Below are 51,507 nucleotides of genomic sequence, written 5' to 3' on the forward strand. Positions count from 1 at the left end.
GCTGCGGAACTCGCTGGCCTACGGCCAGCTCAAACAGTCCTCGCCGACCCCTCGCTGCGCGAGGGGCAACCCGCCGTGGCCTGTGCGCCTCGCCGCCCCCGAAGTCGCCCCGCCCGCCTCCGCCTCATCCCTGATCGCCCCGCTGGTGGCGCAGCACGATTGCGGCCGTGGCAGCCCACCAGCGGGGCGAAAAAGGGCTGGGGCGGTCTCCGGCGGGGCGCCTGGCTTGGTGCTGAGAAGCGCAGTGCCGAGGTGGCGCGCGACAGCGCGCATCGTCATCTGCCTGGCCGTGGTTGTTTGAGTGCAGCGGCCAAAGGCCGCGAAACGAGTTCCACGGCCCCACCTCGGCACGAGCATCGCAAGGCAGTCCCGCTACCAGCGGGACCACCAAGCTGAAGCCCTGCCGGAGACCGCACCAGCCCGCGCCCCGCGCTACCAGATAAAGCGATCAACCCTCAGCGGACAAAGCCACTCAGAAAGAGTCGTCGAGGATGAGCAGCGCCTCATCGCGCCAATAGGCCGCCGCCGCAAAGAAGCCTTCCCACACGCAGCCATTGCAGCCACGCCCACAACAACTGGTGGGTTCGGGCGGAGGCGGGCGCAACTCAACCCCACGTGCCTGGGCCTGCGCTTGCAGGGCCGCAAACATGCGCTGGGCCGAAGCCAGATCGGTGAGCGGAAAGTCCATGAACGTCAACGTCAACTCAGGCACGAACCCCAAGGCGCCACAGCGAGGTCAGCTCGGCCTGGCGGGCCGCGTGCAAAGGGTCGTTGTCGTCGGTGGCCTTGGGATGGCGGGGCTTCACATCCAGGCGATCGATGACGGTGAGTCCAGCGCCATCCATGGTCGCCTGCAATTCGGCCCGCGAACGCAAGCCCAGGTGCTCGGCCAGGTCCGACATGATCAACCAGCCTTCGCCGCCGGGCTCCAGGTGCGCGGCCAGGCCGTTCAGGAAGCCCTTCAGCATGCGGCTGTCGGGGTCGTAAACCGCGTGCTCGATGGGCGAGCTGGGGCGGGCGGGCACCCACGGTGGATTGCAGACGATCAATGGGGCGCGGCCCTCGGGAAAGAGGTCTGCCTGCACGATGTCAACCTGGGCAGCCAAGCCCAACCGGTCGATGTTCTCGCGTGCGCAGGCCAGGGCGCGCGGGTCCTGGTCGGTTGCGATCACGCGGCTCACACCACGGCGGGCCAGCACAGCGGCGATCACGCCGGTGCCCGTGCCGATGTCGAAAGCCACGGATTTGTTGGCGGGCAGCGGGGCCTTGGCCAACAAGTCGATGTACTCGCCCCGCACCGGCGAGAACACGCCGTAGTGAGGGTGGATGCGGTCTTTCAGGAAAGGGATCTCGACCCCTTTCTTGCGCCACTCGTGCGCGCCGATCAGGCCCAACAGTTCGCGCAAAGAGACCACGCTGGCCTCGGTGCCGGGGCCATAGGCCTCTTCACACGCTTGCTGTGCATCGGGTGCGCGGCGCAGTGGGATCGCGTAGTCAGCGCCCAAGGGGATCAACACCGAAGCCAGAACGCGTGCGCGCTGGGCCTGGGCCTGGCGGTGCAGGTTGAAGGCCTCGGCAGGCGTGGATGAAGTCTTGCGCGTCTTGCGGTCAGCCCGGCGAGACAAGGCCTGCACCAGGTGGCGGGCGTTCTGGTAGTCGCCACGCCAGAGCAATCCGGTGCCTTCGCAGGCCAGCCGGTACGCGGTGTCGGCGCTCATGCGGTCATCGGCCAGCACCACGCGCTTGGGCGGGGGCGTGGCGCTTTCAGAGCGCCAGCGGGCGGATTGATCCTGCTCGGCCTCGGTCCAATGGACCAAGGGGAAAGGCGCTTCAAGCGCAGAAGGGGAAGGTGTGGTGAGGCTCATTGGGGCTTTCCCAATGAGTGTAAGTCAGGCGACTGCGCTGACGTCGTCGATCCGTCAGGCTTGCAGGTTGATCAGCGTGCCCATCATGTCTTGCTGGGTGCGCACGGTGTGCAGGTTGGCCTGGAAAGAATAGGTGGACGAGATCTGCTTGACGATGTCGGCGGCCAGGTCGTGCGCGATGGTTTGGGTTTGCTCGACGGTGGTGGCCACACCGCCATTGGGCAACTCGCGCTGGCTGACGACCTCGCGTTTGAAGTTCGCTGTTTGCCCGTTGGCAATGTTGTGGGCCGAGCTGTCCAGTTGCTGGAGGGCTGCGGTCATGCCGGATCGGCCGATCGATGAGACTGCGTTCATGGTGAACCTCAAGATCAATGACACAAGCTGTCAATGAAATGTAGGTCTTATCCGCAGACCGCGCTGACCGATAAGTGGCCAGGGCGGGAATTGTTCATGGCGGAGGCGCTTTGGGTGGCGCTTTGCACAGCACGGCCATCTGCGCCTTGTCGTTGGTGGGGGTGTTGAGGTTGCCGGTGATGCGGTCCCACAGGCGCACGGGGTAGAGCTGGTCGTTGGCCATGCGCTGGTAGTGGTGAGCCTGGCGCCGCACGTCGTAGCCATGCGGGCACAGGCGCTGGGCCTCGGCTTCCAACTGCGCGATGCTGGTGCCCGCCAGCTCGTAGGCCGCTTCACCGCTGCCCGTGGCCACAGGGGTGACCCGCACCGTGGCGCAGCCCAGCAGGGCAGCCAGGGGCAGGGCGACGGTCAGGGCTTTCAGGTGCAGGTGGTTCATCTCAGGATGGCGTGGATTCGGCGACGCGTTTGGCCAAGTGTGCCAGCGCGTCTTCTACCTGATCCACCAATATCAGGCACAGATCCCCCGGAGACAAACGGTGCAAGGCGGTGTCGATGGCCACGAACTCGCCGCGGATCTCGTCGATGTTGCGGGTGCGCTTGGCGTCTTTCAGGCCGTCGCGCAGCAAGGCCAGCACTTCGCCATCGACGCGGCCGCGCTGGCAGGCGTCCTGGAAGAGCAGCACGTCGTCGAAGGCGTCGCCCAGGATGGCGGTCTGCTCACGGATGTCGTCGTCGCGGCGGTCGCCAGCGCCGCTGATGACCACCGAGCGATGCTTGGCCGGGATGCCTTCCACGGCCGAGACCAGGGCGCGCATGGCGTCGGGGTTGTGGCCGTAGTCGGCGATCACGGTGGCGCCCTTGTAGTCCATCACGTTGAAGCGGCCGGGGGCGTTGTCGGCGTCGTTCACGAAGCTGGCCAGGCCGCTGCGCACGGCGTCCCAGTCCAGTCCCACGCCCCAGGCGGCCGCCACGGCGGCCAGCACGTTCTCGACCTGGAAGCCGATGGTGCCGTTGCGGGTGATGGGGATGTCGCGCAGCGGGATGCGCTCGCGCCAGGCGCCTTGCGCGGCCACGATCGAGTCGCCATCGACGAACACGGTGCGCTTGTTCTGCGCGCGGTGCGTGGCCATCACGGGGTGGTGGTGGCTTTGCGCGAAGAAGATGATTTCGCTCACGCACTTGCTGGCCATGGCCGACACATTGGGATCAACGGCGTTCAGCACGGCATAGCCCTTGGGCGAGACGTTCTGCACGATCACACGCTTGAGCACGGCCAGGTCTTCCACCGTGGTGATGTAGTTCAGGCCCAAATGGTCGCCCGAACCGATGTTGGTGACCACGGCGACCTGGCAGCGGTCAAAGCCCAGGCCTTCGCGCAGCACGCCGCCACGCGCGGTCTCGAACACAGCCGCGTCCACATCGGGGTGCATCAGCACATTGCGGGCGCTCTTGGGGCCGCTGCAATCGCCGCTGTCGATCTGGCGGCCTTCGACGTAGACGCCGTCGGTGTTGGTCATGCCCACGCGCAGGCCGGTGGCGGCCAGCAGGTGCGCGATCAGGCGTGCGGTGGTGGTCTTGCCATTGGTGCCGGTGACGGCCACGACCGGGATGCGGCCATCGTCGCCGGGGCCGAAGAGCTCGGCCACCATGGCCTCGCCCACTGGCCGGCCCTTGCCGAAGGAGGGCGTCAGGTGCATGCGCAGGCCGGGCGCGGCGTTCACTTCCACGATGCCGCCGTGCTGTTCTTCCAACGGCTTGAGCACGGTCTCGCAGACCACGTCAACACCGCAGATGTGCAGGCCGACCATCTGGGCGGCGGCCACGGCGCGGGCTGCTACTTCGGGGTGCACGTCGTCGGTCACATCGGTGGCGGTGCCGCCGGTGCTCAGGTTGGCGTTGTTGCGCAGGATGACGCGGCGGCCCTTGTCAGGCACCGAGTCGGGCTTGAGGCCTTGCACGCCCAGCCGCGCCACGGCGATCTCGTCGAAACGGATTTTGGTGAGCGAGGTGGCGTGGCCCTCGCCACGCTTGGGGTCCTGGTTGACGATGTCGACCAACTGGCGCACGGTGTGCTGACCATCGCCGATCACTTGCGGCGGGTCGCGCCGGGCAGCGGCCACCAGGCGGTCACCCACGACCAGCAGGCGGAAATCGTCGCCGGGCAGGTACTTCTCGACCATGACTTCGCCGTACTCGAAGGCGGCCTTGTAGGCGATGTCCAGGTGATCGCGGCTGACGATGTTGACCGTCACGCCCTTGCCCTGGTTGCCATCTTGCGGCTTGACCACCACGGGCAGGCCGATCTCCAGGGCCACGGCCCAGGCTTCGTCCAGCGACTGCACCGGGCGGCCCATGGGCACGGGCACCCCGGCGGCGTGCAGCAGCTTCTTGCTCAGGTCCTTGTCCTGCGCGATGGACTCGGCCACGGCGCTGGTGGAATCGACCTCGGCGGCCTGGATGCGGCGCTGGCGCGAGCCCCAGCCGAACTGCACCAGGCTGCCTTGCGTCAGGCGCCGCCACGGGATGCCACGCGCGATGGCGGCGTCCACGATGGCGCCGGTGCTGGGCCCCAGGCGCTCGCTCTCATCCAGCTCGCGCAATTGCGTGATGGCCGCGGCCACGTCGAACTCGGTGTTGTTCAGGGCGGCGTTGACCAAGGACTGGGCCAGCTCGAAGGCCAGGCGGCCCACGGCTTCTTCCGAGTACTCGACCACGGCCTGGTACACGCCGGGCTCCACCGTCACAGCGGTGCAGCTGAAGGTGACGGGGCAGCCAGCCTGGGCTTGCAGCGCCAGCGCGGCGGTTTCCAGCACATGAGCCAGCGACACCTTGGTGTTGGCCCCCCGGTGCTGCAATGCGCCGATGGTCGGGAACAGCGCACGCACACGCGCTTCGAAGCCCGGCAGGTTGACGATCGAGCGTTCGGCCTCGGTGCAGGCCACGATGGCCTCCATGGCGGTGTGTCGGCTCCAGAGGTTGGGACCCCTCAGTGCCCGGATGCGGGAAACGTCCATCAGCGTGTCTTCTTTCTTCTTGTGCTTTGCTTCTTCAGCGGGCGTAGGTGAAACCCAGCGTGGGCCGCGCTGGCGACAGATCAGCGTCGAAGGTTTCGATGCCCGCGGTGATCAGGTCGGGCTTGATGTCCAGCGCCCAGGCGGCGGCCACGGCGGCCAGCAGGGTGCTTGATGAGACGGGCGTGCCGCGACCTTGGCGCAAGGTCAGGTTGCTCAGCTCGCTCAGGGTGTTTTCAAAAGCGCCATTGGCCAGCACGACGATGCCCTGGCGCATGAAGACGGCGCGGCCACCTTCGGCTCGGTGGCTCACGATGGTGGCCAGCTGCGGGTCTTCGCCATACAGCACAGCCTGGCCGTCGCACAGCGAGGCCATGGCCGCGATGCGCTCGTCGTTCGCGTTGAGCACGGCCGAGCCTTCGGGCAAGACCACGTCCACCTGCGTGCGCATGACCTTGACGAGCTGGTCGGACTCGCTGATGTCGAACTCGGCCAGATCGGCCGCGCCTTCCAGGTCGGTGACCACGCCCACGTGACAGCGGTCATAAGGCAGGCCATCGCGCAGGATGGCGTGGGCGCCGCTTTCGAACACGGCGGCTTCCACCGACCGGTTCATCAGCAGGCGGTGGCCGGCCTCCCAATGGGCGGCGTCCTGTCGCTCAACCTGGCGGCGGTCCAGGAACAGGCCGTCCCGGCAGGCCAGGCCCACGTACTTGCCGCTCAAGTGGATCAGCCAGGTGATCAGGCGCGCCAAGGTGCTGGTGCCTTGCGAACCGGTGATGCCCACGATGGCGATGCGGCCGTCGTCGTCTTCCGGGAAGAGGTGATCGACGATGGCGCGGCCCACGGGGCGAGGCGAACCTTCGGCTGGTTTCAGGTGCATCAGCAGACCGGGCCCGGCGTTGACTTCAACGATGGCGCCGCCTTGCGATTTCAAAGGGCGGGAGATGTCTTGGGCGACCACGTCGACCCCCGCGATGTCCAGGCCCACCACCCGGGCGGCCAGGGCCACGGCGTGTTCCACCTCGGGGTGGACGTCGTCGGTGCAATCCAGGGCGACGTTGCCATTGCGCTGGATCAGCACCTGGCGGCCGGGATCGGGGATGGCGTCGATGCTGAGGTTCTGGCGCTGCAGGTCGAGCAGCACGGCCTCGTCTTCCAGGGGCTTGATGACGTTGAGCGGGAAGTCTTCGTTCAGGCCTCGGCGCGGGTCGGTGTTCAACTGTGCGTCGATCAACTGCATGACGGTGGAGCGGCCGTCGCCGGTCACCCAGGCGGCTTCGCCCCGGGCGGCGGCGACCACTTTGCCGCCCACCACCAGCAGGCGGTGCTCGTGGCCACGGATGAATTTCTCAACCAGCACCTCGCTGCCGTGCTTGTCGGCCACCTCGAAGGCGGCTTCGACCTCGGCCTGGGTCTTCAGGTCCAGGGCCACGCCCCGGCCATGGTTGCCGTCGCTGGGCTTGACCACCACGGGCAGGCCCATGTCTTGCGCGGCTTCCCAGGCGGCTGCTGGGCTGTCCACCACTTCGCCCTCGGGCACGGGCACGCCGCAGGCTTTGAGCAGGCCCTTGGTCAGGTCTTTGTCACCCGCGATGCCTTCGGCGATGGCGCTGGTCAGGTCGGTTTCGGCCGTCCAGATGCGGCGCTGGCGGGCACCATGGCCCAGCTGGACCAGGTTGCCTTCGTTGAGGCGGATGTGGGGAATGCGCCGGTCAGTGGCGGCGGAGACGATGCAGGCCGTGCTGGGGCCGAGGTAGCAGTCGTCCACCTGGTCGCGCACCTTGGCCACGGCGGCGGCCACGTCAAAAGGCTGTTCGTTGATGGCCGCCATCAGCAGGGCGTGCCCTTCGGCCAGGGCGGTGCGCGCCACGTGCTCATCGCGGGCGCGGAACACCATGCGGTAGACGCCGGTGGTTGAGGTGCTGCGCGTTTGCCCAAAACCCGTGGGCATGCCGGCCAGGTTCAGCAGTTCGATCACCACGTGTTCCAGCACGTGGCCAGCCCAGGTGCCTTCCTTCAGGCGCTCCAGGAAGCCGCCGCGCTCGCCGACACCGCAATGGTGTTCGATCAGGGCGGGCAATTGGGCCACCAGCCGATCATTGAACCCGGGCAGCAGGTTGGAGGGGTAATCTTCCAGCAAACCCAAGTCGAGCCAGACTTCCAGCACGGGGCGGTAGGTCCAGACATTGGGGCCGCGCAAATAGTTGATGCGCAGCAGTTTGATGTCGTCCATTCTTGTCATGTTCTTGTGCGTTCTGGCGACCGTTCAGGCGGTGCGCGACCCGGGATTGTGCTTGAGGCGGCTCAGCTTGCTTGGGTGAGCAGCACCCGCAAAGTGCCCTGATTCGGCGAGAATCCGCGATTGCGCTACGAAATCAAAATGCAACATCATCATCCTGTTGACGCTCGCGGGGCCCTGGCCAAACACGCTCAGGCAGGCCTGCAGGCCCAGCTTGCAAAAGAAGAGAACGTTTTAGCCACCCTGATGGTTGACCTGGACCCGCATCTGCGGTTTTCCCAGGGGGTGTTGGTGCTGACCGACCGCCGCCTGCTCTCCCAAGACGCCCCGGAGGGCGCCTGGCATGCCTGGTCTTTGGCCGACGGGCTGGCCTTGCGGCATGTTGACCACGCCGGGGTCGGCACCCTGGAATTGCACGATGCGCATCGGCGGCTGGCCCATTGGCACTTCACCATGGCCAGGGGGCCTTCCGCCCAGGGTTTCCAGACATTGTTCGATCGCCAGCAGGCGCTGCTGAAAGCGGGTGGCCTGCCAGCCCAGGACGACGATGCCTTGCCGCTGTGCCCCTCCTGCCTGGCCCCCCTGCCCACTGACAGCCCCGAATGCCCCGCCTGCGACCGCGGTGCTGACGATGAGCCCCCTTCAACCTGGGTACTGCTGCGCCTTTGGCGCTTCGCCCGTCCCTACCAGGGGCAACTGGCGCTGGGTTTCGGCCTGACCCTGGCCTCCACCGCCGCCACCCTGGTGCCGCCCTACCTCAGCATCCCGCTGATGGACAAGGTGCTGATTCCCTTCCAGAGCGGCCAGACCATCGACACCTGGTACGTGGCCGCCTTGCTGGGCGGTTTGCTGATCTCGGCCTTGCTGGCCTGGAGCCTGGGCTGGGCGCGCACCTACGTGCTGGCCCTGGTGTCCGAGCGCATCAGCGCCGACCTGCGCACCACCACCTTCGAGCACCTGCTGAACCTGTCGCTGGAGTATTTCGGCACCAAGCGCACCGGCGACCTGATGTCGCGCATCGGTTCGGAGACCGACCGCATCAGCGTTTTCCTGTCGCTGCACGCGCTCGATTTCGCCACCGACGTGCTGATGATCACCATGACGGCGATCATCCTGTTCTCGATCAACCCCTGGCTGGCCTTGGTGACTTTGCTGCCTCTGCCCTTCATCGCCTGGCTGATCCACCTGGTGCGCGACCGCCTGCGCACCGGCTTCGAGAAGATCGACCGCGTCTGGGGCGAGGTCACCAATGTGCTTGCCGACACCATCCCCGGCATCCGCGTGGTCAAGGCTTTTGCGCAAGAGCAGCGCGAGGCCAAGCGCTTCAAGGACGCCAACTGGCACAACCTGGAGATCAACGACAAGCTCAACAAGACCTGGTCGCTGTTCTCGCCCACGGTGTCGCTGATGACTGAGATCGGGCTGCTGGTGGTCTGGGCCTTCGGCATCTGGCTTGTCTCTCACCAGCAGATCACGGTGGGGGTGCTCACCGCCTTCATCGCCTACATCGGGCGCTTTTATGGCCGGCTGGATTCGATGAGCCGCATCGTGTCGGTCACGCAGAAAGCGGCGGCCGGCGCCAAGCGCATTTTCGACATCCTGGACCACGTCTCGAACGTGCCCGAGCCCACGCAGCCGGTGGCACTGCCCACGGTGCAAGGCCGATTGCAGATGGAAGGCATTGGCTTTCGCTACGGCAGCCGCGCCGTGATCCGCGATCTGAGCCTGGACATCCAACCCGGCGAGATGATCGGCCTGGTGGGCCACAGCGGCTCGGGCAAGAGCACCCTGGTGAATCTGATCTGCCGCTTCTACGACGTGAGCGAAGGCGTCATCCGCATCGATGGCACCGACATCCGCCGCGTGGGCGTGGCCGATTTCCGGCGCCACATCGGGCTGGTGCTGCAAGAGCCCTTCCTCTTCTTTGGCACCATCGCCGAGAACATCGCTTATGGCAAGCCCGAGGCCACGCGCGCCGAGATCGTGGCTGCCGCCCGCGCAGCGCATGCGCACGAGTTCATCCTGCGCCTGCCGCAAGGCTACGACTCCGGGGTGGGCGAGCGCGGCCAGGGCCTGTCGGGCGGCGAGCGCCAGCGCATCTCGATCGCGCGGGCTTTGCTGATCGACCCACGCATCCTGATCCTGGACGAGGCCACGTCCTCCGTGGACACCGAGACCGAGAAGGAGATCCAGAAGGCGCTGGACAACCTGGTGCAAGGCCGCACCACCATCGCCATCGCGCACCGCCTGTCCACCTTGCGCAAGGCCGACCGCCTGGTGGTGATGGACCGGGGCCGCGTGGTCGAGGTGGGCCCGCACGACGAGCTGATGGCCAAGCAGGGCGCCTACTGGCGTTTGTACGATGCCCAGGCGCGCAAGGAACAACAGACGGAGTTTCTGGCATGAGCAGCAGCGATGCATTGATGACGTTCACCCTGGCCCGCGATGCCTTTGGCCGCCTGGTCCTGACCGATGCGCAGGGTGTGCACCACGAGGGCGTCACGCCCGTGCGCGCTTTCCCGATCGCAGCGCCCGACGAGGGCGTGTCCCTGGTGGACACCCATGGCCACGAGCTGGCCTGGATCGCGCGCCTGAGCGCGCTGCCCGAGGCACCGCGCCAACTGCTGCAGGAGGAGTTGGCCCTTCGCGAGTTCACGCCGGTGATCGAGCGCCTGGAAGCGGTGTCCACCTTCGGCACGCCCAGCAGTTGGGCGGTGGCCACCGACCGTGGCCCGGCCATTTTTGTGCTCAAGAGCGAGGACGACATCCGCCGATTGGCGGGCGGCGCTTTGCTGATCACCAGCAGCCACGGCGTGCAATTCGCGGTGCGCGACCGGATGGCACTGGACGCGGCATCGCGGCGTTTGCTGGAGCGCTTTCTGTGAACTGAACGGGCGCCAGGGCTTTACACCTGGGGTGGGTCGGCGGTAAGCTGCTTAAAAATGCTGCAATGCAGCAATCAATGTTTGTCAGCGGAGCTTGCCCATGTTCACCCCAGCAGTGTTGAGGTTTGGCGCGGCGCTCATGGGCTTGTCCTTGAGCGCGGCCGTTCAGTCCCAGGTCCTGTCCCGCCTGCCTGCGTTGGGTTTGCAGCGAGATGCGGTCACCGTGTCGGGCCTGTCTTCAGGGGCCTACATGGCCGGGCAGTTCCAGGTGGCGTACTCGGCGTCCTTGTCTGGCGCGGCGGTGTTGGCAGGCGGGCCCTATGGTTGTTCACGCGGCAGCGTGTCGGCTGCCATGTTCAACTGCTCGTGCCCGGCCGATCAGAACTTTTTATTGAGTGCCCTGACGGCCATGGGCGCGGGTTGCCAGGTGTTCAACCCGGATGTGTACCTGGCGTTCAGCGAGAAGGCGGTGAAGGGCAATGCCAGTGCCATTGACGGCACCTTCCACTTGAAGAACCACCGCATCTGGCTGTTCTCGGGCGGCCAGGACCATGTGGTGGACGCCCAACTCGTGAAGGCGGCCGAAAAGTTCTACCAGCGTTTGGGCGTGCCTGCGGCGCAGGTGCACCACGAGGCCAACCCCGAGGCGGGGCATGGTTTTCCGAGCCCGCTGGCCACCCAGGCTTGCAGCCTGACCCACACCCCTTTCCTGACGCAATGCAATGTGGACGCCGCGGGCGAGTTGCTGAAGTGGCTGTACCCCAGCACGCCCGCGATGCAAGCCGGCACGGCCGAGGCAGGCGCCTTGAAGCAATTCAATCAGGCCACCTACGATGACCCCACCGTGTTCAGCAGCCTGGACAGCACCGGTTGGGCGTATGTGCCCAAGGCCTGCGAACAGCCGGGTGCCCGGTGCCGTTTGCACGTGGCTTTCCATGGGTGCGAGCAAGGGCAGAACTTTGTGCAGGATGGCAAAAAGTTCGGCCTGCAGTTCGTGAAGGACGCGGGCTACAACCGCTGGGCCGAGGCCGGTCGCATCGTGGTGCTCTACCCGCAGGTCAAGCCCAGCGACAAGGGCAACTTCTTCAGCCCCTACCAGTTCAACCCCAAAGGGTGCTGGGACTTCTGGGGCTACACCGAGAAGTTCGCAGCCTTGAACCCGGGGGCGCCGAACTTTGCCAGGCAGTCGGCGCCGCAGATGAAAGCGGTGAAGGCGATGATGGATGATTTGCTGAAGGGCGCACAGTGAGCAGGATTGTCACGCGCGAACCCCTCTTGTCACCAGGAATCCTGTTCAAACTTCATGCAACGCCGCACATTCAATCAGTTTGAATCATGCATGGAAAAGCAGTTGGCCCAATGACACTCGCAGTAACAGGCGCATGAGCGTGCAGTCCCATGCCATGGCTCAGCAGCTTGCTCCCGAAGAGCCTCTGCTCGGGAACAAGATCGCCACCTTCTTCCTGACCTCGCTGCCTGAGCAGCGAACCCGCATCGTGCGCTCGCTTTGGTCGGCGTTGGTGGTGGTCATGTGCGTGGGCTTGATCGCCTATGCGATCCACACCGACCTGATGGAACCCGTTGAGGGGTGGGCCTTGTCGTGCGCCATGATCGCCTCGAACCTGGCCTTTTATATGGCCTTGCGCACTGGTTTCAACCTGCGCTTTGCCGATCCGGCATTGACCCTGCCCCAGGTGCTGGCGGCCTTGACCTGGATTGCGGGCTGCTATGGCGCCACCAGCGAAGCGCATGGGGGCCTGCTCATGTTCGTGGCCTTGGTGCTGGTGTTTGGTGCCTTCAACCTGTCACCACGGCGTGCGCGCATCACCAGCTTGTATGCCGTTGTGGTCATGGGGATGGTGATGGCCATCAAGAGTTTGCATGACCCCTTGCGCTACCAGCCTCGCGTCGAGTGGGCGTACTTCATTTTCCTGGTGACGATGGTGCCGACCGTGGCGGTCCTGGCGGCGCACCTGCACAAGATGCGCCAGCACCTCCGAGGGCAAACGGCCGACCTGGTCTCGGCGTTGGCGCGCATTCAGGACATGGCGGCGCGTGATCCGCTGACGGGTCTGATCAATCGCCGCAAGATGCTCGATGTCCTGGCGCAGCATGCCGCCTTGAGTCAGCGGGAGGTGTTGGCCTTCTCGCTGGCCTACATCGATCTGGACCACTTCAAGCAGGTGAATGACAGCTGGGGCCACCGCGTGGGTGATGAGGTGCTGCGGGGTTTTGCCGACGAGGCCCAGCGCTTGCTGCGCGAAACCGACGTGATGGCGCGTTGGGGCGGCGAAGAGTTCCTGGTGTTGTTGCCTGACCTTCCGCCGGGCAGCCCGATCATCGCGGTCGAGCGCATGCGTTCGGTTCTGGCCGGGATGGGTCTCAGTGCGAGCGCTCCGGCATTGCGCATGACGTTTTCAGCGGGCATCGCCGTTCATCGCTTGGGCGAGACGATGGATGAAACGATTGAACGCGCGGACAAGGCGCTTTACCAGGCCAAGGCCTCGGGGCGCAATCAGATCGTGGTGGCGAGTGCCTGAGGTTCAGTCAAGCACCCATCAATTCAATCGCCACCGCCGTGGCCTCGCCGCCCCCAATGCACAGCGCAGCCACCCCGCGCTGCCCCCCGCTTTGCCGCAAGGCGTGCAGCAGCGTGACGATGATGCGGGCGCCCGTGGCCCCGATGGGGTGGCCCATGGCGCAGGCGCCGCCGCGCACATTCACCCTCTCGTTGTCCAGGCCCAGTTCGCGCACAGCGATCATGGGCACGAGCGCGAAAGCTTCGTTGATCTCGAACAGGTCCACTTGCTCGACGGTCCAGCCTGCGCGTGGCATCAGCTTGGTGATGGCGCCCACGGGGGCGCTGGCAAAGTCGCCGGGTTCGGCCGCGTGGGTGCTGTGGGCGATGAGCCTGGCCAGCGGCGTCCAGCCCTGCGTTCTGGCCGTGCTTTCGCGGCACAGCACCAGTGAAGCGGCGCCGTCCGAGATCGAGGCGGAGCTGGCTGGTGTCACCGTGCCGCCTTCGTCCACGCTGCGGAAGGCGGGCTTGAGCCGCGCGATCTTGTCGGGCTGGCACTGGCCTGGCGTTTCGTCCGTGTCCACCAGGCGGCCTGTTGTGCCCTTGACGCCTGGCACTTGAACGGGGCAGATCTCGGCGGCGAACAGGCCGCTGGCCACGGCAGCCTGCGCGCGCTGCACCGACCTCAGTGCGTAGCCATCCTGGCTGTTGCGGTCAAAGCCCAGGCTTTGTGCCATGCGATCGGCGTGTGCGCCCATCAGCTGTCCGTCGTAGGCGTCTTGCAAGCCATCGAAGAACATGTGGTCGATCATCTGGCCATGCCCCAGCCGCTGGCCTGATCGGGCAGAGGGCAGCAAGTAAGGCGCGTTGCTCATTGACTCCATGCCCCCGGCCACGATCACGTCGGCCATGCCCGCGCGCAACTGGTCGTGGGCCAGCATCACCGTCTTCATCCCGGAGCCGCACATCTTGGTCAGCGTGGTGGCGGGCACGCTGACCGGCAAGCCAGCCGCGCGCAAGGCCTGCCGTGCCGGTGCCTGGCCCACGCCGGCCATCAGGCAGCAGCCCATCATCACCTCGTCCACCTGCTCGCCGGGCACGCCTGCCTCGGCCAGGGCAGCCGCGATGGCCGCACCGCCCAGGGCTGGGCCGCTCAACGATGACAAGGCACCTTGGAAGCCGCCGATCGGCGTGCGCCGGGCGGACAGGATCACGATGGGGTCGAGCGCGTTCGTCATCTCACCCCCTCAGGCCGTCTCGGCAAACAGCTCGCGCCCGATCAGCATGCGCCTGATCTCCGACGTGCCCGCACCGATCTCGTACAGCTTGGCATCGCGCCACAACCGCCCCAGAGGGTAGTCGTTGATGTAGCCGTTGCCGCCAAAAATCTGGATGCCTTCGCCCGCCATCCAGGTGGCCTTCTCGGCGCACCACAGGATCAGCGAGGCGCAGTCCTTGCGCACCTGGCGCGCATGGTCCGGCCCCAATGCATCGAGGTTCTTGGCCACGGTGTAGGCGAAGGATCGGCCCGCCTGCAAGGTGGTGTACAGGTCGGCCACCTTGCCCTGGATCAACTGGAACTCGCCGATGGCCTGGCCGAACTGGTGGCGCTCGTGGATGTAGGGCACCACGTTGTCCATCACCGCCTGCATGATGCCCAGCGGCCCGCCCGACAGCACGGCGCGCTCGTAGTCCAGCCCGCTCATCAGCACCTTCACGCCGCCATTGACCTGGCCCAGCACGTTCTCGACCGGCACACTCACGTTGTCGAACACCAACTCGCCAGTGTTGGAGCCGCGCATGCCCAGCTTGTCCAGCTTCTGCGCGATGCTGAAACCGGCCATGCCTTTTTCGATGATGAAGGCGGTGATGCCCTGTGCATTTCGCTCGGGCTCGGTCTTGGCATAGACGACGAGGGTGTGGGCATCGGGGCCGTTGGTGATCCACATCTTGGTGCCGTTGAGCACGTAGTGGTCGCCCTTGAGTTCGGCGCGCAGTTTCATGCTGACCACGTCGGAGCCTGCGCCCGGCTCGCTCATGGCCAGCGCACCAATGTGTTCGCCCGTGATCAGCTTGGGCAGGTACTTGCGCTTTTGCAGGTCGGTGCCGGTGCGGTGGATCTGGTTGACGCACAGGTTGGAGTGCGCACCGTAGCTCAGGGCCACCGAGGCCGAGGCGCGGCTGATCTCTTCCATGGCCACCATGTGGGCCAGGTAGCCCATGTTGGCGCCACCGTATTCTTCGGCGGCGGTGATGCCCAGCACGCCCAGTTCGCCCAGCTTGCGCCACAGGTCCATGGGGAACTGGTCTTCGCGGTCGATGGCGGCTGCGCGTGGTGCGATCTCGGTTTGCGCGAAGTGGCGCACCGCGTCGCGCAGCGCGTTGATGTCGTCACCAAGCTGGTGGTTGAGTCCGGGCAGGTCGTGCATGAGGTGTCTCCTCGGTGGGGATGGTGGGGGCTTGCTCAGGCCGCGGTCTGGGCCGCTTGGGTTGACGCTGATCTTTTGGCCAGCAGGGCGTTGCTCACGCGCGAGACTGGCTTGCGGCCCAGCACGTTGGAGATGAAGGCGCCAGCGTCGACCAGCAGGTCCAGGTCCAGGCCGGTGCGGATGCCCAGGCCGTGCAGCAGGTAGACCACGTCTTCGGTGGCCACGTTGCCGGTGGCACCCTTGGCGTAGGGGCAGCCGCCCAGCCCCGCGATGCTGCTGTCAAAGGTGTGGATGCCCAACTGCAGGCAGGCGTGGATGTTGGTCAGGGCCTGGCCGTAGGTGTCGTGGAAGTGGCCGCTCAGCTCGGCGATGGGTACTCGCTTGAGGGCCAGCTCCATCACCTCGGTGACACGGCCTGCCGTGCCCACGCCAATGGTGTCGGCGATGCCGATGTGGTCGGCGCCGATGTCCAGCAGGCGTTGCACCACCTCATCGACCTGGTCGAGGCTGACCTCGCCCTGGTAGGGGCAGCCCAACGCGCAAGACACGGCAGAGCGCACCTTCATGCCGTTCGCATGCGCGGCCTCGACCACCGGCCGGAAGCGTTCGATGGATTCCGCGATGGAGCAGTTGATGTTGCGCTGGCTGAAGGCCTCGCTGGCCGCTGCGAAGATCACGACCTCGTTCGCTTTCGCCGCCAAAGCGCCCTCAAAGCCCTTCATGTTGGGCGTGAGCACCGAGTAGCGCACACCGGCCAGGCGCTGGATGCCGGCCATGACCAGGGCGTTGTCGCCCATCTGCGGCACCCACTTGGGGCTGACGAAGCTGGTGACTTCGATCTGGCTCAAACCTGCTTGCTGCAGTTTGTGCACGAGCTCGATCTTGTCGGTGGCGCTGACGGCTTGGGTTTCGTTCTGCAGGCCATCGCGCGGGCCGACTTCAACGAGGGTGACGTGTTGAGGGAGCATGGCTGTTTTCATTTCAAGGTTCTTCGGCCAGGCGCAGCAGCTCGGCGCCTTCGGGCACCTGGTCGCCCGCGGCGCACAGCAGTTCGGAGACCACGCCGTCGCGCGGCGCGGTCATGGTGTGTTCCATTTTCATGGCTTCGGTGACGGCCAGCGCGTCACCCAGCTTGACGGTGTCGCCCACTTTCACCAACAGGGCCACGACTCGGCCGGGCATGAGGGCCGTGAGGCGTCCGCTTGCATGTGTGTTGCTCGCCTGCGCCAGCGGATCGATGAGGCTGAGCAAGGCGTGGCCTGACGGGGCGAAGACTTCGAAGTGATCGCGGTGACGGTAGACGGCCATGGTCAGGCGTTGTCCGGCCAGGGTGATGTCGAAGCGGTCCTGGCCCAATGCCTTGGCCTCAAACACGGCGGTTTGTTCGTCGCATTGAAGCTGGTGAGGTTGGCCATGTTGGCAGACCAACGAGGCGTGGAGGACCTTGCCGTCCAGGTTCAAGGCGAGCGGTCGGCGTGTGCCGCCATGCAATCGCCAGCCATCGCGTTGTGACCAGGGGTCGGCGGTGACCGTGCGGCCTTCATCGTTCAACAGGCGGGCTGCGACACCGGCCACGGCCAGCAGCGGGTCCAGCGGTGCTGGTGAAAACAGCGCATCGTGCTCGCGCTCGATCAGGGCCGTGTCCAGGTCGGCCTGCTGGAAGGATGGCGTGCGGATGATGCGCCGCACGAAAGCCACGTTGGTGTGCAGCCCTGCGATGTGCAGATCGCCCAAGGCCGTGTCCAGGCGGTCCAAGGCCTGCTCTCGCGTCGGGCCCCACACGATGAGCTTGGCGATCATCGAATCGTAGTGGGGCGAGATCTCGTCGCCTTCTCGCACGCCGCTGTCCACGCGCACTGGGCTGACGCTGAAGTTGGACGAGGCGGGTAGCCGGTAGGTGCTCAGGCGGCCCGTGGCAGGCAAAAACTGCTGCAAGGGGTTCTCGGCGCAGATGCGGGCCTCGATCGCGTGGCCCTGGATGGCGAGTTGATCTTGCGTGAGTGGCAGGGGTTCGCCAGAGGCTATGCGCAATTGCCATTCCACCAGGTCCAGGCCGGTGATGGCCTCGGTCACCGGGTGCTCGACCTGCAGGCGCGTGTTCATCTCCATGAAGTAGAAGTTCTTGACCCCTGTGGGGCCGGACCCATCCTGCTCGACGATGAACTCCACGGTCCCGGCACCCACATAGCCCACGCTACGCGCGGCAGCGATGGCAGCGGCGCCCATCTCGGCGCGGCGCTCGGCGCTCATGCCGGGCGCGGGGGCTTCTTCCAACACTTTCTGGTGGCGGCGCTGCACCGAGCAATCGCGCTCGAACAGGTGGACGTAGTGGCCGTGGCTGTCGCCGAACACCTGGATCTCGATGTGGCGAGGCCGCGTGACATAACGTTCGACCAGAACGCGGTCATCGCCAAAACTGGCGGTGGCTTCGCGCTGGCAAGAGGCGAGGGCGGCCGCGAAATCTTCGCTGCGCTGCACGGCTCGCATGCCTTTGCCGCCGCCGCCTGCGCTGGCCTTGATCAACACCGGGTAGCCGATGAAATCGGCCTCGGCCTGCAGGAAGGCGCTTTCCTGGCAATCGCCGTGGTAGCCGGGCACCAGGGGCACACCCGCGCTTTCCATCAAGGCTTTGGCGGCGGACTTGCTGCCCATGGCGGCGATGCTGGAGGCAGGGGGGCCGATGAACACCAGTCCCGCATCGGCACAAGCTTGCGCGAAGCCCGCGTTCTCGCTCAGGAATCCATAGCCCGGGTGAATGGCTTGCGCGCCCGTGGCTTGCGCGGCGGCCAGGATGCGCTCGCCCAGTAGGTAACTTTCGCGGGGAGAGGCCGGGCCGATGCGCACGGCTTCATCGCAGGCGTGCACATGGGCGGCGTCGGCGTCCGCATCCGAGTAAACGGCCACCGTGCGCACGCCCAGGCGCCGTGCGGTGGCGGCGATGCGGCAGGCGATTTCTCCGCGGTTGGCGATGAGGATCTTATTGAACATGGTGGCTCCGCGGAGAAATCGACTGCTGCCCGCTTCGCGTGCCCATGCGATTTGGCTTCGCCGCAAGGCCTTCGGCCTTGTCGCCCCGGTTGGCGATGAGGATTTTCTTGAACATCATTGGGGCTTGCCTTGCCACGGTGGGGTGGTCTTGTGCAGGAAAGCGTTCACCCCGGCCTTGCCTTCGTCACTGGCCCGGATGTCGGCGATGGTGCGCGCGGTCTGGTCGCGCAGGCTGGATGAGAGCGGCACGCCGGCGGTGTCCCTGATGAGGCGCTTGCTGGCCCGGACCGCGTGCGGCCCATTGGCGACGATGGCGTGGATCAAGCCATCGACCACCGTGTCCAGCGCATCGACCGCGCACACTTCCTGCACCAGGCCCAGAGCCTGGGCACGTTGCGCGTTCATGCGTTCGGCGGTCACGAAGTAGCGGTGCGCTGAGCGCTCACCAATGGCGCGGATCACGTAGGGGGCGATGGTGGCCGGGATCAATCCCAGCTTGACCTCGGACAGGCAAAAGCCCGCACTGTCGACCGCCACGGCCATGTCGCAGGCCGCGACCAGGCCCACACCGCCGCCGTAGCAATCGCCCTGCACGCGCGCGATCACCGGCACCGGGCAGTTGGCGATGGCCCAGAGCATGCCGGCCAGGTGCGAGGCATCGGCATGGTTCTCGGCCCAGGAGTAGTCGGCCATGGCGCGCATCCAGTTCAGGTCGCCACCGGCGCTGAAGGCCTTGCCGTGGGCGCCCAGAACAATGGCGCGCACATTCGGATCCTGGCCGATCGATTGAAAGGCGTGGGTCAGCTCCTGGATGGTCTCATCGTTGAAGGCGTTGCGGATGTCGGGCCGGTTGAGCCAGACCTGGGCCACGTGGCCGTGGCGTTGGATGTCGAGTGTGGGCAGGTTCATGGGGTGCTCCTTGGGCTCACATGCGGAACACGCCAAAGCGCGTTTCGCCAATCGGCGCGTTCAGGCTGGCACTCAGGCCCAGGGACAGCACGCGCCGTGTGTCCGCCGGGCGGATCACGCCATCGTCCCACAGGCGGGCCGAGGCGTAATAGGGATGACCTTGTTGCTCGTATTGCTCGCGGATGGGGGCCTTGAAGGCGGCTTCCTCGTCCGCGCTCCACTGGCCGCCCTTGCCCTCGATGCCGTCACGTTTGACCGTGGCCAGCACGCTGGCGGCCTGCTCGCCCCCCATCACGCTGATGCGCGCGTTGGGCCACATCCATAAAAAACGCGGGCTGTAGGCGCGGCCGCACATGCCGTAGTTGCCTGCGCCGAACGAGCCACCAATGATCACGGTGAACTTCGGCACGGCGGCGCAAGCCACGGCGGTCACCATCTTGGCGCCCGCGCGGGCAATGCCTTCGTTCTCGTACTTGCGGCCGACCATGAAGCCGGTGATGTTCTGCAGGAACACCAGCGGGATCTTGCGCTGGCAGCACAGCTCGATGAAGTGCGCGCCCTTGTTGGCGCTTTCAGAAAACAAGATGCCGTTGTTGGCCACGATGCCCACCGGCATGCCGTCGATGTGGGCAAAGCCGGTGACCAGGGTATTGCCATAGCGCGGTTTGAACTCGTCGAACTCGGAATCGTCCACGATCCGGGCGATGACCTCGCGCACATCGAAGGGCTTGCGCGTGTCGGTGGGGATGATGCCGTTGAGCTCGTCGATGTCAAAGCGTGGTGGCCGCGATTCAAGGCAGGCCATCGACGGTGCCTTGCGCCAGTTGAACTGAGCCACGCTGCGGCGGGCCAGGGCCAGTGCGTGGGCATCGTCATTGGCCAGTTGGTCGGCCACGCCCGACAGGCGCGTGTGCACATCACCGCCCCCCAGGTCTTCCACGCTCACGACCTCGCCGGTGGCGGCCTTCACCAAGGGGGGGCCACCCAGGAAGATCGTGCCCTGGTTTTTGACGATGATGGCCTCGTCGCTCATGGCGGGCACGTAGGCGCCGCCTGCGGTGCACGAGCCCATCACCACGGCGATCTGCGGGATGCCTTGGGCACTCATGTTCGCCTGGTTGAAGAAGATGCGGCCGAAGTGGTCGCGGTCAGGGAAGACCTCGTCCTGATTGGGCAGGTTGGCGCCGCCGCTGTCGACCAGGTAGATGCAGGGCAGGCGGTTTTGCTGCGCGATCTCTTGCGCGCGCAGGTGCTTCTTGACCGAGATCGGGTAGTAGGTGCCGCCTTTGACGGTGGCGTCGTTGCACACGATCACGCACTCCACGCCAGAGACGCGGCCGATGCCCGCGATCACGCCCGCGCAGGGTGCGTCGTTGTTGTGCATGTTCAGGGCGGCCAGTGGGGCGATCTCCAGGAAGGGCGTGCCTGGGTCCAGCAAGAGGTCAACCCGGTCGCGGGGCAGCAGCTTGCCGCGTGCCACATGCTTGGCGCGCGGGCCCTCGCCGCCGCCCAGCGCGATGCGGGCCAGTTGCGCGTCCAGGTCGTCGATCAAGGCTTGCATGGCGTGCGCATTGGCCTTGAACTCGTCCGACCGAGGGCTGATGAGGGATTCAAAAGGCATGGTTCATTTCCTCGCGCGCTTCTTGGGCGCGCGTTGGCTGTCCAGTTGTTTCAAGGCCGCGCCCACTTCGTCGCGAAAGCGCGCCAGGGCATCCAGTGAGGCATCGCGCGGCATCAGAGCGCTCCAGATCAGGCCTGTCAGTTGCTCGGCCGTCTCGTCGATCGGTGGGCGCTTGTGCGAGGTGATCGAATCCCACAGCACGTGTTCCATCGAGCCATACACCAGGTCGCGCATCAGGCGCAGGGGCATGTCCTGCCGCACTTCGCCATCGGCCACGGCCTGCGCCAGGCAATCCATCAGCGGTGCGGTGTAGCGGCGTTTGCAGTCGGTGATGACCTCGGCCAACTCGGGCGCGCTGGTGCGGCCTTCGCCCAGCACCAGGGCGCACATGCCCGAGCCATCGGCCAGCAGGGTGAACAGGTGCTGCCTGACCACGTGGCTGAGCTTGGCATGCACGCCGAGCAGGCGCGGCACCTCGCTTTCCAGTTCGGTGCTGATCTCGTCGTACCAGTCCTTGATGACCTGGATGCACAACTCGCGCTTGCCCGGAAAGTAGGTGAAGACGGTGGCCTCGGACACGCCCGCGGCCTCGGCGATCTGGGCGGTGGTGGCGCGGTGAAAGCCCTGTTCGGAGAACACCCGGCGTGCAGCCGCCAGCAACTCCGTGACCCGGAGCTGGGACTTCACACGACGGGGGGCCACGCGTTGCAGTGCTGACATGATCTGTAAGTTGAGTGCGACTCAATTATTGATCGATATGAAGGCGATGTGAACGCTATTTCAAGACAAATTCCGCGTTCAGTTCTTGAGTGAAAGCCATGTGTGGCGAAATGCACCAGGGGTGAAATTCAGGCGGGTAATCCCGGGTGGTGAGTGCGACAAGGCATCCCCAGATTGCTTTGAAGGCCAAAGATTGCGGCCTGTGATGCGGACTATTCGGCACATCAAGAGGTGACGGCCCGCGCCAAGATCTCTACACTGGTTCTGCAGCATGTGGCTGCTTGGAGTTCGTCATGAACGCTCCGCTACCCGATTCGGTCCTCAAGGCCCTGGCGTCGCTCACGCTGGATGACAAGTACGCCATCGAACACGGGACCGCCTTCATGAGTGGCGTCCAGGCCTTGGTGCGCTTGCCCATGTTGCAGCGCACCAGAGATGTGGCGGCCGGCCTGAACACCGCCGGGTTCATCAGTGGCTACCGTGGCTCGCCTCTGGGTGGCTACGATCAGGCGCTGTGGAACGCCAAGGAGCACCTCAAGGCCCACCACGTGGTGTTCCAGCCGGGCGTGAACGAAGAGCTTGGCGCCACGGCGGTCTGGGGCACGCAGCAGCTCGATCTGTACCCGGAGCACCGGAAGTTCGATGGCGTTTTCGGCCTTTGGTATGGCAAAGGCCCCGGCGTGGATCGCTGCTCCGATGTCTTTAAGCACGCCAACATGGCGGGTACCGCCCGGCATGGCGGTGTCATTGCCGTGGCGGGTGACGACCACGTGGCCAAAAGCTCTTCGGTGGCGCATCAAAGCGACCACATCTTCAAGGCCTGTGGCCTGCCGGTGTTTTTTCCGAGCAGCGCTCAAGAAATCCTGGACCTGGGGCTGCACGCCTATGCGATGAGCCGATTTTCGGGCCTGTGGGCGGGCATGAAGGTCATCCAGGAAGTGGTCGAATCGTCCAGCAGCGTGTCGGTCGAACCCGACCGCGTGCAGATCCTCCTGCCCGAAGATTTCGCCATGCCAACTGGCGGCCTGCACATCCGTTGGCCCGACTCGCCTTTGGCGCAAGAAGCCCGGCTGATGGACTACAAGTGGTACGCCGCGCTGGCCTATGTGCGTGCCAACCGTTTGAACCGCACGGTGATCGATTCGAAGCATGCGCGCCTGGGCCTGATCGCCAGCGGCAAGGCTTACAACGACATGCGCCAGGCCCTGCACGACCTGGGCCTGGACGAAGTGACTTGCGCCCAGATCGGCATCCGGGTGCACAAAGTGGCCGTGGTCTGGCCTTTGGAAGCCAGCGCCACGCGCGAATTCGCCACCGGCCTGCAAGAGATCCTGGTGATCGAAGAAAAGCGCCAGGTCATTGAATACCAGCTCAAGGAAGAGCTCTACAACTGGCGCGAAGACGTGCGCCCGAACGTGCTTGGCAAGTTCAACGAAACCCAGGGCGACCACAGCGGTGGCGAATGGTCCATGTCCAACCCGGCCTCCAACTGGTTGTTGCGCGCCAAGGCTGACCTGAACCCGTCGCTGATTGCCAAAGCGATCGCCCAACGCCTGGACAAGTTGGGCATGTTGGACACCGTGGGCCGCGACCTGCGTGAGCGCATCACGCAAAGATTGGCCTTGATCGAGTCCAAGGAGCGGGCCCCCGTCGTTGTGCCCCAGGCCAACGCCGACCGCGCGCCCTGGTTCTGCAGCGGCTGCCCCCACAACACCTCCACCAAGGTGCCCGAGGGCTCGCGCGCCATGGCGGGCATCGGTTGCCACTACATGGTGGTGTGGATGGACCGCAGCACCACCACCTTCACGCAGATGGGCGGCGAGGGCGTGACCTGGATGGGCCAGGCGCCCTTCACCGACGAGAAGCACGTGTTCGCCAACCTGGGCGATGGCACCTACTTCCACTCGGGGCTGCTGGCGGTGCGCCAAAGCATCGCCGCCAAGGTCAACATCACCTACAAGATCCTGTTCAACGACGCCGTGGCGATGACCGGTGGCCAGCCCGTGGACGGCACCCTGCGCGTGCCCGAGATGAGCCGCGAGCTGGAGGCCGAGGGCGTGTCACGCATCGCCATCGTCACCGACGAGCCCGAGAAGTACCTGGCCGTGTCCAACCTGGCCCCCGACACGACGGTGCACCACCGCGACGACCTGGACGCTGTGCAGCGCCTGATGCGCGACGAGCCCGGCTGCAGCGTCATCATCTATGACCAGACCTGTGCCACCGAGAAGCGCCGCCGCCGCAAGCGCGGCACCATGCCAGCGGTGACCGAGCGCGTCGTCATCAACGAGCTGGTGTGCGAGGGCTGCGGTGATTGCTCCACCCAATCCAACTGCCTGAGCGTGGAGCCGGTGGACACCGAGTTCGGCCGCAAGCGCCACATCAATCAGAGCACCTGCAACCACGACATGTCCTGCGTCAAGGGCTTTTGCCCCAGCTTCGTGACGGTGACCGGTGGCCAGCTCAAATCACCGGCCAAAAGCCTGCAACGCGTCGATCCTTTCACCTTGCCCGGCTTGCCTGAGCCAGAGATTCCGACTGCGCACGAGGCCTACGGCATCATCGTCGCGGGCATCGGTGGCACGGGCGTCATCACCATTGGGCAATTGCTCGGCGTGGCCGCGCACATCGAAGGCAAGGGCATCGTCACGCAGGATTCGGCGGGCCTGGCGCAGAAGGGCGGCGCCACCTGGAGCCACATCCAGATCGCCGACAGCATGGACGCGATCCACACCACGCGCGTGCCCACCGCGGCGGCCGACCTCGTGATCGGCTGCGACCCCATCGTCACCGCCAATGCCAGCACCCTGGCCACCATGAACGCCCAGCGCACGCGCGTGGCGCTCAACACCCACGGCACGCCCACGGCCGCCTTTGTGCGTGACACCAACTGGCAGTTTCCGGCGGGGCATTGCGATGATGTCATTGGCCAGGCCGCCGTGCCGGGCCAGGTCTCAAGGTTGGACGCCAACCAATTGGCCACGCAACTGCTGGGCGACACGATTTACGCCAACCCTTTGATGCTGGGCTACGCCTGGCAGAAAGGCTGGGTGCCCTTGAGCCGAGCCGCGTTGCTGCGCGCCATCGAGCTGAATGCCGTGCAGGTGGAGAACAACAAGGCGGCCTTTGAATGGGGCTGCCGGGCCGCCCATGACTTGGCGGCGGTGCAGTCGCTGGCCCTGCCAGCCCAGCCCGTGCAGATCATCCGCAAGACGGCCACCAACCTGGAAGCGTTGATCCAGTCTCGCGTTGAGTTTCTGGCTGACTACCAAAACGCCAGCTATGCCGATGACTACCTGGCCTTCGTCAACCGTGTGCGCGCCGCCGAGCAGAAACTGGGATCGACCAAGCTGACGGATGCCGTCGCGCGCCAACTCTTCAAACTCATGGCCTACAAAGATGAGTACGAAGTCGCACGCCTGCTGACAGATCGTCGCTTTCACGACAAAGTGGCCCGGGAGTTCGAAGGAGACTACAAGCTCTCCTACCACCTGGCGCCACCGTTCATGGGCAGAACAGATTCCCAAGGCTTGGCCGTCAAGCAGCGCTTCGGCCCCTGGATGAGCCTGGCCTTCAGGGCCCTGGCCCCCTTCAAGTTCTTGCGCGGCACCATGTTCGATCCATTTGGCCGCACCCAGGAGCGCCTGGCCGAGCGCGCCTGGATTGCACGGTATCGCCAGGGCATCGAGTCGCGTCTGACCGAGCTGTGCAAGGACAATCTCGAACCAGCGTTGGCCCTGGCCCGTGTTCCCGAAGACATCAAGGGCTACGGTCACATCAAGCAAGCGAGCATGGACAAGGCCCTGGCCCGGTGGGACCAGTTGACGCAGCAGGCCAGGGGAGAAGGCTGATTTGATCCAACGACTCCTGGCGGTGCTGCTGAGCACCGATTCCAAGCAGCGGGTGCGAATCATCCGTTCCCTCATGGCCGCCAATGTCTATGTGCTGTGCATGGGCATCATGGGCTTCGCCTCGCAGCAGGGGCTGATGCGCGCCGACGAAGCCGGCCTGCTGTCCGGGCTCATCCTGTTGAACGTGGTGGTCTGGTACGGCCTCTTGCGCAGCGGTTTGAACCAGCGCTTTGCCGAGCCCTCGCTGACCCTGCCGCAAATCCTGGCGGCCCTGACCTGGATCGTGGCCGCTTATGCCATCACCGGGGTCTTTCATGGCGCCACGATGATGCTGCTCACGCTGGTGCTGGTCTTTGGCATCTTCAACCTCCATGCCCGCGATGCCAAGATCGCGGGCGCCTATGCCGTGGTCCTGACGGGCATCGTCATGGTCTATAAAACGGTGACCGACGCGGTGGGCTACCCGGTGGCGCTGGAATCGGTGCACTTTGCCCTGGTGGTGTCCTCCGTGCCCACCATCTCGGTGTTGACCGCGCAACTCAGCAACCTGCGCACCCGGCTGCGCACCAAGCAGGAAGAGCTGACGCAGGCCCTGGACCGCATCCAGGTGCTGGCCACGCGCGATGAGCTGACCGGCCTTTACAACCGCCGCCACATGATGTCGGTGCTGGACGAGCACCAGCGGCGCCTGTCGCGCTCGTCGGGCCACGACTTCTGCCTGGCGATCCTCGACCTGGACTTCTTCAAGCAGATCAACGACACGCATGGCCACAACGTGGGCGACGAGGTGCTGCGCAACTTTGCCAGCCACGCGGCCGCCATGACGCGCGAGACCGATGTGCTGGCCCGCTGGGGTGGCGAGGAGTTCATGCTGGTGCTGGTGGGCACCACCGCCCAGGACGCCGAGCGTGGCATCCAGCGGCTGAGGGACTCTTTGCGGAACGTGACCATGGCCAAGGACCACCTGGCCTTGCATCCCTCGTTTTCTGCCGGTTTGAGCGCCTACCAACCTGGCGAAAACCTGGCGGCCTGCATCGAACGGGCCGACAAGGCGCTCTACAGTGCCAAGCAGGGCGGCCGAAACCGCACCGTGATCTGGTCGGATGTCGTGCCCTCCAAGTCGTCCACAATGGAGGGATGACTCAAAAAATCAGCCTTTTGGGGCTTGGTGTGCTGTGCCTGTTGGGCATCGGGGGGGCACAGGCTCAATCCAAACCATCGGATGGCGCGCGCGCCTTGTCGGTCTCTACCCGCCTGGGTTTCGAGACCATCACCTTGCCGGGTGACGAGGCCATGGGCCTGCTGGGGGGCAGCTACCTGATGGCGTTTGCCCCCGGTTGGTTGGGTGGCCCGGCGGTGTACGGCGCCGCCACGGGGCACCGAGGCGGCTTCTTTGTCGGCGGGGCCGAGCTGGCCTACCGGCTCCCTCTGGCCAGCCGGGTGCGGTTGGAGCTGGGGCTGTTCGCGGGCGGTGGTGGTGGCGGTGGCGCGCCGGTGGGCGGCGGCCTGATGCTGCGCCCGCACCTTGACCTGTTGTGGCGCTTGAGCGGGGTCACCAATGGGCCTGGTGTGTGGGCGGGCCTGTCTGCATCCAGCGTGCGTTTTCCCAATGGCGACATCCGCTCCAACCAGGCTGGCCTGGTGTTGGCGGTGGATGGCGACTTTGTCTACACCTTGCCCTCCGCCGTGGGCAAAAGCTCCTCGATCTGGGCCCGTGGCGGCATGGGTTTTGACCGCATCAGCATCGTGGGCGCGGTCGATGAGCCGCGTGGTGACGGTCGCCAGCAGCGCATTGGTTTGGCGGGTTTTCGCCTGGACCATTGGCTGCACCCGAATGTCTACTGGGGCTTGGAGGCGGCCGGGGCGGCTGGCGGCGGCGCTGGGGGGTATGCCGAGGTCCTGGCCAACCTGGGGTTTGAGCAGCCCATCAAAGGCACACCCTTGGCCGTTGGTGCCCGGGCGGCACTGGGCCTGGGCGGCGGCGGCGCTGTGCCCACCGATGGCGGCCTGCTGGCCAAAGCGGGTGTTTCCGTCAGTTGGCACCTCAGTCGAGATTTTTTCGTGTCACTGGAAGGCGGGGCCGTGACCGCGCCGCAGGGCTCGTTCCGGGCGCGTTACGCGCAAGCCTCGATCGGGTGGGACCTGGACCACCCTTCCAACGCCCCCGCCGCCCTGGGCCGCCTGTCGTCCCGCTCCTGGATCGAGGGCATGGAATGGAATCTGGCCCTGGAGCACGTGGATGGTGCGGCGCGAAAAAATGGTCCCGACAAATCCATGCAGTCAGTGGGGTTGGTGTTGCGCCGCTCTCTGACCGAACTTCTTTACTTAACGGGACAGGCCCACAGTGCGTTCAACGGCGACGCGGGCGCGTATTCTGTGGGCTTGGTGGGCGCGGGCGTGCAATCACCGGTTTTTGTCGACAAATGGTCGGTGGGGGCTGAATTGCTCGCCGGTGCTGCAGGTGGTGGTGGGATTGACACCGATGGCGGTGCCGTCGTGCAGCCCATGCTCCGCTTGAATTTGGACTTGGGCCCCCAAAGTAGGGCCCACTTGGGCGTCGGTCGCATTCGCGCTTTGAAAGGCAAGCTCGACAGTCCTGTGGTTGAATTGGCTTGGGGCCTGGCTTTTGGTGTGCCGACCCGTTGAATTTTTGGAGCGTTGAATTGAAAAAAATCCTGATGAGCGTGTGCATGGCTGTGCTCAGCCTGACTTTCGTGGCGCAGCACGTCGAGGCCAAGCGCCTGGGCGGCGGCAGTTCGTCTGGCATGAAACGCCAGATGCCTGCGCAAAACTCACCGGCGCAGCAACAAGCGGCCAAGCCCACGGCCGCACCGGGTGCTCAAGCCGTGCCTCCTACCGTGGCGCCCAAGCGCAACTGGATGGGCCCGATCGCTGGCCTGGCCGCCGGTTTGGGCATCGCCGCCCTGATGAGCCACCTGGGCATGGGCGCCGCTTTGGGCAACATGATCACGATGGCGCTGTTGGCCGTGGCTGCCTTCTTTGTCATCCGCTGGTTGATGCGGCGTTTTGGCAACCAGTCGCCCGTGCCCGCCACCAGCGGCGGTCCTCGCCTGTCGCCCAATGACTTTGCCCGCGTGCCCACACCACCCACGCAGCCCATGAGCCGCGACATGTCCGTCGCGCCCCAAGGCGTGAGCAGCGATGGCATGCTCAGCGGCCCCAGCTTTGCGTCGGTGGCCGCAGGCTCGGCCTCCAGCCTGCCCCCAGGTTTCGACGCCCCCGCGTTTGAACGCATCGCCAAGCTGATCTTCATCCGCATGCAGGCCGCCAACGATGCGTCCAACCTGGACGATCTGCGCCAGTTCTCCACGCCCGAGATGTTCGCCGTCTTCAAGCTGGAACTGCAAGATCGTGGCAACGCGCCTCAGGTGACCGACGTGGTCCAGCTGAACGCTGAAGTTCTGGATTTCGCCGACGAGGCTGATCGCCAGATCGTCAGCGTGCGCTTCCATGGCCTGATCCGCGAAGAGAAAGACGCACCGACCACCACCTTTGACGAAATCTGGCACTTGGCCAAGCCCAAGGCGGGCAGTGGCGAGTGGGCCATCGCGGGGATCGCGCAAACCGCCTGATCCATGCACGTGCCCATCCCGGACGAAGAGATCGAGCTTCGGGCCATCCGCGCGCAAGGCGCGGGTGGCCAAAATGTCAACAAGGTGTCCAGTGCGATCCACCTGCGGTTTGACATCCGGGCGTCGTCAGCCCTGAACGACGAGCACAAAGAGCGGCTGCTGGCCTTGAGCGATCGGCGCATCAGCGCCGATGGCGTGCTGGTCATCAAGGCCCAGGAATACCGCAGCCAGGAGCAAAACCGCGCCGAAGCCTTGCGGCGCCTGGCCGAGCTGGTGGACAGCGTGGCCCGTCCTCCCCGTTTTCGCAAAGCCACCAAGCCGACCTACGGCGCCAAGCAGCGCCGTTTGGAAGGCAAGAGCCAGCGTTCGCAGATCAAGTCATCGCGCGGGCGGGTGAGCAGCGACTAAACCCAGAGCTTCTTCCAACCTTCGTGGCCCAGCGCGCGCAAGGTTTCGATGTTGTGCTCGTAGATGTTGGCCGCGTCCGGAAACGCTTCCACCGCCTTGTCGATGCTGCTTTCGCGCAGCAGGTGCAAAGTGGGGTAGGGCGAGCGGTTGCTGAAGTTGTCGATGTCGTCCGCATCGCTGCCCGCGAACTGGTAGTCCGGGTGAAAGCTGGCCACCTGCAACTCGCCTTCCAGGTCGAGTTCGCCCACGGCGGCATCCGCCACCTCCAGAAAATCGTTGTAGTCCAGAAAATCCGCCAGCACGCCGGGGTGGATCAGCAAGGTGGTCTCCACTTCTTCCGGGTCGGCACTTTGCAGGAACTGCAACTCACGCAGCAGGTCGGCCAGCAAGGCTTCTTCGCTGGTGGCTTCGCTGACCACGTAGCGAATTTGCTGCTTGATCTGCACGGCCTTGGCAAACGGGCACAGGTTCAGGCCGATCACGGCCTTGTCCAGCCAAAGGCGCGTGGCCGCGATCACCTCGTCGGGTGTGAATTTGTTCATGGTTGCTCGTCGGAAGAAGTGGCCACATCGACTGTTTTCTCGATCACCTTGCCCGTCACCGACACGGTGGTGACCACCACGGTGCTGGCCACGGACACCGCGGCACCCGCCACGCTGGCGGCCGCGCCCACCACGGCACACCCTGGCAGGCAGGCCAGGCCCAACAGCGGGAGTAGGCGACGGCACCAGGTGCGCACAAGGGCGTGGTTCATGAGGATTCCAGGGTGAAGGCTGCGCATTTTCCCAGGTTTGGGGCGAGTGCATTCAAGTTTGATGAACGCAGGCCGAAACCTCATGAACGCTGTCGAACAAACACACAAGCATCCGATCAGGGTCTGCCATCCATGAGCTTCACTCTCACCAGCCGCGATACCGCTGAGCAAGCCACCGAATGTCGGTGGCAGATGCGTTCTTGCGGGGTGCCGCGATGACCGTGGAGACCACCCTGGCCCGAACACTCTCGGAGCATCAGGCGCTGTTCAAACAGCTGGTGGACAGCTCGCCGGACGCGATCATGCGCCACGATGCCACCCTGCGCTGCATCTACGCCAACGCCACCCTGGTCTTCGTTTCCGGGCAGCCGATGGACACCATCGTGGGCGCCTTGCCGCAGGAACTTCCCTTCGTGTTCGACGCCAAAGCTTATGCCGAGCGCTTGCACAACGTGCTGCGCTTGGGCACCGCGTCCGGTTTCGAGATGGAGTGGGGCCTGCCCGATGGCACCGTGCGCTGGTGCCAGGTCAGGCTGGTGCCTGAGCGCGACGCGGTGGGCCGCGTGGTGGGGGTGATGTCGGTTTGCCATGACATCACCGCGCACAAAGAACTGCAAGCCAAGCTGGAGAAAGCCGAAGGGCTGGCCAAGATTGGCTTCTGGGAGTTGGACCTGGCCAGCAACAAGGCCCGCATGTCCGACCATGCCTGCCGCCTGATGGGCCGTTTGCCAGGCTGGTCGCCCACGACCGAAGAGTTGTTGGCCATCCACTCCGAGGAGGAAGGCAAGCGCATCAGGCATCTGTACGAGACAGCCATCCAGAGGCGCGACAGCACGGTTCAGTACGACTACACCGTGGTGGTCGATGGCGAGGTGCGCCACCTGCACCTGGATGCCGAGATCGCCTACACCGTCAAGGGCAAGCCCAAAACCTTCTTCGCGGTCTCGCAGGATTTCACCGAGCGGGCCTTGGCCGACGAGAGGTTGCGGGCCCGCGAGCAGGAGTACCGCGTCCTGGTCGAGAACACCCCGGACAACATTGCGCGCTACGACCGCGACTGCCGCCGCGTGTATGTGAACGAGGCCCTGGTCAAGTGGTTGGGCCAACCTCGGGAAGCCCTGATCGGGGTTCGTCCCGGCGACCACATTGATGCGCCCCAGGCGCGCGAATACGAGCGCACCTTGGCTTTGGCCCTCAGCACGGGCGAGCTGCAAGAGTTCACCTACCGCTTGAAAGACAAGGACCGGCGTGATCGCACTGTTCACCTTCGCATCGTGCCTGAGCGCGACAAGTCTGGCGAGGTGATCAGCGTGCTGTCGATTGGCCGGGATATCTCGGCCCTGGAGGCCACTGAACGCCGCCTTGAGGATGCCCAACGCATTGCGCGCATCTGCCATTGGGAGTGGGATTACGTCACCCGGCGATCATCGATCAGCCGCGTGGGCCTGGATGTGCTGGGCTTGTCGAGCAATGGCGACCTCACGATGGAGGATTTCCAGGCCATCATGTTGCCCGACGAGCGTGCCTCGACCTTCCTGTTGTACCAGGACGCGTTCGCCAAACGCCAGAGCGAGTTGAGCTACGAACACAGCCTGATCCTGCCCGATGGCAGCCAACGTGAAACCCACAGCTGGGTGCGCCTGGAGTACGGCCAGGATGGCCGCGCCGTGCGGGCCTTGGGCGTCACCCAGGATGTGACCGACTTGAAAGCCCTGCAACGGCAGACCCATCAGCTGGAGTTCTACGACCCGCTGACCAGCTTGCCCAATCGCGCCCTGCTGCATGACCGACTGAAGCTGGCCATGGCCGATGCCAACCGCCAGGGCGGCAGCGTGGGCGTGGTGCTGCTGGACATTGATCACTTCCAGAAGATCAACGATTCGCTGGGCACCGGTGCCGGTGACGTGTTGCTCAAATCGGTGGCTTCACGCTTGTCCCAGGCCCTGCGCGAGTACGACACCGTGGCCCGCCTGGGCGGCGACGAGTTCGCCATCATCGTGCCGCAGATCCGTCAGCCCTCCGACCTGGACGTGGTGGCCAGCCGCATCAAACACGTCTTCGAGGCTTCGGTGGCCTTGAACGACACCGAGATCTTCGTGACCGCCAGCGCGGGCATCGCGATGTTCCCCGCCGATGGCACCGAGGTGAACGAGCTGATGGCCCATGCCGATGCGGCCATGTACCACGCCAAGAATTGCGGCCGCGACAACTTCCAGTTCTACGCCCGCGAGTTGACGGCCACGGCGCTGGAGCGGCTGAAGATCGAAGGCGATCTGCGCAAGGCCATTGAACGCAATGAGCTGGAGCTGTTCTACCAGCCCAAGGTCGAGCTTTCGTCTGGCCGCGTGGTGGGCGCTGAAGCGCTGATGCGCTGGCGCCATCCCGAGCGTGGCTTGGTCCCGCCCGATCGCTTCATCGGCATTGCCGAAGACACGGGCCTGATCATTGACATGGGCGAATGGGCCCTGCGCACGGCGTGCACCGTGGCCCGCCAATGGCACGACCAGCATGGCAAGCCCCTGAAGATCGCGGTCAACCTGTCGCCCCGCCAGTTTTACTCGGGCGACCTGGTGGCCACAGTGTCTCGCGCCCTGGAGGACACCGGCTGCCTGGCCGAGTGGATCGAGCTGGAGATCACCGAAAGCCTGCTCCTCAATGACCGCGTGGACATCCGATCCATGCTCGAAGCCTTGCATGGCATGGGGTTCACCATCGCCATCGATGACTTTGGCACGGGCTACTCGGCCCTGTCTTACCTGACCCGCTTCCCGGTGGATACCTTGAAAATCGACCGCTCTTTCATCCGCGAGCTGACCACCGACCGCGACAGCGCCGTGCTGGCCAAGGCCATCGTGACCCTGGCCCGCAGCCTGCGCATGGAAGTGGTGGCCGAGGGGGTGGAGACCGCCCTGCAGCGCGACCACCTGGGTGCGTGGGGCTGCCACCTGGCCCAGGGCTTCCACTACAGCAAGCCGGTGCCTTTGGCCGATTTCGTGGCGCTGCTGGCGCAGTGGACGCACAACGGAAGCGGGGGCTGAAACATGGGCAACCAGGCGTTCGCCTCGCCCATCCCATCCGATCAGAACACCAGCGCAGAACTCTTTCGCAAGATGATGTTGGGTGTGTCCGTCATGTGCGGTTTCACGCACCTGGCTTTCCTGGTGCTGTTCCATGTCAATGGCATCAAGGACATGGCGATGATCAACGTGGGCAGCATCCTGTGCTACGTGCTCACCTTTGGCCTGGCCATGCGCCACCAGGTGACCTGGGCGTGGATGCTCATCACCACCGAGGTGGTCGGGCATGCCGTGCTGGCTGTCTTCTACGTGGGCTGGGACAGCGGGTTCCACATCTACATCATGTGCGTGCCGCCCGTGATGGTGGTCAGCACCCTGCCTTTATGGCGTGGCAAGGTCCCAGTGGTGCTCGGCCTGATGGCCCTGTACCTCTGGCTGGATTTTGCTCGCCGCGAGGCCGCGCCATGGTTCGAGCTGGACCGCTCGCTGCTCAATGGCTTGCACTACTTCACCGTGTTCTCCGCCTTGACCATCCTGGTCCTCCTGGCCGGGATGTACTACCGCTTCGTGCTGCAAAGCGAGCAACAACTGCGCGAGATGGCCACCACCGATCCGCTGACGCGCCTGCGCAATCGCCGCAGCGTGCTGGACACCTCCGTGGCTGAGGCCGCCAAGCAGCGCCGCGATGGCCGGCCCTTGTCCTTCATCCTGTGTGATGTGGACCACTTCAAGACCGTGAATGACACCCACGGCCACGAGGCCGGTGACGATGTACTCAAGGAGGTGGCCAAGATCTTGCGTTCCGGCGTGCGCGACGTGGACCACGCCGCCCGTTGGGGTGGCGAAGAGTTCCTGCTCCTTTTGCCGGAAACCGCCTCACCTGGTGCGGAGATGGTGGCCAACCGCCTGCGCGAGGCCATCGCCCAGCTTCAGGTGCCTTGCAAGGATGGTCTTTTGAACGTGACCATGACCTTCGGCATCAGCAACCTGCACCTCAACGAGCCCATCGAGCAGGCCATTGCCCGCGCCGACAAGGCTTTGTACCAAGGCAAGCGCGGTGGCCGCAACCGGGTTGAATTGGCCCCAGAAGATGTCCTCCTGCGGGCCTGACCCGGTTCAGCTCGGCAAGGCCACGGTCGACAGCACGAAGGCGCGCACGTCGCTGGCGTCGTAGCCCAACTCGGAGCCCCAGCCGTCCGTGGCCATCGAGTCCACATACAGGTTCTCGCTGAACCCGGCCACCACGCAGTTAACGCCGCTACATCCTGGGGCCGGGTTCAACGTCATGAGGTTCTGCACCGTCTCGACGGCGGTACCGCCTTCCGTGTCCTCATTGACCAGCGTGCCGGGGTCGTCCACCGATGAATTGCGGCTCACCACCGCTTGCGTGCCTCGCACGACACTGAAGCTGTACTGTGCAAAGCCGTGTGGGTGGTAGGCCGTGTAGGGCATGGACACGTTGTCAGCCGGTTGCGAGATCAGCACCCCACAGCACGGGTCGGCCAGCGTGGCACCGATGGATGGCGCACCGATGGATGCGAAGCAGCGGTTGTTGTCCACGTGCAGGGTGATGACCATGCTGTTGCCCGAGACCAGGCCCAAGGGGGCAGCGTCGGTGGTGTAGATGGTGCCGCTCAAGTCGGGCACATCGGGCACCACGTACTTGATGCCCAGGGCCGCGATGTTGATGGGCTGCCCTTGCGCATCGAACAGGTCCACCTTGAGCTGGTAGCGGCTGCTTTCATCCGAGGTGCCCGCCACGATCGTGCCGTCGTCGTGAAAGGCCAGGCCGGGGGCCAAGGCGGAGGTCGGGAACTTGGCGCTGGTGAGGTGTTCCACGATTTCGCCGCCGCTGGGCGGGGTGTCCCACACGCCTTCAGGCGCCACCGATTCATAGGGGATCTTGGTCAGGTCGGGCACGAAGTGTCCGGTGCCATCGGCCACGGGGGCAGGCCCCAAGGTGTAGGGCGTCCACGCCGGGACGTCGCCGGTGGGTGTGCTGACGTCGTGCCGGTAGTAGTGCTGGATGCCGTCCTTGAGGGGCACGAAGCTGCCGCTGCTGCCGCGCCGCCACGAGACCTGGTAGTAGCGCACGCCCAGGGCCTCCAGTTCGTTGGAGAACAGCAAGCGCGGGCGCAGCAAACTGCCCCAAGGCTGGCCTGCTTCAGTCAAGCCCAGCTTGGCCGCCACTTCAGCAGGTGGCTTGGTGTCGTGCAGCTCTTTGCTGGTGCCGTAAATCTTGCTCAAGGGCGTGCCACCAATGGCCAGGAAGGCGACCCAACGGCCATGGCCCTCGGGGCCGACCACGGGTGGGCAGGGCGAACAGGTGTGCGCCAATGGGCTGTTGGTGTACAGCGTGACCTCGGTGCCGCACTGGTAGTCCCACCAGGTGTGGCAGGCGATGGGCGTGGGCGCATAGATCGACACGTCAAAGAAGCCGAACAGCTTTTGCGTGGCCTTGAAGTACAGGTCGGGCGTGTCGTGGTTCAGGCAACCCTGGAAGAACAAGGTGCTGAAGTGGCCACACTCGTCGGTGTGCGCGGTGCCCACGCGCTGCTTGGTCACGAAGCGGGGGTAGAAGTAGCACAGCAAGGGTCGGATGAGGATGGGGTTCTTGATCAGGGCTTGCTGGAACTGAAGGCGGCTGCCCACCTGCGCCAGGTAGCGCAGCTCGGTGGCATCGCTCAGTTGCGTCAGCAGGCGCGCGCCCTCGGCATCCAGCCGGTGCTCGGACTGGGCCACGCGCAGCATCGGTGCCACGGGGCCGATCTCAGGCACGGGCTCGGGGAAAGGCCGTGGCTTGACGATCAGCTCGCGCAAGCGCTCGATGACCAGCTCGGGCAGCTTGGGAATGATGATGAACAGCGGGTCCACCTCGTAGATTTCGACGGTGGCGTTGCACACCGGAAAGTTCTCCCAGGTGCCCCCGATCTGCACGCGCTTGATCAGATTGCCTTTGACGAAACAGGCGCTGCGCCACCAGCAATGCCAGATGTCGGGGAAGACCTTGAAGCGCGCTTGCAGCACCGGCATGCGCGGGTTGTAGCGCAGGTGCTGCTCCAGTGCGCCACGGCGAATCAACTCGTCAAAGCTGGGCACTTTCTCGCTGGTGGCCGGGCCCACCAGCACGCGCAAGCCAGTGGCGGTGCCAGCGGCCGTGAACTTCAGTCGTGCCTCGCCTTTCTCGGTCAACGGTGTGCTGGCCAGCAACCTGGCCTCCGAGCTGAAGACATAGGCCACCGCGCTGGTCTTGCCGTGCGAAGAAGTGTCGTCGGGCAGTTCGGCCTGCACGACAATGTCGATGGGATGGGTGTTGTCCGTGGTGTTCATGGTCTGCGCTCCTGAGTTGATGCGCCTTGGGTCAAGGCTTGTCGGGACTCTAGGTCTGCAGGCTGTTCAGCGCTTCCCCATACCTTAGGGATGAGGCTGGTTCACATTAGGGGGCCTCATCACCCACGTCATTCGAGGAGCTGAGTCATGAGTGAAGAACGTCCTGTGCTGCCATTGCCCGCGATCAAACTGGGCGTGTACCGCCACTACAAAGGCGAGCGCTACCAGGTCTATGGCGTGGCCCGCCACAGCGAAACACTGGAGGCCCTGGTGGTCTACCGGCCCCTGTATGGCGAAGGCGCTTTGTGGGTGCGCCCCTATGCCATGTTCACGGGCCGCATCACCATCGATGGTCTTGATCAAGCCCGTTTTGAATGGGTCGATGCTGGCCACGACGGCGCCCTGCATTGATCAAAAAGCGGGGCTTTGCACTGGTCAATTCGGTGTTTAAGTTTTTGGGGCAACGCCAGATACTGGGGTCAGCTGAAAAGGATGCCGACCATGTCACGCCTCAACCTTCACCAAATGATGGGCTGGATCACCACCGTCGCGGTGCGCCACCCCGATGACCTGATCGCGCACGTGGCCGAACGTGTGCATTCGAGCAAGCCGGCGGCCCGCAAAGCCGTGGCGCGCCTGGTGGAGGCCGGCTGGCTGGTCAAGCAAGGCTCGGTCTCAAGGCCTGTGTACCGCCCTGGATTGTTTCGGCAGGTGGTGGCCAGCTACCCATTGCAAGGCCTGGTGGAAGACGTGCCTTGGGAGCGCGACTTCATGCCCAACTTTGTGTTGCCACCCTCGGTGCAGCGCATGGCCCAGCACGTCTTCAACGAGATCCTGAACAACGCGATTGACCACAGCGGGGGCACCACCGTCACCGTGTCCTTGCGCCAGACGCCCAACCATGTGCAGTTGCTGGTGTCCGACGATGGCCGTGGTTTGTTCGACCGCATCCGCGAATCGTTCGCCATTGATGATGCCCAGCACGCGATGCTGGAGCTGAGCAAGGGCAAGCTCACCAGCCTGCCTGATCGGCACACCGGCCGTGGCTTGTTTTTCTCGGCCCAACTGGCCGATGTGTTCGAGGTGCATGCCAATGGCTCGAACTTCCAGCGGCGTGGCTGGGATGGCGGGGGCTGGCATTGTGGCAAGCCCTTGGCCCGCCAGGGCACGTCGGTGTACGCCTCGATCGCGCTCGACACCGAACGCACCTTGGAGTCGGTGCTGAACGTGTGGAGCACCGATCGCCAGGGCATCGCGTTTGACCGCACCCGCGTGCCGCTGCGCCTGCTGCTGTCGACCAACACTGCCTTGGATTCGCGCTCGCAAGCCCGCCGTGCGGCGTCCAGGTTGCAGCAGTTCAGCCATGCCCGGATCGACTTCAGCGGTGTGTCCGACATCGGCCACAGCTTTGCCGATGAGCTGTTCCGCGTGTTCGCTGGCCAGCATCCCGAACTGGAACTGGTGGCCGAGAACATGTCGCCCAAAGTGGCCAATCTGGTCCACGCCACGATTTCCGGTCAGGCATGAAAAAAGCGGCCTAAGCCGCTTTTTGGTGCGATCAACGCGCGCTGGAATTACAGCGGGCGAATGTTCGAAGCTTGGGGGCCCTTTTGGCCTTGCTTGACTTCGAATTCCACGCGTTGGTTTTCTTGCAGGCTGCGGAAGCCGCCTTCGCTGCGGATTTCGCTGAAGTGGGCGAACAGGTCCTTGCTGCCATCTTCAGGAGCGATGAAGCCAAAGCCCTTGCCGTCGTCAAACCATTTCACGGTGCCAGTTTGTGTCGTACTCATGGATGTTGTTCCTTGTAGAGTGATTGAAAAAATTAAGAATCCGCTCAAGCTTGCTTGTGGGCAAGACCTGTGCGGCAGAAACACTCAAGAAACGTCAAACCGGGAGTTGAAACCTGGACCGTGTCAGCAGCGTTGAACAAGTTCAGCGTGCCTGGCGGTAGAAAACGAAGACCTTGAGGAAACGGTCTTGTGCATGTCTGTGGGCCTAATGTACCTGCATTGCACCAAAATGTCACGCCACGAATTTCAGCACGGTGAAATAGTGGCTGGCGGTGCCGCCCAGCACGAACAAATGCCAGATGCCATGGGCGTGCCGCATGCGCTTGTCGATCACGTAGAAAATGATGCCCACGGTGTAGAGCAGCCCGCCCGCCACCAGCCAACGCCAGCCACCATCTTGCAGACCATTCATCAAGGGCACGGCCGCTGCCACGCCGCACCAACCCATCAGCACGTACAGCGGCACCGAGGGCACGGTGTCACGGCCCCACCACAGCTCCTTGCAGATGCCGATGGCGGCCAGCGTCCACACAAAGGCGAACAGCGACCAGCCCAGCGTGCCGTGCAAGGTGACCAGGGTGAAGGGGGTGTAAGTTCCCGCGATGAGCAAATAGATGGCGCAATGATCGACCTTGGCCCAGCGCTCCTTGCTGGCGCCGCGGATGCTGTGGTACATCGTGGAGGCCGCGTACAGCAGCACCATCGTCAGGCCAAAGATGCTGAAGCTGACGATCTTCAAGGCATCGCCGGCCTGCAAAGCCTGCGCGATCAACACGGCCGAGCCCGCCACGGCCAACGCCAGCCCCAGCAAGTGCGTGACACTGTTGAATCGTTCTCCGTGGTACATGACAACAAGCCCTGTTTGATCCGACGTTGATGATGACACGCTCTTGGGTCGCCCACCTGGACATGGACGCGTTTTACGCCTCCGTGGAGTTGCTGCGCTACCCCGAGTTGCGGGGGCAGCCCGTGGTGATTGGTGGCGGCCAGCGTCATCAACCCGTCATGCAAGATGACGGCACGCGCCACTTTTCAGTGCTGCGCGACTATGCCGGCCGTGGCGTGGTCACCACCGCCACCTACGAGGCGCGCGCTTTGGGTGTGCATTCCGCGATGGGCATGATGAAGGCGGCAGTGTTGGCGCCGCAGGCCGTGTTGCTGCCGGTGGATTTCGAGCAGTACCGGGCCTATTCACGCCGTTTCAAAGCTGCCGTGGCCGAGATCGCGCCCATCATCGAAGACCGGGGTGTCGATGAGATCTACATCGACCTGAATGCCTTGCCCGGCGTGCACGATGCGGTGGGGGATGACCCCCATGGCGGTGTGCGCGCCTTGGCCCAGCGCATCAAGGACCGGGTGCGCGAGGCCACTGGCCTGAGTTGTTCGGTGGGGGTGACGCCCAACAAGCTCTTGTCCAAGCTGTGCTCGGATCTGGAAAAGCCCGATGGGCTCACGGTGCTGACCGAGGAAGATATCCCTGTGCGCATCTGGCCCTTGCCCGCCAAGCGCATCAATGGCATCGGCCCCAAATCCACGGCCCGGCTGGAAGCCTTGGGCATCCATACCATTGGCGATCTGGCCGCGGCGCAACCCGCCTGGCTGATCGAGCAGTTCGGGGCCAACTACGGCGCCTGGCTGCACGAGGCCGCGCATGGCCGCGATGAGCGCGCCGTGGTCACCTGGCGCGAGCCCAAATCCATCAGCCGCGAAACCACCTTCGAACGCGACCTGCACGCGCGCGACGACCGCGATGCGCTGGGCGAGATCTTCACGCGCCTGTGCGAGAAGCTGGCGGGCGACCTGGTCCGCAAGGGCTATGTGGCCAAGACGATTGGCGTCAAGCTGCGCTACACCGACTTCAAGATCGCCACGCGCGAGATCACCTTGGCGGCCCACACCGCCGACGCCCGCGACATCCGCCTGTGGGCCGGACGCTGCCTGAAGAAAGTGCCTCTGGACCAGCGCCTGCGCTTGCTGGGCGTGCGGGCGGGCGCCCTGTGCAAGCTGGAGGATGTCCCGGCGGTGGAGGTGGCCCCGGTGCTCAAGGAGCCTCTGCTGGCCTACACCTTGCCGTTGTTCGACTGGGAGGATGCGCCAACCCAGCGCACAATGGAGGGTTAGCCCATCGTGGCCCCTTGCCTTGCCCACCATGATCTGGAACCGACTAGACCGCATTGCCCACGTTCTGCGCCCACACCGCCAGGCGGCCGTCCTTCTGGTCGATGCCTGGCTGATCGTGCTGGCCTGGCACGCCACCTACCTGTTCCGCATGGGGGTCGAGCGCTGGTTGCATGAACGGCCCAGCTACGACACGGTGGTGTTGTTGGGGGTGATCGCGGTGTATGGCGCGGTGTCCTGGGCCCTGGGCGTGCCGCGCGCGGCCTGGCGTTACACCAGTTTCAACGAGATCACGCGCCTGGGCTGGGTCTGCCTGGGTGGCGGCCTGGCCAGCGCGGTGGTGGTCTTGATGGCGCAGTTGGTGGAGATTCCGCGCGCCGTGCTGGCCCTGCACCCACTCATGGTCCTGCTCACCTGGTCCCTGGCGCGCATGCTGGTGCGCATGCTCAGCGAGCAGTCGCGGGCGAGGCGCCAGGGCGGTGATGCGACCGGGCGCCGGGCCATTGTGCTGGGAGCGGGGGCGGCGGCCAAGTTGCTGATCGCGGGCATCCAGCACCGAGGCTGGACCGTGATGGGCTTGCTGGATGACGATCCGCGCAAGCATGGTGCCCGCATGGCCGGCGTCACCGTGTGGGGTGGGCTGGACAAGCTCCAGGACGAAGGCACGCTCGACGACGTGACCCACCTGGTCCTGGCCATGCCCTCGGCCAGCGGCGCCCAGCGCAAGCGCGCTTTGGACATGGCGGCCGCGACCGGCCTGCCGGTATTGACCGTGCCCAGCGCCGATGAGTTGCGCGAAGGCGGCTCGCGCATCGAGCGTGTGCGCGACATCGAACCCGACGACCTGCTGGGCCGCGAGCCCGTCAAGCTGGACGAGTCCGCGCTGTCGGCCCTGCTCAGTGGCCAGACCGTGATGGTGACGGGCGCGGGCGGTTCCATCGGCTCCGAGCTGTGCCGCCAGATCGCGCGTTTCGGACCCAGTCGTCTGGTGCTGTTCGAACTCAGCGAATTCGCGCTCTACAACATCGAGCAGGATTTGAGCGAGCGCTTCCCGCGCGTGCCCCTGGTGCGCCTGGTGGGCGATGTGAAGGACTTGCCCGAGCTGCGTCGCGTGATGAACGCGCATCGACCCGACCTGGTTTTCCACGCGGCGGCCTACAAGCATGTGCCCTTGATGGAAGACGACAACGCCTGGATCGCCCTGCGCAACAACACCCTGGGCACTTACCAAGTGGCGCAGGCTGCCGGTGAATGCGGCGTCAAACGCTTCGTGCTCATCTCGACCGACAAGGCCGTCAACCCGACCAATGTGATGGGCGCCACCAAGCGCGCGGCCGAGATGGTCGTCTCGCATTGGGCGGTGCAGATGCCGGGCACGCGCTACATGGCCGTGCGCTTTGGCAATGTGCTGGGCTCCAGCGGCAGCGTGATCCCCAAGTTCAAGGAGCAGATCGCCAAGGGCGGACCGGTCACGGTCACTCACCCCGACATCACGCGCTACTTCATGACCATCCCCGAAGCGGCGCAACTGGTACTGCAGGCGGCCGTGCTGGCCGAGTCGGGCCAGGTCTTCGTGATGGACATGGGCGCGGCCGTGCGCATCGCCGACCTGGCGCGCGAGATGATCCTGCTGTCTGGCCACACCGAGGCCGAGATCCCCATCGTGTTCAGCGGCCTGCGCCCCGGCGAGAAGCTGTTCGAAGAGTTGCTGGCCGATGCCGACACTTCGCTGCCCACGCCGCACCCGCGCCTGCGTCTGGCGCAATTGCGCGGCGAGTTGCCCGCCGACTGGATCGAGCGCCTGCTGGCCTTGGCCCAGGACGAATCGGCCAGCGTGCCCAGCACCTTGCGCCAGCGTTTGCATGGCCTGGTGCCGGAGTACCAGCCCCGTTAGGCTTGTTTGATGCGTTTTGAGTGGAGCGCGAGGCTGGGAATCGCCGGTGGCTGGCAGGGCTCCGATGGTGGCGGTCCACCGCTTCGCGATGGACTTCCCTCGGTGCTCGCCTGGGGCGGGGATCGTCCGAAACTCGCACTTCGTGCTCAAACAACGGACGATCCTTTTTCCGCCCCAGGCTGCGCGCCTCGGCGCCCCCCACGTCGCCCTGCCAGCCACCGGCGACTCCCTGATCGCCTCGCTAGTGGTTTGGCACGAGGTGGTGTGCCAACAGCATTCTGAAAAGCACGATCAAGGTGGCGTGTCACCAATGGGCCGTGCGACACCCCCAGCGGGGCGAAAAGGAGCTGGGGCGGTATTCGGCGGGGCGCCTGGGTGGGTGGTCCCGCCAACAGCGGGACCACCCACCTGAAGCCCCGACGGATGCCGACCCAGCCCCCGCCCCGCGCTGCCGATATCAAGCGCCCAAGCCTTGCCCGCCCCCACCACCCTAACTGTGCGTGGCCAGCAGGTCGTCCACGTGCACCAGCAAGGCGGGCAGTTGCACCGGCTTGGTCAGGTAGCAATAGGCGCCCGCTGACAGGGCGGCGTCCACCTGCTCGGGCATGGCATCGGCCGAGATCATGATCACTGGCGTGGCCGCGGTCTGAGGGTTGGCCTTCATCAGCGTGAGGAACTCCAGCCCGGAAGCATCGGGCAGGTGCACGTCCAGCAAGACCAGGTCGGGCGCGGGCCCGGTGAGCCGGTCGTGCAGAACGGCCAGGCCTTCTTCAATGGTGGGCGCCACCGTCAAGCGAATCCAGGCGCGCGAGGCCAGCGCACCGCGCACGACTTCGCTGTTCACGTGGTTGTCTTCCACGTACAGCACATGGCGCACGGGCTGGTTGACCTTGGTGATGACGCTGGTGGGTGCTGGCGTCGGTGGCGCGATGGGCTTGGGCATGAGCAGCTTGGCGGCCGGCAAGGTCAAGGTGAAGGTGGAGCCCTTGTCAGCCTCGCTGCGCACGTCCAGTTGGCCATCCATCAGTTGGGCCAGGTGCTGGCTGATCACCAGGCCAATGCCCGCGCCATCGGGGGCCAACCGTTCGCGGCCCAGGCGGTTGAAGGGCTGGAACAGTTGGGCCAACTGTTCGGCGTTCATGCCCAGGCCGCTGTCTTGCACGGCCACGCTGATGCACTCGTCCTGTCCTGGCAGCGAAGCCATCCCCATGGACACCTTGACGGTGCCGCCCGGGCGGTTGTATTTGATGGCGTTGCTCAGCAGGTTGATCAGGATCTGGCGCAGGCGGATCGCATCGGCTTTCACGCCCCAACCTGCCGGTGCGGGGTCTGGGTCCAGCAAATGCACCTTCTGTTTCTGGGCCAACTCCCGGACCATGTCCATCGCCGCGATGGCGGCTTCGTTGATGGGCACGACTTCGGTGTTCAGCTTGAGCGTGCCGGTGTCGATGCGGGACAAGTCCAGCACGTCGTCGATCATGTCCAGCAAATGCCAGCCGGCCTGCTGGATCTGCTGCAGCCGTTGGGATTGCGTGGGCGTCAGGGGCGACTGCTTGTCCAAGTCCATCACCTGCGCGAAACCCAGCACGGCGTTCAGCGGAGTGCGCAGCTCATGGCTCATGCGTGACAGGAACTCGCTTTTCGACCGATTGGCGGTTTCCGCCGCCGCTTTTTGCCGCCGGGCCACGTCCATGGCGGCTTCCACGCGCCGCGTGTGTCCGGTGATCACCAGCAGCAAAGCGCCCAGGGCTGCGGCCAGCACCACGCCGCCAATGGCCAGCAGCCATGACCAGGCCAGGCCCGCCACCACCGGCACCGGCGCATGGGCCCAGGTCACCAGGCGCCATTGGCGGCCCGCGAACTCGATGGGGGTCACGCTTTGGTAGGCTTGTTTTTGATCGGGGACGCCCTTTGAACACTGGGTCGCACCACCCAGAAAAGCCGGGGGGCCTTGGCTGGCATCCATCAGGCAGGCGCTCAGGTAGGCGGGCAGCCCGTGTGTCATGGCCTTGATCATGTCGTCCATGCGCAGCGCCAGAAACACCGCGCCCCGGGTGCTCTGCACGCGGGCCTGCGGGGTGTAGGGCTGACCTTGGTAAACCACCCTGTAGATCACCACACCGGTTTGCTGGTCGGACTCCTGCGCCAACTCGAGCCCCTTGGTGGCAGCTGGCCGGTCTTCGCGCCGCGACTGCTCGAAAGCGTCCTTGGCGGCAGGGCTGGACAGGGAGTTGTATCCCAGCGCTTTTTCATTGCTGGCCATGGGCTCCACAAACCGGATGGCCGCCACTTCGGGCCCTTTCGGGACCAATCGCGCGCGCGTGTCGTGGATCTGGTACTGCCTCAGGCCCTCGGCGTGCTGGCGTCCCTCGAAGCTGGGGATCTCGTCCAGGGTCAGCCGTTCGGTCCAGCCCGTGGCCTGGATGCCGCTCAGCGTGCTCAGCCAGTAGGTGCTGGCCCGTTTGAACTCCTGTCGGCTGACCTCGGCCGACCCGATGTACAGCCCATGCAGAGCCTCCAGGGCATGCAGGTAGCCATTGATCCGCAGATTCACGTCATTGGCCACAGCCTCTACGTCATGGTCGAACACCGATTGAGCGCGCTCGGCTTCCCACAACTGCACCTGGTGGATCGTCAGGCCCAGCAACAGCGTGGTCACCAGCAAAGGCACGCCCACGATCAAACGCCGAGCCCGCCACAAATCGACCGGCCTACCGACCAGTGTCAGCATCAGTGGCGTGCCAATCAACACCCCCAGGGTGTCCCCGGCCCACCATGACAAGGCGGCTTGGGTGGCCTGCGAAGCCGGTAAAACGCCCAGGGCGACCATGGCGGGCACCGACACGCTGGCGTTGATCAGGCACGACACGGGCCCGGCCATCAGCAGGAATCGCCCGATGTCGAAAGGGTGTTCCAGGGGTAAATCCTGGTCGGCACCTGGCGTGGACCAGCGTGCAGCCACCCAGGCTTGCAGCGCGGCGCCCAGCCCGGTGACCAGCGCCAGCGCCGCAAAGGGCCAGAAATCCACAGGATCCTGGGCATGCCAATGGGCGATGGTGAGCACCGTGGCCGAGCCCAGGCCCACCGGCAGCACCATGGCTTTCCCCCACCCCAGCACGCAGGCCAGCCCGAACCCGGCAGACAGGTAAAGCGGCTCCACATGGTCTTGGGGCGAGGCCAAGCCCAGCGCCAGCACGCCAGCGCCCGTGTAGACCAACCAGGTGATGAAACCCCGAGTCCAAGGCGATGTGGGGGCTAAAGCCTGGCGCATGGACGTCCTTCCGAGTCTCGGTGAGTGGATTTTTTTGCGCACCTTAGCACCCATTGGCACCCTCGCGTGAGGGGGAGATCCGGGGTTGATCGTCAGCTTCTTGCGACTAAACGGTGCAAAGCCCCATACAGAGGCCAAGTTATGGCCTTATTGAACTTTGTCCCGCATTGGTCGGTCCTATACTGGAAAAACATTTCGCCATCTGAGGGTTTCAGGTGGCATTGCAGGTTCGTTGCGGGTTCGAAAAGGCACCATTGGCCATGACTTCCAAATTCAAGATTGCGGGCTGGGTGGCACTGGGTGTGCTGGCCGGCGGTTTGACCACCATGCAGTTCCAGGCCACCGCTCGCAACACCGTGGCCCCCTTGCCACTGGAAGAGATGCAGCAGTTGGCCGCCGTGTTCGGCATGATCAAGACCGATTATGTTGAAACGGTGGACGAGAAAAAGCTCATCAGCGACGCCATTGGCGGCATGGTGTCGGGCCTCGATCCCCACTCCACCTATTTCGACAAGACCACCTTCAAGGAATTCCGCGAAGGCACCACGGGCAAGTTCGTGGGCGTCGGCATTGAAATCGGCATGGAAGACGGCCTCGTCAAGGTCGTCTCGCCCATCGAAGGCTCGCCCGCCTTCCGTGCTGGCCTGAAGAGCGGCGACCTGATCACCAAGATCGACGATACCTTCGTCAAGGGCCTGACCATGGACCAGGCCGTCAAGCGCATGCGGGGCGAGCCTCAGACCAAGGTGGTCCTGACCATTTTCCGCAAGCTTGAAAACCGCAGCTTCCCCGTCACCATCACCCGTGAAGAAATCCGCGTGCAAAGCGTGCGGGCCAAGATGGTGGAGCCGGGCTACGGCTGGATCCGCGTCACCCAGTTCCAGGACCGCACGGTGGAAGACTTCGTCGCCAAGGCCGACAAGCTCTTCAAGGACGACCCCAAGATGAAGGGCCTGGTGCTTGATCTGCGCAACGATCCGGGTGGCTTGCTGGAAGGCGCCATCGCCGTGTCGGCCGCTTTCCTGCCCAAGGACGTGACGGTGGTGTCCACCAACGGCCAGATCCCCGAATCCAAGGCCATCTTCAAGGCCCGCCCCGAGGATTACACCCGCCGCCTGGGTGCCGATCCGCTGGCCAAACTGCCAGCCGCCATCAAGAATGTGCCGCTGGTGGTGCTGGTCAACGAAGGCTCGGCCTCGGCCAGCGAGATCGTCTCTGGCGCGCTGCAAGACCACAAGCGGGCCGTCATCATGGGTGCGCAGACCTTCGGCAAGGGCTCGGTCCAGACCGTGCGCCAGCTGACGGCCGACACCGCGCTCAAGATCACCACGGCGCGTTATTACACGCCAAGCGGCCGTTCCATCCAGGCCAAGGGCATCGTGCCCGACGTGATGCTGGACGAAACCGCCGAAGGCAACCTGTTCAGCGCCCTGCGCACCCGTGAAGCCGATCTGGAAAAGCACATTGGCAGCGGCCAGGGCAGCGAGGTCAAGGACGCCGCCCGTGAAAAGGCCCGCGAAGAAGCCATGAAGAAGCTGGAAGAGGCCTCGGCCAAAAAGAACGAGCCGCCCAAACCGCTGCCTGAGTTCGGCAGTGCTGAAGACTTCCAGCTTCAGCAGGCCGTGGCCCAGCTCAAGGGCAAGCCGGTGATCGTCTCCAAAACCATGACCGAGCGCAAGCCCGAGGACACCAAGGCGCAGTGAACGACGACCAACGCCTGCGCTACAGCCGCCATCTCTTGCTGGATGAGTGGTCGGAAGAGGCACAGACGCATCTCTTGAACGCCCACGCCCTGGTCATCGGGGCAGGCGGTCTTGGGGCTCCGGCCCTGATGTACCTGGCCAGCGCCGGCGTGGGGCGCATCACGGTGATCGACCCGGACACGGTCGATCTGACCAACCTGCAGCGCCAGATCGTGCACACGACCGAGCGGGTCGGCCAGACCAAGGTGTCGTCGGCCGCTCAGGGCCTGGCGCAGATCAATCCCGAAGTGCAGGTGCACACGGTGCCCCAGGCGGCCGATGCCGCCCTGCTGGCTCACTGGGTGCCCCAGGCCGACGTGGTGCTCGATTGCACCGACCACTTCGCCATCCGCCAGTTGATCAACCGCGCGTGCCACCTGGCTGGCGTGCCCCTGGTGTCGGCTGCGGCCGTGCGCTTTGACGGGCAGATCAGCGTCTTTGATCCCCGCGTCCCCGAATCGCCTTGCTACGCCTGCCTGTTCCCGCCAGACCAGCCGCCGCCCGAGACGCGCTGCGCCACCCTGGGTATTTTTGCCCCGGTGGTTGGCATGCTGGGCGTGATGCAGGCGGGCGAAGCGCTCAAACTGCTGGCAGGGCTGAATGACAACGCGGCACACATCTCATTGGCAGGGCGCCTGTTGATGCTGGATGGCCGCAGCTGGCGCTGGACTGAATTGAGGGCGCGCCGAGAGTCGGCGTGCTCAGTGTGTGGACCACGAGGCACTGAACAACATGAACAACCCCAAAGAACTGCTTGAACGTAACTTCCCCACGGCGGTTCAGGATGCGCGCAACGCCGCCAAGCCCTCGCTGTACGCGGGGGCCGACAGCAGCTACGACCTGGCGTTTGCCGACCCGGAGTTCCTGCTCAACCCCGACCTGCGCCCCGTGCGCATGCAACTGGAACTGCTCAAGCCCGAGATGGTCCAGCGCGAGGAGGGCATCAAATCCACCATCGTGATGTTCGGCAGCGCCCGCATCCTGCCGGCCGACGAGGCCCAGGCCCGCCTGACCGAAGCGGAGGCGCTGCCCGACGGCTCCGAGCGCGAAGTGGCCGTGCGCCAGGCCCGTCGGCACCTGGACATGTCCAACTACTACGAAGAGGCCCGCAAGTTCGCCACCCTGGTCACCGTCAATTCGGCCCAATTGCAAACGCCGATCTACGTGGTCACCGGCGGCGGCCCCGGCATCATGGAAGCGGGCAACCGGGGCGCTTTCGAGGTGGGTGGCAAAAGCATCGGCCTGAACATCGTGCTGCCCCACGAGCAAGAGCCCAACCCTTACATCACGCCCCGGCTGTGCTTCCAGTTCCACTACTTTGCCTTGCGCAAGATGCATTTCCTGATGCGCTCGGTGGCCCTGGTGTGCTTCCCCGGTGGCTTTGGCACACTGGATGAGCTGTTCGAGGCGCTCACCCTGATGCAGACCGGCAAATGCCGAAAGCGCCCCGTGCTGCTGTTCGGGCGCGAGTTCTGGACCAAGCTCATCAACATCGACCACCTGGTGGACACCGGCATGATCAGCCCGGGCGATGTGCACCTGTTCCGCTACGTTGAAACCGCCGAGGAAGCCTGGGAAACGCTGCAGCAGGTCTATGGCCTGGGTCGGCCGGACAAGGACTCGGCCTGCGGCTGGTAAAGCTGGCATCACCAAAAGGGGCCCGCATGAACGACACCGTCAGACTCATCGGCGCGCCCACCGACGTTGGGGCCAGCATGCGCGGGGCCGGCCTGGGCCCCGAGGCCTTGCGCGTCGCAGGTTTGCCCGAGGCCTTGGCCCGGCTGGGCCTGGCAGTCAACGATGGGGGCAACCTGATCGGGCCCACCAACCCCTGGCAGCCGCCCGTCGATGGGCACCGCCATCTGAAGGAAGTGCTGGCCTGGAACCAGCAGGTTTTCCAAGCCGTGTCCACCGCCTTGAACGCGGGCGATCTGCCCATGCTGCTGGGCGGCGACCACTGCCTGGCCATGGGTTCGATCGGTGCGGTGGCGGCGCATTGCCGCACCACCGGCCAGAACCTGCGCGTCATCTGGCTGGACGCCCATGCCGATTTCAACACCAGCGACATCACGCCCAGCGGCAACCTGCATGGCATGCCCGTGGCCGTGCTGTTCGGCCTGGGGCCGGATGATCTGGTGCACCTGGCTGCCGCCGGTTTGCCCCAGCCCGCCCTGTCGCGTGACGAATTGCGCCTGATCGGCGTGCGCAGCGTCGATGAGCAAGAGCGCCAGTTCGTGCACGCCCAGGGACTGGAAGTCTTCGACATGCGCCACCTGGACGAACACGGCATGCGCGCCGTCATGCAGCAGGCCTTGATGGGGGTGGACGAACGCACCCACCTGCACGTCAGCTTCGACGTTGATTTCCTGGACCCGGACATCGCGCCCGGCGTGGGCACCGCCGTGCGCGGCGGCCCCACCTACCGCGAGGCCCAGCTCTGCATGGAAATGATCGCCGACACCGGCCGCCTGTCGTCCCTGGACATCATGGAGCTGAACCCGGCCCGAGACTTGCAAAACAGAACCGCCGAACTGGTGGTCGACCTGGTCGAAAGCCTGTTCGGCAAATCCACCCTCATGCGTCTTCGCCCCTGATGAGGGTATCTTCCGACTCAGATCTGGCGGCAACTTGCCGATAAGTGCCTTATGAGCCTGCCCGGAAAAACAGCTTTGGTCCTCACTGGCGGTGGCGCCCGCGCCGCCTACCAGGTCGGTGTGCTTCAAGCCATGATGCTGATCCGGCGCGACAGCGGCGAAAAGCAGCGCGGCAATCCCTTCCAGATCATCTCGGGTACCTCGGCCGGTGCGCTCAACGGCCTGGGTCTGGCCTGCCGGGCTGACCACTTCGAGCTGGCCGTGCGCGCCATGGTCGAAGTCTGGCGCGATTTCAAATCCGAACAGGTCTACCACTCCGACTCGCTGGGCATCATCCGCAGCGGCGCCCAATGGCTGACCTTGTTTTCGCTGGGCTGGGCTTTGGCCCGTTGGCGCCGCGCCCGCCCGAGGTCCCTGCTCGACAACGAACCGCTGCGCGAACTGCTGCCCGACCTGTTCAAGATCGAGCGCTTGCCCAAGCTCATGGAAGAGGGGCACCTCCACGCCGTGGCGATATCGGCTTCCAGCTACACCACGGGCGAGCACGTCACCTTCTACGATTGCGCCGAACCGGTGGCCTCCTGGGACCGTTCCCAGCGCATCAGCGTGCGCGACCGCCTGTCGATCGAACACCTGATGGCCTCCAGCGCCATTCCTTTCGTGTTCCCGGCGGTGCAACTGTCAGTCAACGGCCGCCCGCACTACTTCGGCGACGGTTCCATGCGTCAGGCTGCGCCCATGTCACCGGCCATCCACCTGGGCGCCGACCGCATCCTGGTGATCGGTGCCGGCCGCCTGCACGAACCCCCCGCGCCGCGCGACACCATCCTCGAATATCCCAACCTGGCGCAGATCGCCGGTCACGCCATGTCCAGCATCTTCCTGGACGCCCTGGCGGTGGACATCGAGCGCATGAAGCGCGTCAACAGCACCCTGAGCCTGCTCTCGCCCGAAGCGCGCGAGCGTTCAACGCTGCGCCCGGTGGACGTGCTGGTGATCGCGCCCAGCCAGCGCATCGACGACATCGCAGCCCGCCACCTGTGGGCCTTGCCACCCGCCGTGCGCGGCATGCTGCGCGCGGTCGGCGTCTACGGCCGTGGCAAAACCGCCCGGGGCTCGGCCCTGGCCAGCTATCTGTTGTTCGAATCGTCGTTCACCCGCGAGTTGATCCACCTGGGCTTCACCGATGCCCTGGCCAAGCGCGATGAGGTGACGGCGTTTTTTGGCTGGGGTGCGCCCCAGGACGGGACGGCGCCTGGCACCGATCCTTTCGGCGCCAGCATGGGCGAGGGCAGCAGCCCGATCCTGGCCGCCCAGTCCATGGAAAGCAGGGCCTTCAATCCTGATGCTTGCAAAAACGGCAGACCCCGTGGTAGCATCGAGAGCTTCGCACTTTGAGTGTGCGGAGATTCGTCGCCTTCTTTTCAATGCGGCCTCAATGCAGACGTGTGTAGAAGATCCAGGATTTTTCCTGATCTGATCGCCGCGACCCTGTTTGAGATGCTGTTTGACAAGCGGGCATCAGATATTTGAAAGGTCTCCCTATGTACGCGGTCATAAAAACCGGCGGCAAGCAATACAAAGTTGCTGCTGGCGAAAAGAT

General features: G+C 65.0%; 39 protein-coding genes and 1 pseudogene. 21 read left to right on the plus strand and 19 right to left on the minus strand.

The window, feature by feature from the left end:
- Positions 1 to 301: pseudogene (locus Q7V20_RS02305) on the plus strand (hypothetical protein); the annotation flags it as partial.
- A 171-nt stretch (positions 302 to 472) separates the two neighbouring features.
- Here Q7V20_RS02305 and Q7V20_RS02310 read toward each other — a convergent pair.
- The 6 genes from Q7V20_RS02310 to cphA (Q7V20_RS02335) all read right to left on the minus strand — a co-directional run bounded on the left by Q7V20_RS02310 (position 473) and on the right by cphA (Q7V20_RS02335) (position 7,475).
- Positions 473 to 688 (minus strand): oxidoreductase-like domain-containing protein, encoded by a 216-nt coding sequence (locus tag Q7V20_RS02310; RefSeq protein ID WP_230178667.1) that lies wholly within the window; start codon positions 686 to 688, stop codon positions 473 to 475.
- Positions 689 to 704: 16 nt separating this feature from the next.
- Positions 705 to 1,865 (minus strand): class I SAM-dependent methyltransferase, encoded by a 1,161-nt coding sequence (locus Q7V20_RS02315; RefSeq protein ID WP_304786760.1) that lies wholly within the window; start codon positions 1,863 to 1,865, stop codon positions 705 to 707.
- Between the two features lie 54 nt (positions 1,866 to 1,919).
- Positions 1,920 to 2,219, minus strand: coding sequence for a flagellar basal body rod protein (locus Q7V20_RS02320; RefSeq protein ID WP_304786762.1), 300 nt, complete (start codon positions 2,217 to 2,219; stop codon positions 1,920 to 1,922).
- Positions 2,220 to 2,313: 94 nt separating this feature from the next.
- The gene (locus tag Q7V20_RS02325; protein WP_304786764.1) at positions 2,314 to 2,655 is read right to left on the minus strand and encodes a hypothetical protein; all 342 of its coding nucleotides are present in this window, start codon (positions 2,653 to 2,655) and stop codon (positions 2,314 to 2,316) included.
- Position 2,656: 1 nt separating this feature from the next.
- A complete protein-coding gene (gene cphA, locus Q7V20_RS02330; protein ID WP_304786766.1) occupies positions 2,657 to 5,233 on the minus strand; it encodes a cyanophycin synthetase in 2,577 nt (858 codons plus the stop codon).
- 34 nt (positions 5,234 to 5,267) lie between these two features.
- Complete coding sequence (gene cphA, locus Q7V20_RS02335; protein ID WP_304786768.1) at positions 5,268 to 7,475, minus strand: cyanophycin synthetase; 2,208 nt, start codon at positions 7,473 to 7,475, stop codon at positions 5,268 to 5,270.
- A gap of 138 nt (positions 7,476 to 7,613) precedes the next feature.
- Between cphA (Q7V20_RS02335) and Q7V20_RS02340 the strand changes: the two genes are divergently transcribed.
- The 4 genes from Q7V20_RS02340 (at position 7,614) to Q7V20_RS02355 (ending at position 12,897) form a co-directional block, all read left to right on the plus strand.
- Positions 7,614 to 9,878, plus strand: a complete 2,265-nt coding sequence (locus Q7V20_RS02340; protein WP_304786770.1) for an ABC transporter ATP-binding protein — start codon at positions 7,614 to 7,616, stop codon at positions 9,876 to 9,878.
- A complete protein-coding gene (locus Q7V20_RS02345) occupies positions 9,875 to 10,357 on the plus strand; it encodes a DUF1854 domain-containing protein (RefSeq protein WP_304786772.1) in 483 nt (160 codons plus the stop codon). Before Q7V20_RS02340 ends, Q7V20_RS02345 begins: the two co-directional genes overlap by 4 nt.
- Before the next feature lie 100 nt (positions 10,358 to 10,457).
- Positions 10,458 to 11,606, plus strand: a complete 1,149-nt coding sequence (locus tag Q7V20_RS02350) for a poly(3-hydroxybutyrate) depolymerase (protein WP_304786774.1) — start codon at positions 10,458 to 10,460, stop codon at positions 11,604 to 11,606.
- A gap of 133 nt (positions 11,607 to 11,739) precedes the next feature.
- Positions 11,740 to 12,897: a GGDEF domain-containing protein gene (locus Q7V20_RS02355; protein WP_304786776.1), complete on the plus strand. Its 1,158-nt coding sequence runs from the start codon at positions 11,740 to 11,742 to the stop codon at positions 12,895 to 12,897.
- A gap of 7 nt (positions 12,898 to 12,904) precedes the next feature.
- Here Q7V20_RS02355 and Q7V20_RS02360 read toward each other — a convergent pair whose 3' ends face one another.
- The 7 genes from Q7V20_RS02360 to Q7V20_RS02390 all read right to left on the minus strand — a co-directional run bounded on the left by Q7V20_RS02360 (position 12,905) and on the right by Q7V20_RS02390 (position 21,542).
- The gene (locus tag Q7V20_RS02360; RefSeq protein ID WP_304786778.1) at positions 12,905 to 14,113 is read right to left on the minus strand and encodes an acetyl-CoA C-acyltransferase; all 1,209 of its coding nucleotides are present in this window, start codon (positions 14,111 to 14,113) and stop codon (positions 12,905 to 12,907) included.
- 9 nt (positions 14,114 to 14,122) lie between these two features.
- Positions 14,123 to 15,304 carry an isovaleryl-CoA dehydrogenase gene (locus Q7V20_RS02365; protein WP_304786780.1) on the minus strand — a complete coding sequence of 394 codons (1,182 nt, stop codon included), beginning with the start codon at positions 15,302 to 15,304 and terminating at the stop codon, positions 14,123 to 14,125.
- 35 nt (positions 15,305 to 15,339) lie between these two features.
- The gene (locus Q7V20_RS02370) at positions 15,340 to 16,272 is read right to left on the minus strand and encodes a hydroxymethylglutaryl-CoA lyase (protein ID WP_304786782.1); all 933 of its coding nucleotides are present in this window, start codon (positions 16,270 to 16,272) and stop codon (positions 15,340 to 15,342) included.
- A gap of 13 nt (positions 16,273 to 16,285) precedes the next feature.
- The gene (locus Q7V20_RS02375) at positions 16,286 to 18,292 is read right to left on the minus strand and encodes an acetyl/propionyl/methylcrotonyl-CoA carboxylase subunit alpha (protein WP_304786784.1); all 2,007 of its coding nucleotides are present in this window, start codon (positions 18,290 to 18,292) and stop codon (positions 16,286 to 16,288) included.
- Between the two features lie 114 nt (positions 18,293 to 18,406).
- Positions 18,407 to 19,201, minus strand: a complete 795-nt coding sequence (locus Q7V20_RS02380) for an enoyl-CoA hydratase/isomerase family protein (RefSeq protein WP_304786786.1) — start codon at positions 19,199 to 19,201, stop codon at positions 18,407 to 18,409.
- Positions 19,202 to 19,217: 16 nt separating this feature from the next.
- Positions 19,218 to 20,822 (minus strand): carboxyl transferase domain-containing protein, encoded by a 1,605-nt coding sequence (locus tag Q7V20_RS02385; RefSeq protein ID WP_304786788.1) that lies wholly within the window; start codon positions 20,820 to 20,822, stop codon positions 19,218 to 19,220.
- A 3-nt stretch (positions 20,823 to 20,825) separates the two neighbouring features.
- Positions 20,826 to 21,542 carry a TetR/AcrR family transcriptional regulator gene (locus Q7V20_RS02390; protein WP_304786790.1) on the minus strand — a complete coding sequence of 239 codons (717 nt, stop codon included), beginning with the start codon at positions 21,540 to 21,542 and terminating at the stop codon, positions 20,826 to 20,828.
- A gap of 293 nt (positions 21,543 to 21,835) precedes the next feature.
- Between Q7V20_RS02390 and Q7V20_RS02395 the strand changes: the two genes are divergently transcribed.
- From Q7V20_RS02395 to arfB, 5 genes are read left to right on the plus strand one after another with little or no spacing between them, the layout of a single operon-like run.
- Positions 21,836 to 25,393, plus strand: coding sequence for an indolepyruvate ferredoxin oxidoreductase family protein (locus tag Q7V20_RS02395; RefSeq protein ID WP_304786792.1), 3,558 nt, complete (start codon positions 21,836 to 21,838; stop codon positions 25,391 to 25,393).
- A 1-nt stretch (position 25,394) separates the two neighbouring features.
- Entirely contained in the window at positions 25,395 to 26,534 is a 1,140-nt protein-coding gene (locus tag Q7V20_RS02400) for a GGDEF domain-containing protein (RefSeq protein ID WP_304786794.1), read from the plus strand.
- On the plus strand, positions 26,531 to 28,039 hold the full coding sequence (locus Q7V20_RS02405) for a hypothetical protein (RefSeq protein ID WP_304786796.1): 1,509 nt from the start codon (positions 26,531 to 26,533) through the stop codon (positions 28,037 to 28,039). Before Q7V20_RS02400 ends, Q7V20_RS02405 begins: the two co-directional genes overlap by 4 nt.
- A gap of 17 nt (positions 28,040 to 28,056) precedes the next feature.
- Complete coding sequence (locus Q7V20_RS02410; protein ID WP_304786798.1) at positions 28,057 to 28,986, plus strand: Tim44 domain-containing protein; 930 nt, start codon at positions 28,057 to 28,059, stop codon at positions 28,984 to 28,986.
- A 3-nt stretch (positions 28,987 to 28,989) separates the two neighbouring features.
- On the plus strand, positions 28,990 to 29,394 hold the full coding sequence (gene arfB / locus Q7V20_RS02415) for an alternative ribosome rescue aminoacyl-tRNA hydrolase ArfB (RefSeq protein ID WP_304786800.1): 405 nt from the start codon (positions 28,990 to 28,992) through the stop codon (positions 29,392 to 29,394).
- On the opposite strand, the gene Q7V20_RS02420 is transcribed toward arfB, so the two are convergent.
- On the minus strand, positions 29,391 to 29,936 hold the full coding sequence (locus tag Q7V20_RS02420) for a DUF1415 domain-containing protein (RefSeq protein ID WP_304786802.1): 546 nt from the start codon (positions 29,934 to 29,936) through the stop codon (positions 29,391 to 29,393). The genes arfB and Q7V20_RS02420 overlap by 4 nt on opposite strands.
- Positions 29,933 to 30,148: a hypothetical protein gene (locus Q7V20_RS02425; RefSeq protein WP_304786804.1), complete on the minus strand. Its 216-nt coding sequence runs from the start codon at positions 30,146 to 30,148 to the stop codon at positions 29,933 to 29,935. The genes Q7V20_RS02420 and Q7V20_RS02425 overlap by 4 nt, the downstream gene beginning before the upstream one ends.
- Before the next feature lie 179 nt (positions 30,149 to 30,327).
- Here Q7V20_RS02425 and Q7V20_RS02430 point away from each other — a divergent pair, with 179 nt between their 5' ends.
- Both Q7V20_RS02430 and Q7V20_RS02435 read left to right on the plus strand, forming a co-directional pair.
- Entirely contained in the window at positions 30,328 to 33,186 is a 2,859-nt protein-coding gene (locus Q7V20_RS02430) for an EAL domain-containing protein (RefSeq protein WP_304786806.1), read from the plus strand.
- A gap of 3 nt (positions 33,187 to 33,189) precedes the next feature.
- Positions 33,190 to 34,275, plus strand: a complete 1,086-nt coding sequence (locus tag Q7V20_RS02435) for a GGDEF domain-containing protein (protein WP_304786808.1) — start codon at positions 33,190 to 33,192, stop codon at positions 34,273 to 34,275.
- Positions 34,276 to 34,281: 6 nt separating this feature from the next.
- Here Q7V20_RS02435 and Q7V20_RS02440 read toward each other — a convergent pair whose 3' ends face one another.
- On the minus strand, positions 34,282 to 36,495 hold the full coding sequence (locus tag Q7V20_RS02440) for a hypothetical protein (RefSeq protein ID WP_304786810.1): 2,214 nt from the start codon (positions 36,493 to 36,495) through the stop codon (positions 34,282 to 34,284).
- Between the two features lie 147 nt (positions 36,496 to 36,642).
- On the opposite strand from Q7V20_RS02440, the gene Q7V20_RS02445 reads away from it, so the two are divergent.
- Positions 36,643 to 36,906 (plus strand): DUF1653 domain-containing protein, encoded by a 264-nt coding sequence (locus tag Q7V20_RS02445; RefSeq protein WP_304786812.1) that lies wholly within the window; start codon positions 36,643 to 36,645, stop codon positions 36,904 to 36,906.
- Positions 36,907 to 36,996: 90 nt separating this feature from the next.
- Positions 36,997 to 38,022: an STAS-like domain-containing protein gene (locus tag Q7V20_RS02450; RefSeq protein ID WP_304786814.1), complete on the plus strand. Its 1,026-nt coding sequence runs from the start codon at positions 36,997 to 36,999 to the stop codon at positions 38,020 to 38,022.
- A 47-nt stretch (positions 38,023 to 38,069) separates the two neighbouring features.
- On the opposite strand, the gene Q7V20_RS02455 is transcribed toward Q7V20_RS02450, so the two are convergent.
- Positions 38,070 to 38,285 (minus strand): cold-shock protein, encoded by a 216-nt coding sequence (locus Q7V20_RS02455; RefSeq protein ID WP_230178750.1) that lies wholly within the window; start codon positions 38,283 to 38,285, stop codon positions 38,070 to 38,072.
- Between the two features lie 232 nt (positions 38,286 to 38,517).
- Complete coding sequence (locus Q7V20_RS02460) at positions 38,518 to 39,132, minus strand: hemolysin III family protein (RefSeq protein ID WP_304786818.1); 615 nt, start codon at positions 39,130 to 39,132, stop codon at positions 38,518 to 38,520.
- 32 nt (positions 39,133 to 39,164) lie between these two features.
- Here Q7V20_RS02460 and dinB point away from each other — a divergent pair, with 32 nt between their 5' ends.
- Together dinB and Q7V20_RS02470 are read left to right on the plus strand one after the other, a co-directional pair.
- Entirely contained in the window at positions 39,165 to 40,406 is a 1,242-nt protein-coding gene (gene dinB / locus Q7V20_RS02465) for a DNA polymerase IV (protein WP_304786832.1), read from the plus strand.
- Positions 40,407 to 40,434: 28 nt separating this feature from the next.
- On the plus strand, positions 40,435 to 42,297 hold the full coding sequence (locus Q7V20_RS02470; RefSeq protein ID WP_304786834.1) for a nucleoside-diphosphate sugar epimerase/dehydratase: 1,863 nt from the start codon (positions 40,435 to 40,437) through the stop codon (positions 42,295 to 42,297).
- Between the two features lie 490 nt (positions 42,298 to 42,787).
- Here the strand turns inward: Q7V20_RS02470 and Q7V20_RS02475 are convergent, their stop codons facing one another.
- The gene (locus tag Q7V20_RS02475) at positions 42,788 to 45,568 is read right to left on the minus strand and encodes a CHASE domain-containing protein (protein ID WP_304786820.1); all 2,781 of its coding nucleotides are present in this window, start codon (positions 45,566 to 45,568) and stop codon (positions 42,788 to 42,790) included.
- 260 nt (positions 45,569 to 45,828) lie between these two features.
- Here Q7V20_RS02475 and Q7V20_RS02480 point away from each other — a divergent pair, with 260 nt between their 5' ends.
- Genes Q7V20_RS02480 through Q7V20_RS02500 form a run of 5 tightly spaced genes read left to right on the plus strand, consistent with a single transcriptional unit; the run spans position 45,829 to position 51,302 of the window.
- Entirely contained in the window at positions 45,829 to 47,271 is a 1,443-nt protein-coding gene (locus tag Q7V20_RS02480) for a S41 family peptidase (protein WP_304786822.1), read from the plus strand.
- Positions 47,268 to 48,068 (plus strand): HesA/MoeB/ThiF family protein, encoded by an 801-nt coding sequence (locus Q7V20_RS02485; protein WP_304786824.1) that lies wholly within the window; start codon positions 47,268 to 47,270, stop codon positions 48,066 to 48,068. Before Q7V20_RS02480 ends, Q7V20_RS02485 begins: the two co-directional genes overlap by 4 nt.
- Positions 48,043 to 48,948 (plus strand): TIGR00730 family Rossman fold protein, encoded by a 906-nt coding sequence (locus Q7V20_RS02490; RefSeq protein WP_304786826.1) that lies wholly within the window; start codon positions 48,043 to 48,045, stop codon positions 48,946 to 48,948. Before Q7V20_RS02485 ends, Q7V20_RS02490 begins: the two co-directional genes overlap by 26 nt.
- Before the next feature lie 26 nt (positions 48,949 to 48,974).
- The gene (rocF, locus tag Q7V20_RS02495) at positions 48,975 to 49,904 is read left to right on the plus strand and encodes an arginase (RefSeq protein WP_304786828.1); all 930 of its coding nucleotides are present in this window, start codon (positions 48,975 to 48,977) and stop codon (positions 49,902 to 49,904) included.
- Positions 49,905 to 49,955: 51 nt separating this feature from the next.
- Positions 49,956 to 51,302, plus strand: a complete 1,347-nt coding sequence (locus Q7V20_RS02500) for a patatin-like phospholipase family protein (RefSeq protein WP_304786830.1) — start codon at positions 49,956 to 49,958, stop codon at positions 51,300 to 51,302.
- The last annotated feature ends 205 nt before the right edge of the window (positions 51,303 to 51,507 follow it).

It is taken from the genome of Aquabacterium sp. (genome assembly GCF_030652515.1).
Classification (GTDB): Bacteria; Pseudomonadota; Gammaproteobacteria; order Burkholderiales; family Burkholderiaceae_C; genus Aquabacterium.

Coding starts and splice junctions, on each gene's coding strand:
- Q7V20_RS02455 (WP_230178750.1), bottom strand. CDS start 38,285: ATGAGTACGACACAAACTGGCACCGTGAAATGGTTTGACGACGGCAAG.
- Q7V20_RS02450 (WP_304786814.1), top strand. CDS start 36,997: ATGTCACGCCTCAACCTTCACCAAATGATGGGCTGGATCACCACCGTC.
- Q7V20_RS02490 (WP_304786826.1), top strand. CDS start 48,043: ATGAACAACCCCAAAGAACTGCTTGAACGTAACTTCCCCACGGCGGTT.
- Q7V20_RS02405 (WP_304786796.1), top strand. CDS start 26,531: ATGACTCAAAAAATCAGCCTTTTGGGGCTTGGTGTGCTGTGCCTGTTG.
- cphA (WP_304786766.1), bottom strand. CDS start 5,233: ATGGACGTTTCCCGCATCCGGGCACTGAGGGGTCCCAACCTCTGGAGC.
- Q7V20_RS02340 (WP_304786770.1), top strand. CDS start 7,614: ATGCAACATCATCATCCTGTTGACGCTCGCGGGGCCCTGGCCAAACAC.
- Q7V20_RS02470 (WP_304786834.1), top strand. CDS start 40,435: ATGATCTGGAACCGACTAGACCGCATTGCCCACGTTCTGCGCCCACAC.
- Q7V20_RS02445 (WP_304786812.1), top strand. CDS start 36,643: ATGAGTGAAGAACGTCCTGTGCTGCCATTGCCCGCGATCAAACTGGGC.
- Q7V20_RS02365 (WP_304786780.1), bottom strand. CDS start 15,304: ATGCACGACCTGCCCGGACTCAACCACCAGCTTGGTGACGACATCAAC.
- Q7V20_RS02475 (WP_304786820.1), bottom strand. CDS start 45,568: ATGCGCCAGGCTTTAGCCCCCACATCGCCTTGGACTCGGGGTTTCATC.
- Q7V20_RS02380 (WP_304786786.1), bottom strand. CDS start 19,201: ATGAACCTGCCCACACTCGACATCCAACGCCACGGCCACGTGGCCCAG.
- Q7V20_RS02480 (WP_304786822.1), top strand. CDS start 45,829: ATGACTTCCAAATTCAAGATTGCGGGCTGGGTGGCACTGGGTGTGCTG.
- Q7V20_RS02385 (WP_304786788.1), bottom strand. CDS start 20,822: ATGCCTTTTGAATCCCTCATCAGCCCTCGGTCGGACGAGTTCAAGGCC.
- Q7V20_RS02345 (WP_304786772.1), top strand. CDS start 9,875: ATGAGCAGCAGCGATGCATTGATGACGTTCACCCTGGCCCGCGATGCC.
- Q7V20_RS02430 (WP_304786806.1), top strand. CDS start 30,328: ATGTCGGTGGCAGATGCGTTCTTGCGGGGTGCCGCGATGACCGTGGAG.
- Q7V20_RS02500 (WP_304786830.1), top strand. CDS start 49,956: ATGAGCCTGCCCGGAAAAACAGCTTTGGTCCTCACTGGCGGTGGCGCC.
- Q7V20_RS02350 (WP_304786774.1), top strand. CDS start 10,458: ATGTTCACCCCAGCAGTGTTGAGGTTTGGCGCGGCGCTCATGGGCTTG.
- dinB (WP_304786832.1), top strand. CDS start 39,165: ATGACACGCTCTTGGGTCGCCCACCTGGACATGGACGCGTTTTACGCC.
- Q7V20_RS02425 (WP_304786804.1), bottom strand. CDS start 30,148: ATGAACCACGCCCTTGTGCGCACCTGGTGCCGTCGCCTACTCCCGCTG.
- Q7V20_RS02420 (WP_304786802.1), bottom strand. CDS start 29,936: ATGAACAAATTCACACCCGACGAGGTGATCGCGGCCACGCGCCTTTGG.
- Q7V20_RS02360 (WP_304786778.1), bottom strand. CDS start 14,113: ATGACGAACGCGCTCGACCCCATCGTGATCCTGTCCGCCCGGCGCACG.
- Q7V20_RS02440 (WP_304786810.1), bottom strand. CDS start 36,495: ATGAACACCACGGACAACACCCATCCCATCGACATTGTCGTGCAGGCC.
- Q7V20_RS02320 (WP_304786762.1), bottom strand. CDS start 2,219: ATGAACGCAGTCTCATCGATCGGCCGATCCGGCATGACCGCAGCCCTC.
- Q7V20_RS02370 (WP_304786782.1), bottom strand. CDS start 16,272: ATGCTCCCTCAACACGTCACCCTCGTTGAAGTCGGCCCGCGCGATGGC.
- Q7V20_RS02375 (WP_304786784.1), bottom strand. CDS start 18,292: ATGTTCAATAAGATCCTCATCGCCAACCGCGGAGAAATCGCCTGCCGC.
- Q7V20_RS02390 (WP_304786790.1), bottom strand. CDS start 21,542: ATGTCAGCACTGCAACGCGTGGCCCCCCGTCGTGTGAAGTCCCAGCTC.
- Q7V20_RS02395 (WP_304786792.1), top strand. CDS start 21,836: ATGAACGCTCCGCTACCCGATTCGGTCCTCAAGGCCCTGGCGTCGCTC.
- Q7V20_RS02355 (WP_304786776.1), top strand. CDS start 11,740: ATGAGCGTGCAGTCCCATGCCATGGCTCAGCAGCTTGCTCCCGAAGAG.
- Q7V20_RS02460 (WP_304786818.1), bottom strand. CDS start 39,132: ATGTACCACGGAGAACGATTCAACAGTGTCACGCACTTGCTGGGGCTG.
- arfB (WP_304786800.1), top strand. CDS start 28,990: ATGCACGTGCCCATCCCGGACGAAGAGATCGAGCTTCGGGCCATCCGC.
- cphA (WP_304786768.1), bottom strand. CDS start 7,475: ATGACAAGAATGGACGACATCAAACTGCTGCGCATCAACTATTTGCGC.
- Q7V20_RS02325 (WP_304786764.1), bottom strand. CDS start 2,655: ATGAACCACCTGCACCTGAAAGCCCTGACCGTCGCCCTGCCCCTGGCT.
- Q7V20_RS02435 (WP_304786808.1), top strand. CDS start 33,190: ATGGGCAACCAGGCGTTCGCCTCGCCCATCCCATCCGATCAGAACACC.
- rocF (WP_304786828.1), top strand. CDS start 48,975: ATGAACGACACCGTCAGACTCATCGGCGCGCCCACCGACGTTGGGGCC.
- Q7V20_RS02310 (WP_230178667.1), bottom strand. CDS start 688: ATGGACTTTCCGCTCACCGATCTGGCTTCGGCCCAGCGCATGTTTGCG.
- Q7V20_RS02315 (WP_304786760.1), bottom strand. CDS start 1,865: ATGAGCCTCACCACACCTTCCCCTTCTGCGCTTGAAGCGCCTTTCCCC.